We start from the raw sequence: 55,511 nt of genomic DNA on the forward strand, positions 1-55,511 counted from the left end.
GCGGTCGAACTGGGAGGCGCATCTGGCGCTGGTCGCCAAACTCAAGGCTCTGCTGCGCAAGGCGGGCTATCCGGTTGTGCTCGCGCGCCCCTTCGATCGCCGGACGCCATCCCATCAATGCGGCACCGCCCGCATGGGCGCGGACCCGATGACGAGCGTGGTCGACAGCTTCGGCCGCTGCCACGATCACCGCAATCTTTTCATCGTCGATGCGTCGATTCTGCCAACCTCGGCCGCGGTCAATCCGGCCCTGACGATTGCAGCGCTAGCACTTCGATCGGGTCGTCACATCATCGAAACGGAGTTCAGCCAGTGAGCAAGGTCGCACTGATTACGGGAGGCCAGCAGGGCATCGGTCTCGGCATCGCCCGGGACCTGGTCAGCGCCGGCTTCAAGGTCGCGCTGGCGTCCCGATCCGCTGAAGATGAGCCGCAAGTGCTGGCAGCGCTCGAGGAACTGGGTCAAGCAGCCATCTATGTTCGCCATGACCTGCAGGATGTCGACAACGTCGTATCGGTTCTCGACAAGGTCGAGGCAAGCCTGGGACCGGTCACGACCTTCGTGTCCAATGCCGGTGTCCCGGCCAAATTGCGCGGCGACATGCTTGCCCTGACACCTGAGAGCTTCGACTTCGTCCTCGGTGTCAATCTGCGCGGTGCCTTTTTCCTCGCCCAGGAGGTTGCGCGGCGCATGCTGGCAACGTCGTCTGACGCCTATCGCTCGATTGTCTTCGTCACCTCGGTCAGTGCCAGCATGGCGTCGATCGAGCGGACGGAATACTGCATCTCCAAGGCCGGTGCCGCGATGATGGCAGAGCTCTTTGCGCTTCGCCTTGCACCGCATGGCATAGGCGTTTTCGAACTGAGACCCGGCATCATCGAGACCGAGATGACGGCGGGGGTCAAAGACAAATACACGGCGCGGATCGAGGGCGGGCTCGTTCCGGCGCAGCGCTGGGGTCAGCCTGCCGATATCGGCAGCGTGGTCGTGCCGCTTGCGGAAGGGCGCTTTGCTTTTGCCAACGGTGCAGTCATCCCGGTTGACGGCGGGCTGTCGCTCGCCCGCCTCTAGGAGAACGTGATGCGGCAAGCTTTTGATTTTATCATTGTCGGCGGAGGTTCGGCGGGCTCCGTGCTCGCGGCGCGTCTGTCGGAAAATCCCGATTTCAACGTGCTTCTGCTGGAAGCCGGTGGGCGCGACTGGCATCCATTTTACCATCTGCCGGCGGGTTTCGCGAAGATGACCAAGGGCATCGGCAGTTGGGGATGGAGCACGGTGCCACAGCGGCACATGAACAACATGGTGATCCGCTATACCCAGGCAAAGGTCATCGGCGGTGGGTCCAGCATCAATGCGCAGATCTACACCCGTGGCAACGCGCTCGATTATGACGATTGGCGTCAGATGGGCTGCGAAGGCTGGTCCTACGAGGATGTCCTTCCCTATTTCCGCAAGGCCGAGGACAATGACAGCTTCGACAACCGCTATCACGGCAAGGGCGGTCCGCTGGGTGTCAGCAAGCCTTCGGCCCCGCTGCCGATCTGCGAGGCCTATTTCAAGGCCGCAGCCGAGCTTGGAATTCCCTTCAACGGCGACATGACGGGCGAGACACAGGACGGCGTCGGATACTATCAGCTGACCCAGCGCAATGTCCGCCGCTCCTCGGCGTCGATTGCCTATCTCAATCCCGTCCGCCGTCGTCCCAACCTCACAATTCGCACGGACGCTCAGGTGCTGAAGCTCGTGGTCGAGAACGGACGCGCGGTCGGCGTCGATCTCGCCGGTGAAGGTGTGGTGCATGCCGAACGGGAGGTGCTGCTTTCATCGGGGGCGATCGGCAGCCCGCGCATCCTGATGCTCTCGGGCATCGGGCCTGCCGACCATCTGGCCTCAGTCGGCCTGCCCGTCGCTTTCGACCAGCCCGGCGTCGGCTCCAACCTGCAGGACCACCTCGATCTCTTCGTCATCGCCGAATGCACCGGGCCGCATACCTATGACCGCTATGCCAAGCCGCATCTTTCCGTGCTCGCCGGCCTGCAATACATCCTGACGAGGACCGGCCCCGTCGCCTCAAGCCTCTTTGAGACGGGAGGCTTTTGGTATGCCGATCCGGAAGCCCGTTCGCCGGATATCCAGTTCCACCTCGGTCTTGGCTCCGGCATCGAGGCCGGTGTGGCCGCCATGGCCAATGGCGGCGTGACACTTAATTCCGCCTATCTCAGGCCGCGCTCGCGGGGCACCGTCCGGCTCGGCTCGGCCGACCCGCTCGCCGCTCCTCTCATCGATCCCAACTACTGGGAAGATCCCCACGACCGCGAGATGTCGATCCGTGGCCTGAAGATCGCAAGGGACATCCTGCGCCAGGATGCCCTGAAGCCGTACGTCAAGTCCGAGCGTCTGCCGGGACCGGAGGTGCAGAGCGAGCAGGACTATTTCGACTATGCCTGTCGCCATTCCAAGACCGATCATCATCCGGCCGGCACCTGCCGCATGGGCTCGGATCCCGAGGCCGTCGTCGATCCGCGTCTGCGGTTCAACGGCATCGACGGTCTGCGCGTCATCGATGCCTCGATCATGCCGACGGTTGTCTCATCCAATACCAACGCGCCCACCATCATGATCGCCGAAAAGGCAGCCGACATGATCAAGGCGGATCACGGAGTGACATCATGATCCGCCACATCGAGCTGATCATTATCGACCTGCCCGCCCAAACTCAGGGATCTCCAACATGATTGCCTTGCCCACCGCCGATGGCCGCATCGAAACCTATCGTCTCACCGGAACGCCGCTTGTAGCGCGAGCCCCCTCCCGTCCATTGACCCGCACCGCCTATGCGGCCGCCCACGTCGTCTCCGACCCGCTGCGCGAACGCAGCCCCTGGGATACGCGACCCGCCGTCGACTGGGAGGGCACGCTTTCCTTCCGAACCTCGCTCTGGGATCAGGGGCTGGGGCTTGCCGAAGCCATGGACACCGCCCAGCGAGGCATGGGTGTCGATTGGCCGACGGCACTCGAACTCATCCAGCGCACAATGGTGGCCGCCAAAGTTCATCCCATGAAGCCACGTGTCGCCTGCGGTGCCGGCACCGACCACCTGGCACTCGCCGACCTCACCACCGAGGACAAGATCGCGGCTGCATATCAGACCCAGGCCGAAGCCATCGAGGCGGCCGGCGGGCAGTTGATCCTGATGGCATCCCGCGCCTTCCCCGCCATGGACGCGGGGCCTGATGTCTACCGATCCGTCTATCGTCGGCTGATCGACGGCGCGCGTGAGCCTGTCATCCTGCACTGGCTGGGCGACATGTTCGACCCGGCGCTGAAAGGCTATTGGGGCAGCGGAAACGTCGCCGAAGCGAGTGACTTCGTCCTTGACCTGATCAGCGAGAACCCGGCCAAGGTCGACGGCATCAAGATCTCGCTGCTTGACCAGGCGCATGAAGAGGCGTTTCGCACGCGCCTGCCGGAGGGCGTGCGTCTCTATACGGGCGACGACTTCAACTATGCCGATCTGATCGCCGGCGATGGCCAGCATTATTCCCATGCGCTGCTCGGCATTTTTGCAGCCATTGCCCCGGCAGCCTCGCAGGCGCTGGACGCACTGGCCGCGGGTGACCTTGAGACCTATCACCGCCTGCTCGCGCCGACCGTGCCGCTCAGCCGGGAAATCTTCCGCGCCCCGACCCGCTTCTACAAGGCCGGCATCGCCTTTCTCGCCTGGCTGAATGGCCATCAACGCCACTTCATCATGCCGGCGGGCTTTCAGTCCAGCCGTGACATCGTCCACTATGCGCAGGTCTTCCGGCTCGCCGATCAGGCAAATCTGCTTGCCGATCCAGAGCTTGCCGTGAGAAGGATGCGGGTCTTGGCGGAGCTGAACGGGATAGACTGACAGGCATGGAACGGCGGCCGACGATCATCGATGTGGCGCGCGTGGCGGGGATTTCCAAATCCACCGTCAGCCTCGTCCTGCAGAACAGCCCGCTCGTCAAGGACGAGACGCGCCGCCTCGTGCGCGAGGCCATGGACAAGGTCGGCTATGTCTACAACAGGGCCGCCGCCAACCTGCGCTCGTCGAACGTGGGGCTGATCGGCCTGGTCATCAACGACTTGCGAAATCCGTTCTTCACTGAATTTGCCACCTCGCTCCAGATGGCGCTCTCCGCTCGGGGCTACGCCACTGTCGTCGCAAACACCGATGAAGACCCGGCCGTGCAGGCCCAGGTGGTCGGCGCCATGATCGAGCACGGCGTTTCCGCGCTCGTCCTGTCTCCTGCCTATGGTGACGACGGGGGTGTCTTCGATGCCATCGCGCGCGGCGGCATTCCGACCATGCAGGTACTCCGCAAGGTCGATCCCCGCGTCGAGCAGTTTCCGTTTGCCGCGCCCGACTACCGGCTGGGCAGCCTTCTGGCAACGCAGCATCTCCTCTCCTTTGCGCCGCGCCGCATCGCCTTTGTCGGTGGATTGGCGGACCGCGCCGTCACGCGGGAACGCATGACCGGTTACGTCGAAGCCCTGGCCGAAGCCGGAATGGAACCGTTTGTCCTGTCGGGCAGGGCGAGCCGCACCTTCGGCAGCGAAGCAGCCGATGAGCTTGCGCGGACGCATCCGGAAATCGATGCGGCGATCTGCTTCAATGATCTCGTGGCACTCGGCATGCTCTCGGGCTTTGCCAGGCTGAACCGCAAGGTCGGGCAGGATTTCCGCATGGTCGGATTCGACGATATCGAGGAATGCAGCCAGGTGTTTCCAACCCTCTCGACCGTTCATTGCGGCATCGCGGAGTTTGGCCAAGGCATTGCCGCCACGATCCTGGGCTGGCTGGAAGAGGGGAAGCGCCCCGAACCGGAAACCTTTACGGCGGTGGAGCTCGTCATCCGCGACACCAGTGGCCTAGGGGACGTTCCATGATCGATCGACCGCACCTCTTTCTCCGGCACCTGTTCGATCGGGCCGTCGAAGTCGCAGATCCCATGCGCTCGCTCAGGGATTTCCTCCCCGAGAAACCGAAGGGACGCGTGATCGTAATCGGCGCCGGCAAGGCGAGTGCGCGCATGGCCGAAGCCGTCGAGGCTGCCTGGGGTCCCTGCGAGGGCCTGGTCATCACGCGCTACGGCTATGCCCGTCCCTGTCGGGGGATCGAGATTGTCGAGGCAGCCCATCCGGTGCCGGATCAGGCTGGTCTCGAGGCGACCGCACGCATGCTCACGCTGGTTGAAAGCGCAAAGGAGGGGGATCTTGTCCTCGCACTGATTTCCGGTGGCGCTTCAGCCTTGCTGGTCCAGCCGGTGCCCGGCGTGTCGCTTGCCGAGAAGCAGGCGGTCAACCAGGCGCTTCTGGCCTCTGGCGCGCCGATCGACCGGATGAACACGGTGCGCAAGCATCTGAGCCGGGTCAAGGGCGGACAACTGGCGGCCGCCGCCTGGCCGGCTGATCTGCTCGCGCTGATCATCTCGGACGTGCCGGGAGATGATCCGGCTTTCATCGGCTCCGGACCGACTGTTGGTGATCCCTCCACACCGGACGATGCCCTTGCGGTGATCGGTCGGTGGAACGTCGATGTCGCGGCTTCCATTCGTGACGCCCTGTCGCATGGGTCGGGTGTCGTAAAGCCCGACGATCCCCGCCTTGCGCGTACCCGAAACGTCATTTATGCCGCGCCACGGCAATCGCTGGAGGCCGCCGCAACCTTTGCCCGAGAAGCCGGTTGCGACGTGCATCTCCTGGGCGACGCGCTCGAAGGAGAGGCGCGAATGGCAGCCGAAGCGCAGGCGAAAGAGGCGCTGGCTCTGCAATCCGGCATGATGGCAGGCGATCCGCCGATCCTCCTTCTGTCAGGTGGAGAGCTGACGGTGACCCGCCGTGGCGATGGTATTGGCGGACCGAATGCCGAGTTCTGCCTCGCGCTTGCGCTGGCGCTGGATGGCGCACAGGGCATTCATGCCCTGGCCTGTGATACGGACGGCGTGGATGGCGCCGCCGAAGTTGCCGGTGCCGTCATTGGACCAGACACCTTGAAGATTGCGGCCGCGCGCAGGGTCGATCCTCGGCTCGCCCTTGATCGGAACGACGCCCATTCCTTCTTCGGTTCAATCGACGCGCAGGTCGTCACCGGTCCCACGCTCACCAATGTCAACGACTTCCGCGCCATCCTGGTACAGTCGCCACGCGCTGGGTGAAGACGGGACCGGCGCCGCAACTCCGTCATCGAGCGTGACGGGAATAGATGAGTGGTCACACGACCACGCCCTATGGATGTTTTCCGGAGGCTCTTGCAAGTTCTGATAAGTGGGCCCATATACATGGAAGTGGCAGCCATTGAACGGGCACTGCCATTTTCTGGGCGGCACTCACCCTGGCCCCAATATAGGAGGACGTCATGTCTTCCGACCTTCATCAGCCTATCGGCAGCTTCGACATCAGCATCATCAGAAATGCGCTCCGGCATGCCGGATTTCGCTACGAAGAACCACTGTGCGAGTTGGACCGCGGCGCGGCGCGCCATGCAATCACCCTTTACCAGAAGGGCTTGCGTCGATCCGGCGACCTGGTTCCTGCGGTCAGCCTCTGGGCGGATGAAGCAGTCGACGCGCGCTTGAAGAGCGGCGGTCAGGAAACGAGCCAATGACCCTTGCCTTTCCCAATCCGACGCGTGCCTACGACGAGACCCGCGGTCTCATCCGTTTCATCGGACACGACGGCCTGAATCAGGTTCTGTTTCTGTTGCCTGTCGTACTCTTTGATCGTGACGGGGCGACAAACCGTCGGAAGGAACATGATTATCTTCTGGCATTCGATCGCCTGCGGGACCGCATCCTTGCGACAGCGAGGCAAGCCTATCAGTCCCGACGACGACATACGATCGAACTCGATCTCAGTGCATTCGGGTCGTCCCTCCAGTCGGCGACCTGACGACGCCAATCAGCGCGCTTCGAAAGCTCGAAAGAGGAGTGAGTCATGGTCGATCGTGAGCAATCCACTGCGGTGATCTTCCAGGATGACTGCCTTGGGCAGACTTCTGGCCTCCCTCCATGCTGAGGAAAAATCCGCCAGAGGGTGAACAAAAGCTGGTTGACCAGGCGCTGCTGCGTGCGCTGCTTCATCGCTCCAACTACTCGAGCGCGGATCTCCGGGCGCACTCCGGTGGCAACCACGCAAGAGAGGTCGTGATCATCAACCGCATTCGCGAGGGAATGGTGACGAGCACTACGCAGGCAGCCGTCCGGGCCAATGTCGTTTTCACGGAAGCGGCGGATCTGTTGCGCTGGGAAGGCGAGGGCGGAAGTCCATCGACCAACGATCAGGCCGTCACGCCCGAAGGGCGAGGTAGCTGATGCAGCCTTCGGACAAGGTGATCGTACTGGCCGACATTCGCAAGAAACGGATCGCTTCGGCGACATGCCGGCCGAACGTCTTCGAGATCAGGACAGGGGCTGGCAAGCGGCCGGATTGCAGTATCCATCCGTTTACCGCGCGGCCCGGTGTTCCGCCGAAACAAGTCTGACGAACACTGAGGTCGCATCTCGATCTGATCTCTGAACCGCCACCAATTGGCACGGTCCCCCGCAAAGGAGTCTCACATGTTTACGCGAACGAAGACGAGAACCGTGCATTTCGATGCGCCCTTCACCCTGACAGGTCTGGAGGGTGTCCATGCGCCCGGCGACTACCAGGTGCAGGACGACGAGGAACAGATCACCGGAATCTCCTGGCTCGCCTATCGCCACGTGGCCACCGTCATGGAAATCGTTGCCGGCAAGAAGCGGAGTCTGGTGCCGATCGATCCCTCGGAGCTGGATGCCGCTCTCGACATGGACAGGGTCCTGTCCGGCCAGAAAAGTCTCAACACAACGCACTGATGATTGGAAAAATCCCATGCCTTCTCACCGTTTTACCGTCGGCCAAGTGGTTCGTCTCGTAAGCACCAAGGGTCTGTCACCGGCCGCCGCCGTCACCTACACGATCGAGGCTCCCATGCCGGCCTATCTGAACAGCCCGCAGTACCGGCTCTGGAATGCCGAGCTTCACCAGGGGCGCGTCGCCCTGGAGCGGGATCTGGAGCCTGTCGGATCCGCGTGATCCCGATGCCTGAGCGCGTGAATCCACCATGCGGCCGCGCTGTGCGTCCCTGGCTTTTTTGGCGAGACCTCGCCACCATGTTCTGGAGGGAACGCATATGAGCAGACCAACCCGTATCGCCTTCATCGGCAATTCTCTTCCCCGGCAATGCGGCATCGCCACCTTTACGGGTGATCTCGCCCAGGCGCTCCTCGACGCCGCCGAGCCCGTGCAGACGAGCATCGTCGCAGTAACGGATGCCAATCAGAATTACACCTACCCTCGGGATGTGATCTTCGAGATCCGTGAGGATGAAGTCGAAGACTATATGACGGCCGCGCGGGTCCTGAATGAAGGTCGGTTCGATGTGGTTTCGCTGCAGCACGAATTCGGCATTTTCGGCGGTGACGCTGGCGAGCACATCCTCGCGCTTCTGGAAAACCTGAGAATTCCGCTGGTTACGACCTGCCACACGATCCTCGCCGAACCGACGCCGTCTCAGCATCGCGTTCTGCAAAAGGTCGCAGCCCATTCTAGCCGCGTCGTTGTCATGGCCGAAAAGGGGCGCACCCTGCTGACGGAAGTCTATGGCGTGGCCCCCCAGAAGATCGAAGTCATTACCCATGGCATACCCGATAGACCCTTTCACGATCCGGACCTGGCCAAGATCGGACGGGGTTACGATGGACGGCCGGTCATATTGACCTTTGGCCTTCTCTCTCCCAACAAGGGCATCGAGGTGGTGATCGACGCCATGCCGTCGATCCTGAAGCAGACCCCCGAGGCCCTGTACATCGTTCTCGGCGCAACGCATCCGACGCTTCTGCGCCAGCAGGGCGAGGCCTACCGCGACAGTTTGCGCCAGCGCACCGAGCGGCTGGGCGTCGATCATGCGGTGCAGTTTCTCAATCGTTTCGTCGATCTGCCAACGCTTCTCGACTTCATCGCCATGTGCGACGTCTATGTGACGCCCTATCTCGATGAGGCGCAGATGACATCGGGAACGCTCTCCTACAGTTTTGGTATGGGAAGTGCCGTGGTTTCGACGCCCTATTGGCACGCCTGCGATCTCTTGGGCAACGACCGCGGCGTTCTGGTTCCTTTTGGCGATGCGCCGGCGACGGCGAAGGCAATCGCTACCTTGCTCGGCGATGACGAGGCCCGGATGGCGATGCGCAAGGGGGCCTATGAGGCTGGTCGCGCGATGATCTGGTCGCACGTCGCCACCCTTTATCTCGACTGCATGGCAAAGGCGCGAACCGCCTATCGGCCCAAACTCGTCAGCGACCTGATATCGTTAAGGATCAAGCGCCCGCCGCAGCAGGCGGCCCTGAAGCTCGGCCACTTGCACACAATGTGCGATGACACGGGCATCATCCAGCATGCGGTCTTCTCGGTGCCGGACAGGTCGCATGGCTACTGCGTCGATGACAATGCGCGCGCCCTGCTTCTGTCCTCGCTCCTCTCGGCCGCCGGTGAAACGGGCATAGCGGATCGCATGACGGCCTCCTTTGCAGCCTTCGTCGAACACGCCTGGAACCCGGACACAGACCGGTTCCGAAACTTCATGAGCTACGACCGCCGATGGCTCGAAGACGAGGGTTCGGAAGATAGTCATGGGCGAACGCTTTGGGCGCTTGGCGCCTGCGCCCTGTCCGATACCGATGCGCCCCGCCGTCGATGGGCGAGTGCCCTTTTCGCCCGCGCCATGTCGGCCACGCTCGACTTCCGTTCACCTCGGGCCTGGGCCTTCACACTTCTCGGCCTCAACGATTACTGTGCGGCCAATCCGCAGGATTCCCGCGCACGGATGCTGCGCATCCGGCTCGCTGAGAACTTGATGGATCTGGAGCAAGGTGTGTCGAAAGGCGGGCGTCGCTGGTTCGAGGCGGGCCTGTCCTATGAAAATGCCCGCCTGAGCCAGGCTTTGATCATAACGGGCCTATCGACCAAGGTGGCGGCTTTCGTTGAGACGGGCGTTGCGACGCTTGAATGGCTGATGACCCAACAGACGGGAGATAAAGGCCATTTTCGTCCCGTCGGCACCGATGGCTTCTTCGAGGTCGGACAGTCACCCAAGCCCTTCGACCAACAGCCGGTTGAGGCAACGGCAACCGTGGCCGCCTGTCTTGCTGCTCATGAAGCGACTTTAGACAAGCGCTGGATCGAGGCCGCGCACATGGCCTTCGACTGGTTCACGGGCAGCAATGATCACGGCGTTTCCCTCGTAGACACGGAAACGGGCAGTTGCCGCGACGGCCTGCATGCGGATCGCCCCAATGAGAACCGGGGTGCCGAATCCGTGCTCTGCTACTTGATATCCTGCGTGGAGCTCGGTCGCGTCAACCAGATGCTGCGGCCCGTCATGCCAAGGGTCGGCGCTCGGCAAGTGTCATGAGCCGCGCCGGTCACATCGAACATACCGAAAGATCGAATTTGCCCCAGTCCAGCCTCCTCAATCGGCAGGCCCTCTATCTGAAGCCGGATCCGACACGCGTCATCGTGCGCCCGTTCAAGCCATCGACCGAACCTCGGCATCTCAATCCGCGCGACAAGACCCGGGCGAATGAAATCGTCGATCGCGTTCTCTCTCTGGACCCGACTTCGACCGCCAATCAGTTGCGCGACATTCTTGCCAATTTCGACGGCCGGCATCGCAATCTGCTGCGACAGTTCGAGTTGCGGGCGGACGCGATGGAGGATGCCTTTATCCACCATCAACAGTTCAGCCAGCAGCAGAGGCAGTTGGTCGGGGCCTATTTCATGAACGAATATTCGTTCGAGTCCGCCGCCCTGTTCAATCCGAGCATCGTGCCCCATCCCGACCAGTCCGGCATTGGCGAGGGCAGCCGCCGGGTGATCCTCAGTCTGAGGGCTGTGGGCGAGGGGCACATCTCCTCGCTCACCTTCCGCTGCGGCGTAATCGACGCCGAAGGGGCCGTCACCATCGATGCGCCGACACAAATGGCGATGTTGCCGGACATCCATGCCAGTGACGGACTGGCACCTGCCGGCTGCATCGGGCTCAGTTTCAAAAGCGAAAGCGATCTCAGCGAGCGGGTCATCTTTCCGGTGACCGAGGCGCAATCGAACGGCATCGAGGATGCGCGTTTCGTCGCTTTCGAGGACGAAGGCAAGACGATCTACTTTGCCACCTATACTGCCTATAGCGGTTCCTCGATCCGCTCGGAGCTCCTGGAAACGGAAGATTTCCTCAACTTCACCCTTACGCCGCTGCGAGGACCCGCCGCCCGCAACAAGGGCATGGCACTCTTTCCCCGCCGCATCGACGGCCGCTATGCGATGATCGCCCGGCAGGACAGTGAAAATCTCTTCCTGCTCTATTCCGACGATCTGCTTCATTGGGATGAGGGGCAACTCCTGCAGAAGCCGGAATTCGCCTGGCAGTTCGTCCAGATAGGGAATTGTGGCTCGCCTGTTGAAATCGACGAGGGATGGCTGCTGTTCACGCATGGCGTGGGGCCCATGCGGCGCTATGCAATCGGGGTGACGCTGCTCGACAAGCATGACCCGAGCATCATCCTATCGCGGACGGTCGAGCCGCTGCTGCAGCCCGAATCGACAGAGCGCGAGGGCTATGTGCCAAACGTCGTCTATTCCTGCGGCGCAATGCGGCACGGCGATCTGATCGCGCTGCCATATGCCGTCTCGGATACCTATTCCAACTTCACCACGATCAAGATCAGCAGGCTTCTGGAGACGATGCATCCCATCGGGGAAGCCTTGTGAATGCTAAGAGCAGGAAGGCGGCCTCACCCGGCGATCGGTCATGAGCGTCCAGCAACTGAAACGCGTCTTCATCGAGGAAATACTGCCGACGTGGAGCAAATCAGGCTTTGACGAGACTTGCGGGCAATTTGTCGAATATCTGGAGCTGGATGGTTCGCCCCAGAAGGCCGGTGAGGTCCGGACCCGAACGGTGGCCCGTCAGATCTATGTTCACGCCCATGCCGCCCATCTCCGTGTTGCCCCGTCAGCCTCGCTCGCCATGGCAGAGCATGCCTTTGCTAACCTGCACCGCGTCGCCTGGGTCAGCGGGAAGCGCGGCGGCTATGCGAGAAGCTTCAACCGCCATACCGAGCTCATCACCGATCCGGTTCGCGATCTCTACGACAATGCCTGCGTGCTGCTCGCGCTCTCCTGGTTGCTGACGGCCACCGGGAAGGAGATCTACAGACACCAGATCGACCAGACGATCCTCGCGGTCGACCGGACCCTGATCGATCCTTTCGGCGGCTGGGCCGAAGACAGCAATGGCACGCTTCCACGCCGCCAGAACCCGCATATGCACTACCTCGAAGCCACGCTGGCCTTATGCGAAAACAACCGGACCTCCGGGCATATGAGGTCCGAAGGCAGGGCCTTCGCTCTCCTGCGCTCGCATTTTCTCGTCGGACCGAATGGGCCACTGCATGAATTCTTCGGTCCTCAATGGGAGCTTGCCGACCGATACGGATCCGATCGTCTCGAGCCAGGCCATATGTGCGAGTGGGTCTGGCTGACAAGCCGTCACGATATCCTCGCCCACAGCGACAATACGAAGATATGCCGGGACCTGTTGTCGACCGCGCTTGCGGTCGGGCGCATGGACGGATCGCCCTTCCTGGTGGATGCCGTATCGGCAAGCAAGGCGATCAGCCCGTCACGGCGGCTTTGGCCTCAGGTAGAGATGCTCAAGGCATTCATGGCACTGCATGAGCGACTTGGCCTGCCGGGATATTGCACAGAGGCAGACGACGTGGCCTCTGCAATTCTCGCAGCCTATATGGGGGGGCACCGTATGGCTGCTGGCATGACTGTCTGGACCTTGACGAAATGCCGACTGCCCGCACGATCCCGGCCAGCTCGCTATATCATCTCTGGACGGCAGTCGGAGATCAGGTCGAGGATCTCAGACCAATCGGCTCCGTACTGGAAACCGAAAGCCGTTGAGCATTCCGCGCGGGGTCATGGCGCAAACGATCGCTGTCGAGCAGCTTCAGCATCATCCCGTCCCGGGAAATGAGAGCTCGCATTCGAAGCCGGTGTGCCCGGTCTGCAATGCCGCGCTCCGCAAGGTCATCGTGCCGTTCATCTGCGCCATGAGTTTGTCTACGATTGCAAGGCCAAGACCCGATCCCGGTTTGCTGGTCTGGCCGCGTTTGAAACGCGTCCGGTAGACATTCAGGTCGGGAGCGAGGGGGGCGGAAACGGCATTGGTCACGGTGATGCGCCCATCCGTCGTCACGGCGACCGTGATCGGCTGTCCGTCAGTCCCATAGTGGGCCGCGTTTTCCAGAAGGTTGTTGAAGGCGATCGCGAAGGCGTCAGGGTCGACCGCTCGCATGAGCTCCGATAGGCCCGGTGACGGCTCCATGATGATTGTCACCGCCGGGCGAGAGCGCCTGAAGCTCTCGACAAGCAATTTGACGAGGGCGACCAGGTCGACCGGTGTACTGGCAAATCCTATGCCGGCTTCCGCGCGCGACAGCTGCAACAGCTTCTCGAGCATCGCAGATAAACGACGCAGCGCTTCGAGCACCCGCTCCGATCGAGACCTGTCCTGTGGCTCGGTTACCTGTTGGGAGAGCAACTCCATCTGGGCAAGTGCCCCGGCAAGTGGCGTGCGCAGTTCATGGGCGCTGTTGGCTGCAAGGTCTCGTTCGGCCTGTATTGCGTGTTTCAGGCGGGCGAGCAAAGTGTTCACCGAACCGGGAATCGTTGCGATCTCTGTCGGCAGACCGTTGAGATCGATCGGTTCGAGATTGTTGCCGTCTCGTGCGCTGATGGCCTCGCGCAATGCGGAGACAGGAGACGTGGCACGCACCACGATCCAGCGGGTCGCGAACATGCCGAGCGGCAGAAGCAGCAGGATCGGCAAGAGAAGCGTCAAGGCGCTTTCGAGTGTGGCCTCGCGGCGATGCGCGAGCGAATCCGCCACCTGTATGAACAGCGTGTCGCTGATGGTCGCGATGGTGAAGATCCGCCTGTCATCACCGCTCCAGAAGCCAGGAGTGAGCGGCGCGGGATACGGCTCCTTCCCGACATTGTGCGAATGCATGAGCACGCGCCCTGCGGCATCGCGCACCTGATAGGTCAGGTATTCGTCGGTTGTGCCCGGAGTGAGTGCGCCGACCCGGTTTGGCATGGAGCCGGCATCCCGACGAAAATAGTCGTCGACCACCAGTGGCGCGAGGCGTTCAGTGGTTTCCTGCAGCGCGCTGTCGAAGACTTCGTCGAATTCCGCGCGCATCACATGGATGGACAGCCCGACTGCGATCATCCAGAAGACGGCAAGCAGGATCGACAGGGACCAGACGAGGCGTCCGGCAAGGCTCCGGGTCTCAAATCGCATCGGCAGAAATCCTGTAGCCGACACCGCGCACGGTCTCGATGGCTTCTCTGCCCAGCTTTCGGCGCAGGCGGCTGACATAGACCTCGACGGTGTTGCTCTCAACCTCCGCCCCGAAGGCATAAAGCGCTTCTTCGATCTGTGCCTTGGACACGATGGCGCGCTTGCGCGCAATCAACCGGTCGAGCACGGCCCATTCGCGTGAGGAAAGCAGGATCTCCTCGCCGTTTTCAGCGGTTAGCCGTCGTTCGGAAGGATAGATCGCGATGCCGCCGATGGTGAGATCAGGCAGCTTGTGTGTCCCGTAGCGCCGCGACACGGCGTGTATGCGCGCCTGCAATTCGCCGAGATCGACAGGTTTTACAAGGTAATCGTCTGCACCGGCATTCAATCCGGCGATCCGGTCAGACACCTGGTCGTGTGCCGTCATGATGATGACGGGCATCTCGTTGCGACGGGCGCGGAGAGCCTTGAGGATATCGAGCCCGCTCCCATCCGGCAGCCGCAAATCAAGAAGCATGAGATCATAGGTGGCGACCTCGAGGCTCGCCTCGGCCTCGTTGCACGAATGCGCCCAATCCACGGCATGGCCCTGACGGTCCACATGCGTCTTTACAGCATCGCCCAGCATCTCATCGTCTTCCACCAGGAGTACGCGCATCTCATGACCTCTATCCAAGCGACTGTGATCCCTTGTGTCTCATGAAACTGACAGGCTGCTGAACCTGCCGCAAGATTGGATGAACCTATTCAGGTGGCTGTCAGCGTGGGCATCGATCTTCCTTCCCGTGTCCAACACAGGAAAGGAACACATCACATGCGAAAGATCATCATCGCTCTCAGCCTTGCAGCAGCATTCGGCGGCACCGCTCTTGCCTCGGAAAAATGCAACGTCGCCATGGCCGACTGGAAGCCGCGTGAGGTCCTGCAGGCCAGGCTCGAAGGCGAAGGTTGGAAGGTCCGCTCGATCAAGACCGAAGATGGTTGCTACGAAGCCTATGCCATCAACGCGAAGGGGGAGAAGGTCGAAGCCTATTTCAACCCGCAGACTCTCGAGTCCGTCGACATGAAGGCCGAGGACTGATCGATGACGTCGACTGTCAAGGTCTGGGATCGTCCGGTCAGGCTCTTTCACTGGAGCCTTGCGGGCAGTGTCGCCTTGTGCTGGTTGACGGCGGACGAGTTGCATAGCCTGCACGAAGTGGCAGGCTATGCAGCCGCCGGCCTGATTGGCCTGCGGCTCGTCCTCGGGTTGGCCGGTACGCGTTATGCCCGCTTCAGCCAGTTCATCCGTTCGCCGAAGCGCACGCTTCGCTACGCGAGCGACACACTGCACCACAAGGAGCCACGTTATCTCGGCCACAACCCGCTCGGGGCCGCCATGGTCGTCGCATTGCTGATGATGGTCGGTGGCATCGCGCTCACCGGCTGGATGCAGACGACCGACACCTATTGGGGCATTGAATGGGTCGCGCAGATGCATGAAACGCTGGCCAAACTGCTTCTGGTGGCGATTGCACTGCATGTCGCGGGCGTGATCCATGCCAGCTTCCGGCACCACGAGAACCTGGTGCTGGCCATGATCACCGGTCGCAAACGGGCGCCCGCCAGCGGCGATGTTTCCTGATTTCTCAAGTTCGATGGAAATAAAAAAGGACGCTGCTGCCCGCGGCGTCCTTCTTGTCTTTCTCGCTGGCATCGGACGCTGTCGCGCCTTGCAAGCGTCAACATCCAGGTCACGTCGCAAGATGAACCGAGAGCGCGTACACAAGCAGCATGGAATTGGCGAGGATGAGGCAGAAGACGGCAAGAGAGCCGAGATCCTTGGCATGCTTGCCGGTCGCCGACACTTCAGGCGAGATACGGTCGATGATTTCCTCGATTGCCGTGTTGACCGCCTCCATGGCGATGAGAAGGAGGAAGAGCACCGCCGCAGACAACCGGATCGCAGCCGCCACATTCATCACACCATAGGCGACCAACAGCCCTGCGCCCGCCAAGACCTCATGGCGGAAGGCGGCCTCCTTCGCCAGCCGTATCAGGCCGCCGGCCGAATAGCCGGCAGCGGACCAAAAATGGGCAAGGCCCGCCTGCTTCGGCGGAGCATTTTCGGTGTGATGCGTCATGAGGATGCTCCCGTCCGGCAGGCCGAGAAGATATCCAGCGCGGGATCCCGAACCTCCGTCTCCACCTGCATCAGGCCGAGAACACTGTGAAACAGATTGTCGTGGGAGTGCGGCGCGTCTGCACCCGACGCAAGGCAAGAGGTGTCGATCCCGGAGGACTGCCGCAGGCCGGGCGACATCCAGAGGACGAAAGGCACATGGGTCTGCTGCGTCGGAGCGAACATGTATGGCGCTCCATGCAGGTAAAGACCGTTTTCGCCCAGTGATTCCCCGTGGTCGGACATGTAGATCATCGCCGTGTCCAGCCGGTCGCCGTGTGTACCGAGCTTGTCGATCACTTCAGAAAGAATGTGGTCGGTATAGAGGAGGGCATTGTCATAGGCGTTGGCGATGGTTTCCGGCGTACAGGTGTCGAAATCCACGGAGCGGCAGTCCGGCATGAACTTGCGATAGGCTTCGGGGTAGCGGAGGTAGTAAGCCGGGCCGTGATTGCCGAGCTGATGCAAGACCAGCACCGCGTCACCATCGATCTTCTCCAGCCAGGCGTCTAGCCCGTCGACAAGGATCTGATCAAGGCACTCACCTCCGTCACAAAAGCGCGGATCGTTCGACTTGAACAACTCGGTCTTTTTGATCCGATCGGCAACATGCTTGTCGCCGGTGTTGTTGTCCCACCATTCGGTCTTGATCCCGGCGTGGCTGAGGACGTCCACGAGATCTTCGGTCGCCAGTGCTTTTGCGTGGGAATAGTCATTCCGCCCATAAACTGAGAACATGCAGGGCACTGATACGGCTGTCGCCGTTCCGCAGCTTGACGTATTGTTGAAATAGACGATGTCTCGCTTCGATAGCTCGGGATTTGTTTCGCGGGCGTAGCCTCCAAGCTGGAAATTCTGTGCTCGCGCGGTCTCGCCGACAACAACGACGGTCACCCGCGGCTTGCGGCGTCCGGCTATGAGATCGTCTGCCACCTTCGCATCGGCGCCGAGGGGCTGAACGATGATGGCCTGCTCCTTGCTTTCGCCGATAAAGTACCCTGCGGCGCTTGCCATCGGGAACACGGGATTCAAGGTGCGGAACCAGTCCCGATGCTCGCGAATGTTGAAGATGAAGCTGCCGCTGTTCGAGAGCCCCGCCAGACCAAAGACAACAAGGCAAGACAGGATGATCATCAGATTGACGGCGACCTTTTTCAGGATCGGTCGATGCACAATGTCCACCAGGACGATGAACAGCGCCGGGAGCAGGCCGAACAGGACCATGTGAAGGATGAAGGCGGAAGTGATGAGGTGACCGGCTTCCGCCTGATTGGTCTCCATGGCGTTGCGGATCATCTCGCCATCGATGATGACGCCGAACCGGTCCATGAACCAGGCTCCCCCGACGCTTGCCAGGAGGACCACGATCAGCACTGGCTTGATCACGTACTTGGCCGAAAAGGTGACGGTGAGCGCAATGAATCCCGCGAGCAGTCCAGTGCCAAGCGCGAAGAGTGCCAGCGCATCGCCCTTCAGGAAGACTGAGGACTTGTCCCAGAACGTCCCGTTCATGAAGATGAGAAGATAGACTGCGGTGAGGATGCACAGCCACTCGCTGCGCATCCTCGGCCGGACCTTCAAAAGCGTCTTGAACAAGCCCGCTTCCTTTCGTGCATGGATAAGAGATCCGATGCACTGGAGCGGAAAGCTGACAGGAACCTGAACGCAACGCGGCTCAGTTGCGACGCAAGGCTAGATGCAAGGACGGGTGCGCCGGGCAATCATCGAAACGCACCGCACGACGAGGTTCGCGCAGCGTTACGCAATTCAGATGCACACAAACCCGAATTGGCAATATTGCGCCGTGACACCGTCCGCCTGGTGGGATCAGTCGAGACGGACGCCGTCTGTGCCGAAGAAGTGCAAATCGGATGCTTTCGCGCCGATCTGGACCATGTCGTCCATCTCGATCCGCGAGCGACCGGCGACACGGAAAACAATGTCGCTGCGATCGGCCAGCGTTCCATGGACATAGCTTTCGGCCCCGACCAGCTCGACTGCAGCAACCTTGACGCTGGCAGTGAAGATCTCGTCGCCCGGCGCATCCGTGATCATGTGCAGGTCTTCCGGCCGGATACCGAGGGTGGCGGTGCCTGATGGAACCGACGCGCCTGATGTCATCGACCAGCTCTCCGTCGCCTTGCCCATGTGCAGCAGGTTCATCGAGGGTGACCCGATAAAGGTTGCGACAAAGGTCGTGGCAGGACGTTCATAGAGCTCGATCGGCGTGCCGACCTGTTCGATGCGCCCGGCATTGAGGACGACCAGTCGGTCGGCAAGCGTCATCGCTTCCATCTGGTCATGCGTGACATAGACGCTGGTCGTGGCCAGCGAGCGTTGCAGCCGCTTGATCTCGACGCGCATCTGCACGCGGAGCTTGGCATCGAGGTTCGACAAGGGCTCGTCGAAGAGATAGGCGGCAGGCTCGCGCACGATCGCGCGGCCCATAGCCACACGCTGGCGCTGGCCGCCCGACAATTGCCGCGGCTTGCGCTCGAGGAACGGCTCGATCTCCAAAGCCTTGGCGGCCTGCCCGATCCGCCGGTCGATCTCGTCCTTCGGCGTGTTGCGGTTTTTCAGGCCGTAGGCCAGATTCTGGCGCACCGTCATGTGGGGGTAGAGCGCATAGTTCTGGAACACCATGGCGATGTCGCGCTCGGAAGGTTCCAGTTCGTTCACGACCCGGTCTCCGATCGTAATTTCACCGCCTGAAATTCCCTCAAGGCCTGCAATCATGCGCAACAGCGTGGACTTGCCGCAGCCTGAAGGCCCGACGAGAACAACCAGTTCTCCATCGGCAATTTCCAGCGACACGCCTTTGATGGCTTCGACATTGCCATACATCTTGCGGACATCGTTCAAAACAATCTGGGCCATTACTTTTCTGTCTCCACAAGACCTTTGACGAACCATCGCTGCATCAGGACGACGACGAGGATGGGAGGGATGATGGCGAGGATCGCAGTCACCATGACGTAGTTCCAGGGCGTGGAGGCGTCGGTGAAATCGACCATGCGGCGCAGGCCGATGATGATCGTGTTCATCTTGGCATCATTGGTGACCAGAAGCGGCCAGAGATACTGGGTCCAGCCATAGATGAACAAGATCACGAAGAGCGCTGCGATGTTGGTAGTCGAAAGCGGAAGCAGGATATCCTTCATGAACCGGAAGGGACCGGCATTGTCGATCCGCGCCGCCTCGACCAGTTCGCCCGGTATCGTCAGGAAGAACTGCCTGAACAGGAAGGTTGCGGTTGCCGATGCCATCAGCGGCAAGGTGAGCCCCGCATAGGTGTCGATCAGTCCGAGATCCACGATCACCTTGTAGGTCGGCAGAATGCGCACCTCGACCGGCAGCATCAGGGTGATGAAGATCATCCAGAAGAAGAACATTCGGAATCGGAAGCGGAAGAAGACGATGGCAAAGGCCGACAGGAACGAGATGAGGATCTTCCCGACGGCAATTGCGATCGCGACCACGAACGAGTTGAACAGCAGGCGTTCGAGGCTGACCCCGACGACGCGCTCGACGCCGCCGGACATGGCTTCGGTGTAGTTTTCGGTCAGGTGGCCGCCCGGCAACAGTGACATCGGCGGACGGATGATGTCTTGCGAACTCATCGATGAGGCGATGAACGTGTAGTAGATTGGGAAGGCGACGATGACGATTCCGATCACGAGGATCAGGTGGCCAATCAGATTGGCGATGGGGCGATTTTCAATCATGTCCGGTCCTCAGCCGTAATGGACCCGCTTCTCAACGAAGCGGAACTGGAAGGCGGTCAGGCCAATCACGATGATCATCAGGATGACGGACTGCGCGGCAGATGAGCCGAGGTTCAGGTTGACGAAGCCGTCATTGTAAACCTTGTACACCAGCGTTTCGGTTGCTTTTGCCGGGCCACCACCGGTGACGGCGTGGATGATGCCGAACGTATCGAAGAAGGCGTAGACCGTATTGACCACCAGCAGGAAGAAGGTGGTCGGCGCCAGAAGCGGGAAGATGATCGTCCAGAAGCGTCGGCTGCCACGGGCACCATCGATCGCGGCCGCCTCGATGAGAGACTTCGGGATTGCCTGGAGGCCGGCAACGAAAAACAGGAAATTATAGCTGATCTGCTTCCATGCGGCGGCAAAGACGATGAGGGTCATCGCCTGGTCGCCTTTCAGAAGGGGGTCCCAGTTGAAGCCGGTGGAGCGCAGCAGATAGGCAAGCGTTCCCATGGCCGGGTTGAACATGAAGAGCCAAAGCATGCCGGCAACGGCGGGAGCCACTGCGTAGGGCCAGATCAAAAGCGTGCGGTAAAACGTCTGGCCGCGAACGACCTTGTCGGCAGCCGTCGCGAGAAGCAGCGCCGCCGCCATCGACACCAGAGCCGTCAGCGCGCTGAACACGATCGTGACCTGGAGCGAATGGAGATAGTTCGGATCCGAGAGAATATCGGAAAAATTGGCAAAACCCACGAAGGTGCTTTTCAGCCCGAACGGATCTTCCCGGAGCATGGACTGGTAGATCGCCTGGCTTGCCGGCCAGAAAAAGAAGACCAGCGTCAGGATGATCTGGGGCGCCAACAGCAGGTAGGGCAGGATTTTGTTCGGGAAGTGAACCGTGTGCAAGGCGATGCTCCTCAGCCGGCCAAGGGAAAAACACTGCCCGCACGTTGCGATGCGGGCAGTGTCGTCATTCGGTCAGATCAGTTGCTGGAAACGGCTGCGATGGCTGCATTGCCACGATCGACGATGCGGTCGAGCGTCGTCTTGGCGTCCTGCGAGCCGGCGAGCATTGCTTCGAACTCTTCGTTCATGATGTCGCGAACCTGCGGCAGGTTCGGCAGACGCACGCCCTTGGAGTTTTCGGTCGGAGCCTTGCCGGTCATCTGCAGGATGGGCGTTTCACGCGCCGGATTCTTCTCGTAGAAGCCCGAGGACTTCGTCGCCTCATAAGCCGCATTGGTCACCGGAAGATAGCCGGAAACCTGGTGCAGGCGTGCCTGGATTTCCGTCTGCGACAGGAAGTTGAAGAACTGGGCGATGCCCTTGTATTCTTCATCGCTCTTGCCACCGAAGACCCAGAGGCTGGCGCCGCCCGGAATGGTGTTCTGCGGACCATTGCCTTCGTAGTAGGGAAGCTGGCCGATGCCATAGTTCATGCCAGACTTTACGATGTCACCGAGGCCGCCCGAGGACTCGGTCATGATGGCGCATTCGCCCGACAGGAAGAGCTGCTTCGCTTCAGACGTGCGACCGCCGTAGCGGAACACTTCGTCCTTGGCCAAGTCGGCAATGGACTGGAAATGCTCGACAAAGACCGGCGAATTGACCTGCAGTTCGACGGTGCCTTCCGCAAGGCCGTTTTCATTGGTGCCATAGGAAAGATTGTTCCAGGCGGCGAAGTTCTCGGTCTGGATCCAGGTCAGCCAGGTCGATGTCATGCCGCAGGGTGCAGCGCCGCTCTCCTTGATCTTCCGAGCTGCCTCGAACACTTCGGGCCAGGTCTTCGGCGGGTTTTCCGCGTCAAGGCCCGCCTTGGTGAAGGCGTCCTTGTTGTAATAGAGGATCGGCGACGATGAATTATACGGGAAGGACAGCATGGTGCCATCCGGCTTGGAATAATAGGCAACGATGCCAGCCAGATAGTCCGACTTGTTGAATTCGAACCCGCCCTTCTGGAGGACTTCGGCGACCGGAACGATGGCGCCTTCAGCGCCCATCATCACGCCGGAGCCTGCATCGAAGACCTGGATGATGGCTGGCGGCTGCTTTGAACGGAATGCAGCGATGCCGGCATTCAGGGTTTCCGGATAGGTACCCTTGAAGACTGGCGTGATCGTGTAGTCGCTCTGGCTTTCATTGAACTCCTTGGCGAGCTGGTCGACCACCTCGTTGTTGGCGCCGGTCATTGCGTGCCACCACTGCAGTTCCGTGGCAGCAAAAGCCGAGGAGCCGAAAGAAAGCGAAAGTGCGAGGGTCGCTGCGGATGCAGCTAAACGTTTGGTGAACATGGTGCCTCCCTGATGTTCCACTTGGTCCAGCTAACGCTGGCAAGCATGGCCCCACGACAGATCCTCCCGATCCGGCGTGAGCTCGCTTCGTTTGAAGCAGCTCACATAGGAAACGAAAATATGTGAACCCGCAACGAAATTGTGACAGTCGGTTGTCTCTAGGTGTGCACAATCAAGGGGCGTACTGGATCAGCGTGCGAGAACACGGGCATTTTGACGAGGGCTATGCCTCGCCGCCTTCATGTCGGACTGACGGAAGACAGTCGTGCAGTCGGAATGTCACATCTTCTACCACGCGCAGGGATCCCCAGCCAAACCTGTCGAAGTCGGACGTCCGCCCCCCCGGCGGCCGGCTCTCTACCTGGTTCTCAATCAGTCGGGTGGTAACAATTGCCTTGCGGCCGGGGAGGGGCAGATGCTCTGCGAGTTTACACCTTGCATATCGAGTGATGAGTTTGATCTCATCCGCGCAAACCTGAAGGCCGGTTCACCCCGTGTCATCCGGTCCCAGAACCCTTGCGCCCGCCGATTTCAACCGCGCCCTTTCCATAGTCAGGGGAGACTGAAACATGCCCGCCAAATTGTCGCGACAAGCCTTTTCCGTCTGGCGACTGCCTCTCATTCTGTTGCCGCTGACGACTGCAACAGCCCCGTGCCGACCGTCCTGTTGCCCGCTGTTCCGGGAAGCACAATCATCGGCTCCCGTTCTGGCGCGCTACTTCGCCGGGGTCCCAAAAACGAACTCGACCGACATCAGCGGCCAGCAGCCTGACGTCCACTCGATCGTGCGGCCATCGCTGTCCTCGTTGCGCGCGTTCAGGTGAAATACCGGCGTTCCCGGCGTCAGTCGCAGGTTGCCAGCCTCTTCCGCCGACGCGAAGCCGCCACTGATACGGGTCTCGACCCTCCGGAAGGCAGCGATGCCATTCGCGCGGAAGACATCCGTCACCGACTGCCGTTCGGCATAGAGCGCCTCGAAATCGGGAAAGCGACTGGCGGGAAAGTGCTTGTCGTTCACATAGACCGGTTGGTCGCCGAGCAGCCGCAGTCGCCGCAGGTGGATGATGTCTGCGCCCTCGGCGATGCGCAACCGCGCTGAGAGTTCGGCAGTCGCGAGTTCGCGCCGCACGAAGCGGGTATCGGTGGTGATGGGCGCGCTATGGGTCTCGATATTCTCCCGGAACGGATGGCCATCGCGGACGGAGAAGATTGCCGGCGGGCTGCGCACGAAGATGCCGACACCCTTGCGCGCCGTTAGGTGCCCCTCGTTCTGCAACTGTTGCAGGGCCTGGCGCAGCGTGATGCGGGTGACGCCGAGGCTTGCGGCGAGATGCGTTTCTCCGGGCAATTGGCTGCCTGGCTTCAACGTCCCGCTTTCGATCAGGCCGAGGATATGGTCGCGGATCTGCTGCCAGATCGGCATGTCGCTCCGCGGGCCAAAGACCAGCCCATCGAAGGTGGTGATTGGGATTTCAGGCGTGTCGAGCATGATGGTTTCCGGTTCAGGCGGCAGCCGAGGCAATCGCGGATTCGGTCTCTAACAGAATAAGTGCCGAATAGACCAGCCGACCGCCAACGAAGGTTGCCACCACCTTCGGGTGGCGGATGTCTTTCGCATCGACGAGGATGACGTCGGCGCGTTTTCCCTTCTCGAACCGTCCCCGGTCGGCAAGGCCGGCAGCGGCAGCGGCATTGGCTGACACGAGGTGCCAGGCCCTGGCGAAGTCTGCATCCTCGGGGGATGCCAGCCGGAAGGCTGCATGGAGGGGTGACGGATAGTGGTAATCGGACGCAAGCACGGTGCAAAGCCCGTCGCGGATTGCCGTCGTTGCGTCAAGCGCGCCATTGTGGCTGCCGCCGCGCACGACGTTGGGCGCGCCGAGGATGACATGTTCGCCGGCGGCCCGCGCTTCGGCAGCCGTCTCCAGCGTCAGCGGAAACTCCGACGATACTGCCCCCAGCGCACGGAAGTGCCGGCGCTCGTCGGGTGAGGCCTCGTCATGGGCGAGCAGCACGTTGCCGTTCTCGCGCGCTGCTGTGGCGAGCTCTTCGATGGCACCGGCCACATCTTTGCGCCGTGCCCAGACCCTGTCGAGCAGCGCCATGTAGTCGTCGCGCGACAAACCGGAGCGTTCCGCCATCTGGCCGATCTTGCGGGCAATCGTGCCCTTCAGCACCGATCCCGTCGTATGGTCGTTCAGGGCCACGAGCGGCTTCGGGTCGAGCGACAGCCAATCGATCACCTGCTGTAGCGCATCGAGTGCAAAGGTTTCCCAGCGCAGGTGCAGGCGGGTGTCGCAGGCCAGATGCGGGCGGGCGGTGGCAAGTGCAGTGACGAAGTCGCCGGCGGCCTGCAGGGACCGAAGGCCGGGCTCCCAGGACACCGTCACGCCGTGAAAGGCAGTGGTGATGCCGTTGGCCACCAGTTGTCGGTCGGTGTCGCGCAGTGCCAGACCGACGTCGAAGCGCACGCCCGGTCGCGGCATGATCTGCCGCTCGAAGCCGTCACCGTGGATGTCGACGATGCCCGGCAGGACGAGCAGGCCTGCAGCGTCGATCTCGCGCCCGCCATTGCCCCTGTCCGACAGAATGCCGCCGTCGATGAAGAAATCGCTGCGTTCGAGCCTCTCGGCGCCCAGCACGGTGCCGTTGCGGATGGTCCAGTTCATCGCGTCTCTCTGTCTCGTTTTCGTCCCGGGGCGGAAAATTGTCACGTGCCCGTCACGTCTGGTCGCTAGGGATAGTCGCAGAAGATGCTCCTGTCTATACAGCAAAGGAAGATATCATGATCCGCTCCCTTCTCGCAGCCTGCGCAATCTCTCTGGTCTCTCTCGCGCCGGCCGCGGCCGAGAGCATCAAGTTCGCTGTTACCGATATCGAGGGCATGGAAGCCCTGCAGCAGGAATTCGGCGGCTTTCAAAAAGCGCTTGAGCAGGCCTCCGGCCTGGAAATCGAGCTCTTTCCGGTCAGCTCGCGCACCTCTGCCGTCGAAGCCCTGAATTCCGGACAGGTCGACCTCGTCCTTACGGGTCCGGCCGAATACGTCGTCATGAAGGAACTCGCCCAGCCGGAGATCGTCGTCGCCTGGCAGCGTCCGGACTACTTCGCCCAGATCGCCGTGCTCGCCAATGGCCCGATCCGTTCGCTGGAAGACCTCAAGGGCAAGAAGGTCTCCTTCGGTTCCGTCGGCTCCACCTCGCAGCACCTTGGCCCCGCCCAGGCGCTCACCGATTTCGGCATCAAGTACAATGAGGACTACGAGCCTGTGATCCTCGCCCGCAACGTCGCGGCGGAAGCCCTGATCCGTGGCGACATCGCGGCCATCGGCCTCAACTTCGGCCACCTCAACTCGATCCGCGAAGCCTTCCCGGACGTTGCCTTCGCCGTTCTTGCCCGTGGCCGCGACCTGCCGAACGACATCCTCGTTGCCCGCAAGGATCTGCCGGAAGAGATCGTTGCCAAGATCCGCACCGCCTTTGTCGAACAGGGAAGCGACCTGATGGCCGCCGTGCTCACCGGCGACGACAATCAGAAGTTCAAGGGAGGCTTCTTCCTGGCCGATGTGAAGGACAGCGATTACGACTACGTCCGCTCGATGTATCGCACGATCGGCGTCGACACCTTCAACGACTTCGTCAACTGAGCGGATTGGCCCCGATCCCGCCATCGGGCCGGCGCGATCAGCGCCGGCCCCTCGCCATATCCGCAGAAAGAACAAGATGATGGACGTTATCAGCACGCAGGGCCTGAAGAAGGGATATGCGAACGGAAAACCGGTGTTTTCCGGTGTCGACATCCGCATCCGCAGCGGCGAGCGTGTGGCGCTTGTCGGCGCCAACGGAGTGGGCAAGTCGACGCTGCTCAAGTGCCTGATCGGCCACACGGCATTCTGCGATGGTGAGATCTCGACGCTTGGCGAAGCCTTTTGCCGCACGCCAAACGGGTCGCAGCTCAAGCGCATGCGCCAGCAGATCGGCTTCGTCTTCCAGCATCATGGCCTTGTTCGCCGCCAGTCGGTGCTGACCAATGTCGTTCACGGCAAGCTCGGCCTTCCCGGCACCTGGCGTGCCTGGCATCAGGCGATTGCCGAGCGTGAAAGTCGCGAAGAGGCGATGGATGCGCTCGACCAGGTGAAACTTTCCCACAAGGCGACCGCGCGCGCCGACGAACTTTCGGGCGGTCAGGCGCAGCGCGTCGCCATTGCCCGCGCCCTGGTGCGCAAGCCTAGGCTGATGATCGCCGACGAGCCGGCTGCCAGCCTCGACCCGACGGCGGGCCGCGACGTGATGGCGCTGTTTTCCGACCTCGTGCGCGAAAAGGGCATCACGCTGGTCTATACGACCCACGACATGGATCATGCGTTGAGCTTCGCCGACCGGATCGTCGCGCTGAAGGCCGGCCGCGTACATTTCGACCTCCCGGTGGCCGATGTGGACCGCGAACGCCTGGAGGGTGTCTTCCATGCGTGATGCTGTGCCCGCCCGCTTCTTCCGTGCCTCGCCCTTTGCCTTTGCCGTCCTGGTCGCTCTTGGTGCGATCTTGATCGTCTCGGCCACGCAGGTCGCGCCGACACCGAACCAGTTGATCAACGGCGCTCCGAGAATGGCAAACCTGATCGAGCGCATGCTGCCGCCGAGCCTGGAACCCGGTTTCCTGATGCGCGTCATCTGGCGCACGATCGAGACGCTGCAGATCGCCTTTGTCGGCACTGTCATCGGCGTGCTGCTCAGTTTGCCGATTGCCTGGCTCGCCTCGCGCACGCTGTCGCCTATCGGACCCTTCCGACACGTCTTCAAGGTGATGATCTCGCTGTTCCGCACAGTGCCCGACATGGTCTGGGCACTGCTCTTCGTCGCCTCCATCGGGCTTGGCGCCGTCGCTGGCACCATGACCATCATCATCGATACGATCGGGTTTTGTGGACGCTTCTTCGCCGAAGCGATCGAGGATGCCGACAAGGAGCCGCAGGAAGCCCTGTTCTCCGCCGGCGCCGGCCGGTTCTCCGTTCTCTCCGGCGCGGTTGTGCCCGATATCATGCCGTCCTTGATCAACACTTCGCAGTTTGCGCTGGAAAAGGCGGTCCGCTCGTCGGTCGTGCTTGGCCTCGTCGGCGCCGGGGGAATCGGCCAGGAACTGAAAGTCGCCTTCGACCTTTTCCAGTATCGCAATGCCTCGACCATCATCCTGGTGATCTTCGCGATCGTTCTTCTGATGGAGCTTGCGACCGACCGGCTGCGGCAGAAGGCGCAATAAGCACGGCCGGCCACCTATGTGCGCTCAGATAATCTCACCAATCCTGATAGCACCGCGCGAAGGCTTTCGCCGGCCAGGCTGACGAGAGCGGCCATTAAGGCAGGGGATGGCGACGGTTCTGTGCGTCGTCTCAACTGAAGCTGCTCCTCACGAACTCCCCAATTTCGATGTCTTCGCCGCTCGTTCGAAAGCCCGGTTGCGCAACCGGATCTCTATGTTTGACGCTTCAGTTGCTGGTCCAGATAGAGCTGTGTTTGCTTCAAGGCGCTCTCACGTGTCACCGAACCGGGCTCAAGCCCCATGCGCAGCCACAATCCGTCGATCAGCGCACTAATGCCAAGCGCCAATTCCTCGGCTTCCTCGCGAGCCATGAGCTGCTGAAGCGCCGACAAGAGGTTGGAGCGCATTCTGGCATGAAAGACCTTTTGAAGACGGGCGAGTTGCGGCTCGCGTGGAACTTCGGCGCAGAGCGACAGCCAGGCATGGCTGATCGAAGGCTTGAAGAATTCCTCCTCGAAATTCCCAAGGATGATCGCCATCACCCTTTCTCGCGGGCCGCGGGCATCGCGTAGCCGCTTGACCACCGCCAGCCGCAAGGCGCCGTTCGCCTCGCGCATCGCATGCTCGAACAACTCTTCCTTGTTGCGGAAGTAGTGCAACACGATGCCTTTCGATGCGCCGGCATAGGCCGCGACCTTCTCAAGCGTCGTGCCGGCCACACCCTCGGTTTGCAGGACGCAATAGGCGGCATGTCGCAGTTCCCTGCGCCGGATTTCGCTGATCCTGGAAAGTCTCGCCATGATGTCATCTCTGCAAAGTCCGCCTGTCATTGACAATCTATCCCAAAAGATCAAGACTTGACCGAGCGGTCAATTAAATGACCGTTCGTATAAAATCAGGAACGGGGAACCGGGATCATGAAGAAATCTGCCTCCAAGTCCGCGCTTGTCGCCTCATTGGCCGCCCTGTCAGTGACGGCAGGACCTCATTCTGCCCGGGCTGCGGAGCCCGCGACCTGTCAGACGGTCCGTCTGGCTGAACCGGGCTGGAATGACCTCGCCTTCACCACCGGCATCGGCATGACGCTGTTGAAGCAACTCGGTTATGATGCGCAATCATCGCTTCTGGGCATCGACGTGATCTACCTCAGCATGAAGAACAACGACCTCGATGTGTTCCTCGGCTATTGGGACCCGGCAATGATCACCTATGCCAAGCCCTATCTTGAGGAGGGTTCCGTCGAGACTGTCACGGTCAATCTGCAGGGCGCGAAATACACGTTTGCGGTGCCATCCTATGTCTACGAGGCAGGCGTACGCGACTTCGCGGATCTGCAGAAATTTGCCGACAGGTTTGAAAGCAAGCTCTATGGCATCGAGCCCGGCTCAAACCAGCTCATGCTGGACGCCCTAGACGACCCAGCTCTCGGATTGAACGGCTGGAAGGTGGTCGAGTCCAGCGAACAGGGGATGTTGGCTGAAGTACAGCGACACGAGAGGGGGAAGGACTTCATTGTATTCCAGGGTTGGGCGCCACATCCGATGAACGCGCGGTTTGACATGAAATATCTGAGCGGAGGCGACAAATTCTACGGCCCGAACTTCGGCGCCGCCACGGTCTCGACGCAGGTGCGCAAGGGCTACAAGCAGGAATGCCCGAATGTGACGAAGCTGCTCGAAAATCTGAAATTCGATGTGGAGTTCGAGAACAAGGGCATGGGCTATCTGATGGATGACGGACTGGAGCCCGAAGCAGCAGCAGTCAAAGCCATCACGGAAGAGCCTGCGAGACTGGAGAATTGGCTTGCCGGTGTTGCGACTTTCGACGGCAAGCCCGGGCTTGAAGCGGTACGTCAGGGTCTCGGCCTTTGATGCCTCAGGCGAAGGATGCCTGGCGCAGGGGAAAGCAGCAGATTCGGCTGCCTTCAGGCCGGCACCTTGCCGTCGTCGACACGAAAGGCGACGGGGCGACCGCCCTCCTGCTTCACGGCTACACCGATACGAGCCGCAGCTATCAGGCGATTGCACGCTATCTGGGCGGCTTTCGCCTCGTCATCCCCGACTTGCCCGGGCATGGCGACAGCGCAGAGGACAGCGAGGCGGACCTGTTGACAATCGTGGAGGACCTGACGGCCATTGCCGACCATCTCGACTGCGCACCCTCGCTGGTCATCGGCCACTCCTTCGGCTCTCTGGTCGCCCTGGAAATTGCCAGGCAAAAGACCTGGAGCGATTTGAAGATTGTCACGCTCGCGGGATCACCCTGTCCGAATCTGACGGGCTTGCAGGCTCTGGACCCCATCCGCCGTTTCGGCGACGCGGTGGAGGTCGCAGACCCGTTCCTGACGCATTGGTATTCCGGCCCCGTGGCGCTGGATCCGCAGTTTCTTGCCCTGGTGAAGGCGGACGCTGTGCGCATGCCGGTAGGGACTTGGCACCACTATCTCGATCTCCTGGAAAAAGTGGATCTCCGCAGCAAGCTGGAAGAGATCGAGGCGCCGCTGCTGTCGATCGCCGGTGACCGCGACCAGCTCTTCGGCGCCCGTCACGTCGATGCACTCGGCCATGGCCTGCGTCGGGGGCATGACATCAGGCTACGGGGGGTCGGACACAATCCGCACTGGGAAGCGCCGCAACAGGTCGCAACGATTATCACGGACTGGTTGGACGCTCTCGTGAGGGATCGCGATCGCGCCCTCAGGTGAAGTCCTGACGTTGTCAGGCGCAGGAAAAAGCTCAAGGATTCGTGTCGCTGATCCCTTCCAGTCGCTCGAGCTCCTTGTCACGCTCATGTTCGAAAAGCGTCTGGAGCTGCTGCTTGGACATTGTTTCCGTCGACTGCATCTTCAATTCGGCAAGCCGCGTGTTGAGTTTGCGGCCGATCATCTGTGCTTTCCTATGATCCGAACAAGGAAGGGTCAGTGAAAGTCGGCTGCCGGGTTGGCAGTGAATGGAGCTGCTGGAATGCGTGGCCGCCAGGAAAAGACGTTTTCCCCGACGGATAAGATTTTCGACCCCGTGGCGGACTGCCATGACGAAGACACCCCGTATCAGGCCCGAAGGTCACCTCGTACCGATTTCAGCTTGGGGCCCACCTTTGGGCATCAGGTCGCCAATGACGCCAAAACGGGATCCGGCACGACGGAAAAACTTGAGAATTAGGGCTTTTTGGGAGAATTGGCTGGGGAACCTGGATTCGAACCAAGATTAACGGAGTCAGAGTCCGTCGTTCTACCGTTGAACTATTCCCCACCAGGGTATCGCCGCAGCGATCGGTGAGCGGGCTTATAGACAAAAGCTTCTGCGTTGCAAAGACCGTTTTTGTAAAAAAATGCATGCGGCTGAGAAAGGTGGCGTGGAAGAGGTCGCTGGCAGGCATCGGGCCCGTTCATCGGGTGTCGGGCGCAGGCGCGACGGCGCTGTGGCCGGCCCGGCGACCGGCGTTCGAAAAACCGTTTGGCGCCGGGGGCAGGCGCTGGTATGCTTCAGCCAACGAAACGAATGATGACACCAGCGGCACGCGTCGATCTTGGCGCCTTGCGCGGTGCAGTGGATAACTTAAGTGACAGACCCCAATCGCGGCGGACAGCCGAACAGCGAGGGGGCGTCGACAGGCAAGCGCAAGGGTGGGGGCTCCCGCCGGCGCGGCAAGGGCAAGAAGGCGGGACCGGTCAGGAACGGTCACGATGCTTCTGCCTCGGCAGGATCGGCAGTCGCGCCGGTCGCCGAGCGACGTTCCGAATCAGCCTTTGCGGATGGTCCCATCCGCAAGCGAAAGCGTCGCCGGCGTGGCAAGGGCGGCGCTCAGTCGTCTGTGGACACCAGTGACATCTCAAGTGGCAGCGCAAGTGTTGGCGGCGAGCCGTCTGCCGGCGGCACGGCTGTGCCGATGGCTGCGCGCAACGACGGTCCACGCCCGGCAGGCGTCACCGCGTCGCCGCCGCATGCGTCTGCCTCGCCACAGGCAACGCCGGCCGATCAGGCCGGCCATCGCCCCGGTCGCAAGCGCAAACGCAATCGAAACCGCCATGCCGCGGCCCAAAAGCCCGGCCAGGTGCGTCCGCTCGCCGGCTCCGAGCCACCCTCCGTCGTGGTCGCCAAGGCGCGCCGACCGGAGCAGCAGGTGGCGCCGGCCGTTCACACACGTGGGTCCGCCCAGCCGCAGATGCAGGCGCGTCCCCCGGAACGGTCGCGCCCCGTCCCGGATGCCGGCCCGGACGATCTTTACGCCGCGCTCGATCTCGGCACCAACAATTGCCGGCTGCTGATCGCACAACCGACCCGCCCCGGCCAGTTCCGCGTCGTCGATGCCTTTTCCCGCATCGTGCGGCTGGGTGAAGGTCTGGGCGCCACCGGACGCCTCTCGCAGGATGCCATGGACCGGGCCGTCGATGCCCTGCGTGTCTGCGCAGCCAAACTCTCCGGCCGTGACATCAGGCGCATGCGCCTGATTGCGACGGAAGCCTGCCGGGCTGCCGAAAACGGTGAACTCTTCCTGGATCGCGTCACGGGTGAGACCGGGCTGCAACTCGAGATCATCAACCGGGAAACCGAGGCGCGGCTCGCCGTCTCCGGTTGCTCCTCGCTGGTCGGGCGCGAAGCCCGGTCTGTGGTGCTCTTCGACATCGGCGGCGGCTCCTCCGAGATCGCCGTCATCCGGATCAACGACAACCGTTCCAGCCGTCTCGCCAACCACATCACCCACTGGACCTCACTGCCGGTCGGCGTTGTCACGCTGTCCGAGCGCCATGGTGGCCGTGACGTCACCCCGGACATCTTCGAGGCGATGACCCAGGAGGTCGAGGGCATGCTGGCAAGGTTCGATTGCCCAGATATTCCCCGCAGCCTGGACGATTTCCATCTGATCGGCACGTCGGGCACGGTAACGACGCTCGCCGGCGTTCATCTCGACCTGCCGCGTTACGATCGCCGCAAGGTCGACGGTCTCTGGCTGTCCGACGCGGAGGTGACCGCCATGCAGTCCAAGCTCCTGTCCTGGGATTATGCCGGCCGCGCCGCCAATCCCTGCATCGGGCCGGACCGCGCCGACCTCGTTCTGGCCGGCTGTGCAATTCTCGAGGCGATCCGCCGCCGCTGGCCCTCGAGCCGCATGCGGGTCGCCGATCGCGGCCTGCGTGAGGGCCTGCTCACCGACATGATGGCTGATGACGGCGTCTGGCGCCGCGGCCGCAACCGCCGTCCTCCAGTCTCCAGGGAGCGTTGACCATGGCCAAACCACCCATCGCCGGCAATCGCACGGGCCGAAAGCTCGGCCAGAAGGTCAAGAAGGGCAAGCTCAAGGCGTCGTCCAGGCGCTGGCTCGAGCGCCACATCAACGACCCCTATGTCCAGCGCGCCAAGCTCGAGGGCTACCGGGCCCGTGCGGCCTTCAAGCTGCTCGAGATCGACGAGAAGCATCAGGTCCTGAAGGGTGCCAAGCGCATCATCGACCTGGGGGCCGCCCCCGGCAGCTGGTCGCAGATCGCCGCCAAGGTGACCGATTCCTCCGATGACGATATCCGCGTCGCCGCGATCGATTTCCTGGAAATGGCGCAGATTCCGGGCGTGAAGATCCTGCAGCTCGACTTTCTCGATCCCGACGCCCCGCGCCAGCTGATCGAGGCCGTCGGCGGCACCCCCAATCTCGTCCTGTCGGATATGGCCGCACCCACCACAGGCCACCAGAAGACCGACCACATCCGCACCATGCATCTGTGCGAGGTTGCGGCCCATTTCGCCGTCGAGGTTCTGGCCGAAGGCGGGCACTTCCTGGCCAAGACTTTCCAGGGCGGAACGGAAAAGGAGCTGCTCAACATGTTGAAGCAGAATTTCCGCCAGGTCCTGCACATCAAGCCGGCATCGTCGCGTCAGGAATCCGTCGAGATGTTCCTGCTGGCCAAGGGCTTCAAGGGGCGCAATGGCCCGGCTTTGGTCGAGCTGGATGAGGAGGGCTTCGCCCGCGATCCGCGCGAAGACATTCCAGCCGACGAAAACCAGGACTGAGCCGGAATTCTAAGGACAACGGCAGGGAGGACGGCCATGTTCACCTACATCACCGTCGGCATCAATGATCTGGCCCGCGCCATCCGGTTCTATGATCGGGTTCTGGCGACGCTCGGGCTGGAGCGCCGGGAGACCGACGAAAACGAGGCGGGTTATGGTATGGCCGGCGATAACCGCTGCCGGTTCTGGATCAATCACCCCTTCGATCGCCAGCCGGCGACCGTGGGCAATGGCTCGATGCCGGCCTTTGACGCCTCTTCGCGGGCCGTGGTCGATGCCTTCCATGCAGCAGCAATTGCCCATGGCGGCACGGATGACGGCGCGCCGGGCATCCGCCATTTCCATCCCAATTTTTACGCCTGCTATGTCCGCGATCCCGATGGCAACAAACTGTCGGCCCTGTGCGAGCGGCCGGAGTGACTATTTCACGCTGATCGTCTCGTCTCCGGTCCCGCGCCGATAGCCGGACACCGCCGAGCCGACATCGCGCGGCAGCCCGAAAAACGGCAAGACCGCGAAGATCGACAACCCCGCGACGATCGCAAAGGCAAGGTGAAAATCACCGAGCGACAGCGTTTCGCCTGTCACCCGCGTGCTTGCCTCGAGGATCGACGCCGCCGTCGCCACGCCGAGGGCCAGACTCACCTGCTGAAGCACTGAAGTCAGCGAAGTCGCCTGCGAGGCGGCGCGATCCTCGATATCCGCGTAGCCCAGCGTGTTGACCCCGGTAAAGAAGAACGAACGGCAGAATCCGCCGACGAGCAGGACAGCCATGATCAGCAGGATCGGCGTCGCGGGTGTGAAGAATGCGTTCGCCGCCGTCGTCAGTGACCCGAACAGACCAGCAAGGATGAGAACATTGCGAAAGCCGACGGCCGCAAAGGCGCGCCTGGCGATGAACTTGGTCGAGATTGCACCCACGGCAGCGATGAAAGTTGTCATGCCGGATTGGAAGGCCGACATGCCGAAGCCGAGTTGCAGCATCAGGGGCAAGAGGAAGGGTGTGGCACCGGCGGCAATGCGAAACAGAGTGCCGCCGACAATAGAGGCGCGAAAGCTCCTGTTGGAGAAAAGTGTCAGGTCGAGCAGCGGGGCCGGATGCCGGCGGGCGTGGATCCCATAGAGGATCATCGATAGAAGCCCGACCACCGTTGCTATCGCGCCGACCCAGATGGGCAGGGCAGGCAGGCTCATCACGGATAGCCCGAAGACGAGCCCGGATGCGGCACAAGCACTGAGCAGAAAGCCCGTCCAGTCGATTCGCGCCGTCTCGATCGGATCGATCTCTGGCAGATAGAGGCTGGACAGCCAGAGGCCCAGAACTCCGATCGGGATATTGATCAGGAAAATCCAGTGCCAGCTGAAGAAGGTGGTGATGAAGCCGCCGACCGGTGGGCCGGTGATCGGACCGAGCAGGGCCGGAATGGTGAGCAATGCCATGGCCGAAACGAGGTCGCTTTTCTTCGTGGTTCGCAGAAGCACCAGGCGCCCGACCGGGGTCATCATTGCCCCGCCCATGCCCTGCAGGAAGCGCGCAGCGACGAAGGTGATGAGCGAATCCGAGATTGCGCAGAACAGAGACCCCAGCATGAATACGAGGATTGCTGCACGAAACACCCGCTTGGCACCGTATCGGTCCGCCATCCAGCCACTCGCCGGAATGAAGATCGCAAGCGCCACCATGTAGGAAGTAAGCGCCAGCTTCAGGGTGATCGGCCCGACGCCGAGATCGGTGGCGATCGCCGGCAGGGCCGTGGCTATGACGGTCGAATCCATCTGCTCCATGAAAAGTGCGACGGCGAGAATGAGAGGTGTGATGCGGTTCATCGGCATTCCGGGGGCGGGCGGCACAGGGCGTGACGACTTCTAGCCGTTCTGCCGTTCAAGGCAACCTGGACTTGCAGTTTATGGCGTCAAATCAAGGCGCAGGCCGCTTGTCATGTTCCATGGAAATCATGTCGCGGCATCACGATGGTGTGAGAGAGCTTTCTGCGGCTGGTCCGAAGCCTATTTGCGCTGCAGCCCGTAATACGGGCGCAGAATATTTTGCAGGGAGATTTGGATGAATTCGATCAAGAGACGTACGCTTCTCGGTGGGGCCGGTGTAGCTCTGGCATCCCCGATGATCATGACCCGGGCCGCCATTGCACAGGGGACAGGCACCGAGACTTCGATGGATATCGATCATGCCATGCCGCCAGAAACCCATCGGTTCAATGTCGGAAAATTCGAGGTGCTTGTGGTCAAGGACGGCGCCCGCGCCTCCGGCAATCCGCAGGAGACCTTCGGTACCAACCAGAGCGTGGAGACCGTCGGCGCGCTGCTGGAGGCCAACTTCCTTCCCGCCGACAACTTCGTCAACAGCTTCGCGCCGGTGCTCGTCAATACGGGATCGGATGTCATTCTCTTCGATACGGGCCTCGGTGAAGGCGGTCGTGCGAACGGTCTGGGCCGGCTTGCCGAAGGTCTGACGGCGGCCGGCTACAAGCGCGAAGACGTGACGATTGTCGTGCTGACACACATGCATGGAGACCATATCGGTGGCATGATGGAAGGCGGCCAGCCGGCCTTCCCGAATGCGCGCTACGTCACCGGCCAGGCAGAATACGACTTCTGGGCGGATCCGGCCCGCGTCGGCACGCCGGCCGAGAACGGCCACAAGGGTGTGCTCGCCAACGTCACGCCCATGGCGGAAAAGATGACTTTTATCGGCGATGGCGGAGAAGTCGTGTCCGGCATTACCGGCATGGCAGCCTTCGGTCACTCGCCGGGCCACATGATCTACCGTCTGGAATCGGAAGGTCGCCAGCTGGTCCTGGCGGCCGATACGGCGAACCATTTCGTTTTGTCTCTTCAGCGCCCGGATTGGGAAGTCCGCTTCGACATGGACAAGGCAGCAGCGGCCGCGACCCGCACGAAGGTCTTCGACATGCTCGCAACCGACAAGCTCGCCTTCCTCGGCTACCACATGCCGTTCCCGGCAGTCGGTTTCGTCGAGAAGATCGACCAGGGTTATCGCTACGTTCCGAAGGCCTATCAGTTCGACATTTGAAGATTGCCGAGGGGGCCGCGCCAGAATTGCGGCCCCGTCACCGGCTTAGTGGCCGGCGAAAATCTCGTCGGTTGCCTGCTCGATGAAGTGATGAATACGGCTGTCGATATCGGCGTCGCTCACTGTGACGCCGGCCTGGCAAAAGTCCTGGCGCAATTGCTCCAGGAGACGGTGCGGCTCGACCACCTGCTTGACGGCGACAGTGCCGGCATAGGCTTCGACATCGTCGAGGCCCATCGTATAGGCGGCCCAGCGGCCGGCCATCTTGCTGCCGCGCATACGGGCTTTGAACTGGATTTCTGCCTGGCGGGCGAAGTGGTTCTCGAGTGCCTGGGCGCGCTGCTTCAATGCGGTCATGGACGGTCCCCTTCGTCTTCTTGTTTGTTGTTGGTGCCCCCAGCCCCTGAGAGCACCTCCCTTATATAAGCGAGGCCTTCAAGGACCGTGTAGCCGCTGCTTAAAATTCTAATGATTGTCGATTTTTCTGTATGGGCCTTGCGGCAAGTCGGGGAGAGGGGAACCGTCGGGCGTTTTGCTATTCCCTTCCTGTCATGAACGTGTTACCAGCCCTCGCCAACTTCCAAGCATTTCATGCAGAAGCGACCGAACGGGGATTCCCGTTTTCCGGGCGGATTCTGCCTATTCAAACGAAGGAATTGGCAATGGCACGCATCGTAATGTCGGCAACCGGCGCAGAAGCGCTCACTTTTGACGACGTCCTCCTGCAGCCGGGGCACTCTGAAGTGATGCCGGGGCAGACCAATATCGCGACGCGGATTGCCCGGGACATCGATCTTTCGTTGCCGATTCTCTCCTCCGCCATGGATACGGTCACCGAAAGCCGTCTTGCGATCGCCATGGCCCAGGCCGGCGGCATCGGCGTGATCCACCGCAACCTGACCCCCATCGAGCAGGCCGAAGAAGTTCGCCAGGTGAAGAAGTTCGAAAGCGGCATGGTGGTCAACCCGGTGACCATCGGTCCCGAGGCGACACTGGCCGAAGCGAAGGCGCTGATGAACGCGCATGGCATTTCGGGCATTCCGGTCGTTGAGGGCGCAAGTCGCCCCGGCCGCCTCGTCGGCATCCTGACGAACCGCGACGTGCGTTTTGCCTCTGATCCGAGCCAGAAGATCTACGAACTGATGACCCACGAAAACCTCGTGACGGTCAAGGATGGTGTCGACCAGCAGGAAGCCAAGCGTCTCCTGCATTCGCACCGTATCGAGAAGCTTCTGGTGGTCGACAATGAGGGCCGTTGCGTCGGCCTGATCACCGTCAAGGACATCGAGAAGTCTCAGCTCAACCCGCATGCCGCCAAGGACGCCCAGGGCCGTCTGCGTGTCGCCGCCGCCATCTCCACCGGTGACGACGGCGTGGAGCGCGCCGAGCGTCTGATTGACGCCGGCTGCGACGTCATCGTCGTCGATACCGCCCACGGCCACAGCCAGAAGGTGCTGGATGCCGTCGCACATGTGAAGAAGATGTCGAACGCGATCCGCATCATCGCCGGCAACGTCGCCACGAGCGAGGGCACACGCGCCCTGATCGACGCTGGTGCGGATTGCATCAAGGTCGGCATCGGTCCGGGCTCGATCTGCACCACCCGCGTCGTGGCCGGCGTCGGCGTTCCCCAGCTTGCAGCCGTCATGGCCGCTGTCGAGGAAGGCAACAAGCACGACATTCCCGTCATCGCCGATGGTGGCCTGAAGTTCTCGGGCGACGTCGCCAAGGCGATTGCAGCCGGCGCATCGGCCGTCATGGTCGGCTCGCTGCTTGCCGGCACGGACGAAAGCCCGGGCGAGGTCTATCTCTACCAGGGGCGCTCCTTCAAGGCCTATCGCGGCATGGGCTCCGTCGGTGCCATGGCCCGCGGCTCGGCCGATCGCTACTTCCAGGCAGAGGTGCGCGATACGCTGAAGCTCGTGCCTGAGGGCATCGAAGGCCAGGTGCCTTACAAGGGGCCGGTCTCGGCGGTGCTGCATCAGCTCGCCGGTGGCCTGAAGGCTGCCATGGGTTATGTCGGCGGCAAGGACATCAAGGACTTCCAGGAAAAGGCGACCTTCGTGCGCATCTCCGGTGCCGGCCTGCGTGAAAGCCATCCGCATGGGGTCACCATCACCCGCGAAAGCCCGAACTATCCGGGCGCTGCATGATCCTGGGGCGATTGCCCGGACCACGTCAGGCGCCGCTCCTCTGGGCGAGCGGCGTCCTGTCGGCTGCGCTGCTCGCCTGGATGAACCTCGGCTTTGCGTCTCGGTTCACTGAACTGACCGGCGTAAGGACGATGCCCGACCTCGATATCGAAAGCACGGGGGAGGCTCTGCTCGCCCTCAAGGCCGTGCTGGAGACCAGGCCAGACGCGGCAGAGCTTCTTCGGGCCGTGCATCTCGGGCCGGATCTCGTCCTCCCGGCGGTCCTCGGCCTCTTTCTCGTCCTGCTGATGTGTCGGGTCGCTCCCGGTGCCGGTCTCTACGGTCGCCCCGCCGAGCGCTTGCTGCCCGCACTGCTTTCCCTGCCGATCGTTTATGGCTTGGTCGATTATGCAGAGAACATCGTCAGCCTCATGCTCTTTCCGCCATCCACACAACTGCCGGAAACAGCGACCCTGCTGGCAGAGGCCCTGGCCTGGCTGACGCGCTTGAAGTTTGCCGCCTTGGTTGTCTCAGGCATTCTGGTGCTGCGCCTCGCCTTCGGCCCAAAACATCACCACGAATGAGCTTTAAGGAAGCGCGCGTCGAATGACCGGATTTGAAATGTTCTGGCCCCTCCTGGCCCATGCCTTCCTTGTCTTCGGCCTCTATGCCCTCCTGGTGGTCCGACGCGCTGCCGTCGTCAGGGCCGGCAAGGTTGAGCGTATCGCCTTTCGCGAAAACCTCGCCGAGCCGGAGGAGAGCCGGGTGGTCAACAGGGCAATTGCCAACCAGTTCGAACTGCCTGTCTTATTCTACGCCGTCTCCGTCCTGCTGTTCATGACCGAGGCAGACAATCTTGCTGCCGTGGTGCTTGCCTGGATCTTCGTCTTGGCTCGCTACGTCCAGGCGGCCATGCAGGTGATCGGCAACCTGCCGCTTCGTCGTCTGTCCTTCATGCTGGGCTTCGTGGCGCTTTTCCTGATGTGGATGTGGCTCGCCACCTGGATGGCGACCAGCTGACGCCTTCACGGCAACGTGTGTGGGCGGAAGGAAACATGGCGCTATCTTTCGGAGGCATCCAGTCCGTCCCGCGAGGAGAGTGCCATGTCAAAGCCCGAAATCACCCAGGCCATGATCGATGCCTATGATGAATACACCCACCTGAGCCTCGACCGCCGAGGCTTCATGCAGAAGCTGACGGCGCTTGCAGGCTCCGGCGCCGCCGCCGCCGCGGTGATGCCAATGCTGGCCGCCAGCAAGGCGAGTGCTGCCATGGTCGAAGAGACCGACGCCCGTCTCGACGTCGCCGACGTGACCTATCCGGGTGCAGCAGGTGAAATGAAGGGTTACCTCGCGATCCCGAAGGACGCGGCGGACAAGCTGCCGGCCGTGATCGTCATTCACGAGAACCGTGGGCTCAATCCGCATATCCGCGACGTGGCCCGGCGCATGGCACTCGAAGGTTTTGTCGCACTCGCCCCCGATTTCCTGTCGCCCAATGGCGGAACGCCGGCCAATGAAGATGAAGCCCGGGCGATGTTCCAGTCCCTCGACATGGACGGTGCCACAGCCAATGGCGAGGCGACACGCGCGTTCCTGTCAGGCCACGAAAAGACCAACGGCAAGGTTGGCGCGATCGGTTTCTGCTGGGGCGGTGGCATGGTCAACCGCATGGCGGTCGCCTCTCCGGAACTCGGCGCAGGCGTCGCCTATTACGGCTCGCAGGCCCCGGCCGATCAGGTGCCGTCGATCGAGGCGCCGCTGATGCTGCACTATGCAAGCCTTGACGAGCGCATCAATGCCGGCATCGACGCCTACAAGGCAGCCCTCGATGCCAACGGCAAGACCTACGAACTGCACATGTATGATGGCGTGAACCACGCCTTCAACAACGATACCTCGGCGGCGCGCTACGACAAGGCTGCCGCCGATCTCGCCTGGTCCCGCACGATCGAGTTCTTGAAGAAGAACCTGGCCTGAACCGACATCTGCCGGGAGAGCCCTGAAGGGTTCCCCCGGCATTGTGAAGTTTCGATGAAATCGCCGATAGTTTGATACCGATCAATCGCCCACATCCCCAGCGCGCATAAGGTCTGGTCATGCCCGCCCTGCAAGTCCAGTTGGCGGGGGTCCAGTTCGAAGAACGATGGGAGTTTGATATGGCATCGATGATGAAAGCCGCCGTGGTGCGGGAATTCGGCAAGCCCTTGACGATCGAGGAATGGCCGATCCCGGAACCCGGCCCTGGTCAGATCGTCGTCAAGTATGAGGCGACCGGCGTCTGCCACACCGACCTCCACGCCGCCAGTGGCGATTGGCCGGTCAAGCCCAGTCCACCTTTCATTCCGGGCCATGAGGGCGTGGGTTACGTCGCAAAGCTCGGTGCGGGCGTATCCCGCATCAAGGAAGGTGATCGTGTCGGCGTGCCGTGGCTGCACACCGCCTGTGGTTGCTGCTCGCCGTGCCGCACTGGCTGGGAAACGCTTTGCGGCAGCCAGCAGAACACCGGCTATTCGGTCAACGGCACCTTTGCCCAATATGGCCTCGCCGATCCCGACTATGTCGGCCGCCTGCCGGACAATCTGGAATTCGGCCCGGCAGCACCGGTGCTCTGCGCTGGCGTGACCGTCTACAAGGGGCTGAAGGAAGCCGAGGTGAAGCCCGGTGAATGGGTGGTCATCTCCGGCATCGGCGGCCTCGGCCACATGGCCGTGCAATACGCCAAGGCCATGGGTATGCATGTGGTCGCCGCCGACATATTCGACGACAAGCTGAAGCTCGCCAAGGACCTGGGCGCCGATGTGGTCGTCAACGGCAAGGATGCCGATGCGATCGCGCAGGTGCAAAAGGCAACAGGCGGCGTTCACGGCGCGCTGGTCACGGCCGTGTCACCGAAGGCAATGGAGCAGGCCTACGGCTTCCTGCGTTCCAAGGGCACGATGGCGCTGGTTGGCCTTCCGCCGGGCTTCATCTCGCTACCGGTTTTCGAGACCGTCCTGAAGCGTATCACCGTGCGTGGCTCGATCGTCGGAACGCGCCAAGACCTTGAGGAAAGCCTGGAATTTGCCGGCGAGGGCAAGGTCGCATCGCATTTCAGCTGGGACAAGCTGGAGAACATCAACACCATCTTCGACCGCATGAAAGAAGGCAAGATTGACGGCCGCATCGTGCTTGATCTCGCAACCTGATCTGAGCTTCCAGACAGGCAAAACGGCGCGGCAGGACCGCGCCGTTTTTGATTGTTGAATGTTCGTGCCCGTGGCTTATTCCACCCCCTGGATGGCGATGATCTGGGCTTCCACCTCGGCGCAGCCGTCATCAAGGCAAACGGCACTCATCCAGACTTCGCCATTGCCGAACATCACGCCGTCGCTGTTGACGAAGAGACTGCCATAGTCCTGGTTGACGATCACTTCGACAATATCCGGGGTGAAGATGTCGCTGTAATACTCCTCGAGATCCTCCGCCTGTCGGAGCGTCTTGCGCATGCCATTGATGGAGACGGTGATCGGATAGGAGATGAAGGCGGACACCGCGATGGAATCCTCGTCGGCAACGCGCCGTTGCAGGTCGGCAATCGTGCTCCGGAAGGTCCGGGGATCACCGAGCAAGGCTTCGATCTGCTGGTCGACCTCCGCCTCGTCGGCATAACCGGGCGTGGACAGGAAAAGGGTTGCACCGACCAGAAGGGCGGCAAGGGTGGAAAGGGATTGGGTCATCGGCTGTCCTCGTCTCCGGATGGGCTGACTCCTTCATAGTCCGGAAACGCAGGTGCGCATCGCATTTCTTTTGGGTCGAATGCCGAGGAAACGCTGCGACAGGGAAGACCGCGTGAGGTCGCCCCCCACTGGCATTGAGCCCGCAACAGCCCTATCTTTGTGCGGCGCAGCAATAACCGGGCAGGCGAATGGCAGAAACAGGCATCAATACAGGCACAGATCGCATCTTCGTGTTCCAGGGCGGCGGGGCACTCGGGGCCTATCAGGCAGGCGCCTATGAAGCCCTGCATGAAAACGAGGTGGAGCCGGACTGGCTGGCGGGCATATCCATCGGTGCGATCAATGCAGCAATCATTGCGGGAAGCCCCCGCGAGCGACGGATCGCCAACCTGCGCGACTTCTGGCAGACCGTGTCATCCGGTCTCGACTTCGGCTGGGCGACCGGAGACAACAGGCTGAGGCGCGTCCAGAACGATGCCGCAGCGCTTGCCGCGACGGCCTTCGGCATCCCCGGCTTCTTTTCTCCCCGCCTTCCGACACCGCAACAGATTTTTGGCAATCCGGACATGCGTGTCAGCGCCTATGACACCGAGCCGCTGGTGAAGACCCTCGACAGGCTGGTCGATTTCGAACTGCTCAACGATTGCCAGACCCGTCTCAGCCTCGGTGCCGTCGAGATCCGCTCCGGAAATTTTGCCTATTTCGACAACCGCACGACAAAGCTCGATGCGCGTCATGTCGCAGCATCCGGCGCCCTGCCGCCCGGCTTTCCGCCAATCGAGATCGATGGCCGCCATTACTGGGACGGGGGGCTCGTGTCGAACACGCCGCTGCAGCATGTGCTCAACGTCAACGATGCCTCGCGCGATCTGGAGATCTTCCAGGTCGATCTCTTCAACGCCCGAGGCGACATGCCTCGCGACCAGTTCGAGGTGGAAAGCCGGATCAAGGAAATCCGCTACTCGAGCCGGACCCGCATGAACACGGATGATTTCGCGAGGCGCCAGATCGTCCGCCGCGCTGCCAAACGCCTGTTGGAAAGACTGCCGCCGGAGTTCCAGGACGATGAGGACGCAAGGATCTTGCGCTCCATCGGCTACGAATATGACGTGACGATTGTACATCTCATCCATCGCCGTGCCTCGCATGCCACCCATGCCATGGACGTGGATTTCTCCCGTCTTTCGATCGAGGATCACTGGAAGGCGGGATATGACGACGCGGCTTATACTCTGAAGCATCCGACGTGGCGTGATCGGGGGCGCCCGAAGGACGGCATCCAGACCTTCGACCTGGCCCGCGAGCGGCATCTGCAGGACGGCAGCTGACGTCGGGACGCACCTTTTCTGTGTGAAATCGTCCAATCATGGGGCTGATGGAAATCATTAATGATTTGGCCAGACCCCTGGCCTATTGCCATGGCATCTATCGGCGGCAATGACAGCCGCCTTGCTCGGGGAATGGAATGAACGATCATGTGAGGGAGGGGCGGCTTCAGTTGCGCAAGAAGCCGCAGCAGGAACGGAGCATCCAGCGCCTGGAGGCGATCCTCGAGGCTGCGATCGAGCTCTTCCTGGAGAAGGGCATAGCCCAGACGACGATGAGCGAGGTTGCTCAGCGGGCAGGGATTTCAATCGGCTCGCTTTACCAGTTCTTCCCGCAGAAGGCTGCGGTCATCAAGGCGCTGCACGACCGATTTTCGGCGCGTCTGGATGGTTTCATCCGACAGATTTTCATCGGGGTCAAAACCCTGGAGGAAGCAGCTGATCGCGCGGCCGACAGTCTGATCGAGCTTCACGACATATTCCGCCAGGAACGGATCTATACGACGCTCTGGCAGGCGATCGTGACGGATAGGGATCTGGGCCAGATTTCCGCCGACTACCATGAACATGTCATTACATGCTTCTATCGCGACCTGTCTCATCTCGTTCCCGAAAGCGATTACCAGCGCTTCCGGGTCAATTTGAAGCTGATGATCCTCGCGACCGGTGAAGTCATCCGGTACGCCACGCAGCAGGAAGAAGACGTCGCGCGCGCGCACCTCGATCAGTGGCGCCGTGTTACGCGCGTGTCCCTGTTCGCCTACTGAGCATCACCTGCCGATACCGTTACCAGCCCGGAATCATGTTGCTGGCACGAAGGCGCGGATAGTAGCGCGAATAGGTCTTTGGCTCGCCGTCCAGGTCGTCGTCCACTTGGGCCGGCGTGATGTTGTCGAGGCATGCGGTAATGTGGTCGGTGATTGCATTGACCAGCGAGGTCGAGAGGCCCGGACGTTTCATCAGACCGATCTGCACCGGCGGCAATGGCGGAAAACCGTCATTGGCGGTCAGCACCTTCATGCCTGTTCTAAGCGCCGACTCCGGCAGGATCGAGACGGCCATGCCGGCGAGCACTGCAGCCGCGACCACGGTCGAGGACCAGCTCGTGAACAGGATCTGATATTCGCGTCCGTCAGCATCGAGTGCCGAGCAGGCAAGTTGTCGCCACTGGCAATCGCGCCGGCCGACGGCCAGTGGAACCGGCGCGTCATCCTTCAGCGGATGGTTGGCCGATCCGACCCAGCACAGGGGTTCGGTGCGCACGACGTCGGACTGCCGCAGAAGCGGATTATGCGTCACGAGCGCGATGTCGAGCTCACCCTTGGCCATCTTGTCGGCGAGGTCCATCGAGGGTTCGCAGACGATATAGAGCTCGACATTCGGGTGGGTTTTGGCGAAGCGTCCAATGATCTCCGGCATGTAGCGGTCGGCATAATCATCGGGTGTCCCGATCCGGAGCGTGCCTTCCAGCCTGTTGTCGTCGAAGGCTGCCATCGCCTCGGAATTCAGCCGGATGATCCTGCGCGCATAATTGAGCAGTTTGTCGCCGTCTGCCGTCAGGCGGTTGCCGCGCCCGTCCTTGATGAACAGCTGCTTGCCGACCCGTTCCTCAAGTCTGCGCATCTGCATGGAAACGGCCGATTGGGTTTTGAACACGCGTCCGGCAGCCTTGGTGAAGCTGCCTGTGTCGACGATGGCGATGAAGGTCTGCAACTGATCGATATCGAGTGGGGCCGACATGGGAATTCATCCATCAGAAGGGTTGATGACTACCATTAGAAACATTCGTTGGACTGATCAATATCCTTTTGCGATCTTCACTCTCGCAATCCTCACCGGCCGGTTACCGGCCAAGCTTTCACCTCCTACCCTCATCGCCTGTCCGCTCCCGCGGGCGGCTGTCTTCTCGTGCCCGCTGAAAGGAATTTGCCATGCGCACGAACGATCGGATCCTCGACTTTGACCTCGATATTGCCGTTGGACGGCCGAGCCAGACGCTTGCCGCGCGCCTTGCCCGCCTCAACGTGTGGTTCGGATCCCTTCGCGTTGCGCTGCGCAATCGTCTCGCTGCGAACAGCCTCGCCGAGCTCGACGAGCGCCTCCTGAACGACCTCGGCCTCAGCCGCGGGGAGGTTCAGGACGTGCTTCACCGCCACGGTTACGCTGACGATCCTTCGCTGCATCTGACCCGTCTCGCGCGCCGTCGCGCCGAGCAGTCCCTTCGCGGCCTGAAAGCCGATTGATTCGCCTTCCATCCCCGCAGGGTGACAGCCAATAGCCCTGCTTCTTGCCCGGTCCCGATTATTTCGGACCGGGCTTTTTTTGTTGATGCTAAATTAGTGGCGAGACCTGTGGAATATGAGGGGAAAAGTGGCGGGAAGTAACCTGTTGCTAACGGGCGTATGTCAGCCATGAACTGCCTGACGTGCTACCTATCTGGAGACCCCTCATGCGTATATCGACGAAGCTGCCTTTGGCCGCGACGCTGTTCGCTCTCGTAATTCTGAGTGCCTCCGTGGCGATCGGCCTCGTGCAGCAGAGCCGCATCCTCGACGAGCAGGTGTATCAGCAACTGGAGGCGACCGCGGATGGTCGCCGCAACGAGGCGCGTCGTTTCCTCGAAGCCATCCAGCTCGACGCTCGCGCGACTGCGTCCGACATGATGACCCAGCAGGCACTGTTCGGCATCACGGGGGCCTGGCCAAAGCTCGGCGACAACCCGGCGGCCGAGCTCCAGAAGCGCTATATCGACGACAATCCCAATCCGGTCGGCGAAAAATACAACCTCGACAGCGCCAAGAAGGATAGCTACGACCGCGCCCATCGTCAGGGGCACACCACCTTCCTCAAGCACCTACAGGCTCAGGGTTACTACGACATCTTCCTGATCGATGTTGACGGCAATGTCGTCTACACGGTTCAGAAGAAGCGCGACTTCGGGACCAACCTGCTCAGTGGCCCCTACAAGGATACCGGCCTCGCCAAGGTGTTCGTGAAGGCGATCGGGAGTGATGATCCGAACCTGTTTGCCAGTTCGGAATTTGAGGCCTACGAGCCCCTGGCTGGAGAGCCCGCTGCTTTCATCGCCGTTCCGATCATCATGAACGAGCGCAAGCTCGGCGTGCTCGCTTATCAATTGCCCAATGATCAGCTGAACGGCATCTTCGCCAATACGCGAGGTCTCGGCGCGACCGGTGAAACCGTGCTGGTCGACAAGGCGGGCATGCTCGTTTCCGACAGCCCGCGCACCGCCGACATGGATAGCCTCAAGGTGAACCTCAGCGCACCGGTTCTCGCAGCAGCGATGAGCGGACAGGATGCGAGCGGCGAGCTTGAAGGCTATCGTGGCATGACGAGCCATGCTGCGCTGGTGCCGCTCGATTTCGGCGATGTCCGCTGGGCCGTCGTCGCATTGATCGGCGAAGATGAAATCACGGCACAACTCGTATCGGCCGGCCTGAAATCGGTCGGTATGGGCGCCGTCCTGGTGCTGGTCGGCTCGCTGGTCGGTTTCGTTTTCTCACGCAGCCTGACCCGGCCGATCTCCGAACTTGTGACCTCCATGGGACAGCTGGCGGACGGCAGGACGAATATCGATCTCAAGGGCATAGACCGTTCAGACGAAATCGGCGACATGGCGCGCTCCGTTGCCGTCTTCCGCCAGGCCGAAATCGACAAGCGCGCGCTGGAGACGGAGAATGAAAGCCGACGTTCGGCAACCGAAAGCGAACGCCATCAGCGCGAGGCCGAGCGGGCCGCAGCCCAGGCCGAACTCACCGAGGCGATCGAGGTGCTCGGTACAGGCCTCCAGTCGCTCGCCAATGGTGATTTGACCGCAACGATCCGCAAGCCGCTCGTCGGCAATCTCGATCGCCTGCGCCTCGACTTCAACACCTCGCTGGAACGCCTGTCGGCCACGGTCGCCTCCGTTCACGGCAATGTCGCAGAGATCAATCGCAAGAGCGGCGCCGTCAGCTCCGCCACCGCCGATCTCAGCAACCGCACGGAACAGCAGGCCGCCGCATTGGTCGAGACCTCCACGGCGATCCGTCAGATCATGGAGGCGATCCGCCATTCGTCGGAGCGCGCGGAAAATGCATCGACCCTCGCACGTGAGGCCCGCACCAATTCGGATCGCTCCGGCGAGATCGTCGGGGGCGCGATCGATGCGATGAGCCGCATCGAGCAGGCCTCGAGCGAGATTTCCAAGATCATCAACGTGATTGACGAGATCGCCTTCCAGACCAACCTTCTGGCGCTGAATGCCGGTGTCGAGGCAGCCCGTGCCGGTGAGGCCGGCAAGGGTTTCGCCGTTGTTGCCCAGGAAGTGCGTGAACTTGCCCAGCGCTCTGCGACTGCCGCAAAGGATATCAAGGCCCTGATCACCAAGTCCGGCCAGGAAGTTTCAAACGGCGTCGGCCTCGTTCGCGAAACGGGAACGGTGCTTTCCTCCATCGCCGGACAGGTGGTGCAAATCGGCGACCATATCCATTCGATCGCCTCCACGTCGAAACAGCAATCCGCAAGCCTGAACGAGATCAACGATGCGGTCGCCCGCATGGAGAACGTGACCCAGCAGAACGCCCGTGCCGCCGAACAGACGAACACGGAAATGGCTGGCCTGACCCGGGACGCTGAAATGCTGTCGGGTCTCGTCGGCCAGTTCACGGTCGAGGCGGGTGCCTCCACCTTGCAGAACCGCTTCGCCGATCAACTCGACACGGGCTTCAGCCGTCCGGCCCAACCGTCGGTCTCCCAGCCCGCACCGGCCGCTGCAAAGCCGGCCACGCGCTCCTTCCTGAAGCCGAAAGTCGCCCCGGCCGAAGCCGGCAGCCGCGCGGTCATCTCGCCGGCGCGCTCCCTGATGGACAAGATCTCCATCGGTCTCGGCGCAAAGCTGACCCAGGCCAAGGACAACAAGTCCGATGGCGAGTGGGAAGAGTTCTGAGCCAGAGCCGTTCCTGAACGCGAAAACGGCGCGGGAGACCGCGCCGTTTTTCGTTTCTGCAAAAGGTGGACCTCTCAGCCCTTGCTGTCAGGCTCTGGCGCCGAAGGCTTCTGTGCGTCCTTGGGAGAGGTGGTGCGATAGGTGTCGAAGATCTGTTCCATGCTCTTCTGGTAGCTCTTCTGCACTTCGAGCCCGCTGTCGAACATGGTGTTCATCATCGCAGCGAAACCTTCCTGCGTGTCTTTTTCCGACGTCTTTGCCGGCTCCTGTGGGGCCTTTGGCGCTTCCGCCGGCTGGCCGGTCACTTGCGCCGAATAGGCAGCCGCCATGTCCTGGAACGCCTTTGTGAACGGATTGTCGAGGAAGGGATTGGCAGCGGCCTGCGGGTCCGGCTTCTTCTGTCCGCCCATCATATCCTGGAAGGCACGCGTGAACGGGTTGTCGAACATCGTCGCGGCCTGGGCCTGCGGTTTAGGCTGCATGCCGGTGCTTTCCAGCCATTGCTGCATCATCGCCGCCATCGGCGTTCCGGCAAAGGCGTTGGCGCCCGGGAACTGCCCCGTCGTCTGCTTGAACAGCCCGCCCATCAACGTGTCGGCCATGGCAGGCATCATCTGCTTGAGAATGTCCTGGCCGATGCCCGAAAGCTGTGCGGCCTGTGCGGCGATCGCGCGCGAGACTTCCTTGGAGCCGAAGAGCTGCTGCAGCACCTGGTTGCCATCGGCTATGCCCTGCGGCGTGAAGGCCGAGCTCATGTCTTCGAAATACTTGGCATAGCTGCCTGAGGTCATCGCCTGGAGCAGGGCGGAGAAGTCGTAAGGATTGGTCGTATTGCGCTTGAAACCGGATGCAAAGGCCGGCATCAGCGCGGCGACCGCCTTGGCGGCCTGTTCCTGTGCCAGGCCATACTGCTTGGCCATGGCATCCACGGCCATGCCGTTCTGCGCCTGCATCATCATGTCGAACAGTGGCAGCATGGCAATCTCCTCGGATTAGTGCAGCTGATTCAGCACTATATCCGGAAAGGCCGCGAGGCAAACCGCTTTTTGCCGGCTTGCGCAAACGTATGCCGCTGCGGCGCTTGAAGCCTTTAGTACTGATAGTCCTCGAAGACCGGTTCCACGGAGCCGTTCCAGCGGCCGTGATACAGCGCCAGCATGTCGTCCGCCAGCGTCGTGCGCTTGGCGAGCACCTCGTCCAGCGTGTTGAGGAAGACGCTCTCGTCCTGGCCTTCGGAATTCTGCCGATCCCGCGCCTTGAGGCCGGCACGCGAGAGTTCGACGACCTCGCGGGCGACCTCCATCAGCGGACGTCCGGCAACCGAAGCCTTCAGCCCCTGGGCCGGAACCGCGTCGCGCATGGCGACGACGTCCTCGACCGTCCAGTTCGCGGTCAGTTCGTCCGCAGCGGCGAGCGCTGTCTCGTCATAGAGAAGGCCGACCCACAGCGCGGGCAGTGCGCAGATGCGCCGCCAGGGACCGCCGTCTGCGCCGCGCATCTCGAGAAAGCGCTTGAGCCGTACATCCGGGAAGAGTGTGGAAAGATGATTGGTCCAATCGCCCAGTTCCGGCGCCCAGTCGGCGACTTCGCCCTTGAGCGCGCCATCCATGAACTGGCGGAAGGTAATGTGGGTACAGTCGTGATAGCGCCCGTCACGCACGATGAAATACATCGGCGCATCGATGGCCCAGGCGACATAGTCGCCGAAGGAAAAATCCTTGGAGAACGTGAAAGGCAGCACGCCGGCACGCTGGTTGTCGGTATCGCGCCAGATATTGCCCCGCCACGAGACGAGACCGTTCGGCTTGCCTTCGGTGAACGGCGAGGATGCGAAGAGCGCGGTCGCCAGCGGCTGCAGCTTCATCGATACCCGCATTTTCTGGCGCATGTCGGCTTCCGAGGCGAAGTCGAGGTTCACCTGGATCGTGCAGGTCCGATACATCATGTCGAGACCCTGGGTCCCGACCTTTGGCATGTAGCGGGTCATGATTTCGTAGCGCGACTTCGGCATGCGCGGTGTCTCGGCCAGCGACCACTTCGGGCTGCCACCGATACCGAGGAAGCGGATACCCATGGGCTCTGCCACGTCGCGCAGCACGGCGAGATGCTGGTTCGATTCCTTGCAGGTCTGGTGCAGCGTTTCTACCGGCGCGCCTGAGAGTTCGAACTGGCCACCCGGCTCGATCGAGATGGCGCCCAGACCGTGCTGTTCGCCAAGCCCGATGATGTTGTCGCCGTCCATGATCGGCTCCCAGCCGAGCTTGGACTGCATGCCCTTCAGGAGTGCCGAAATGCTGGCTTCGCCATGATAGGGAACCGGGCTGTTGTCTGCGCGGAAGAAGGCGAACTTCTCATGTTCGGTGCCGATCCGGAATTGCTCCTTCGGCTTCGAGCCTGCGGCCATGTAGGCCGCCATGTCGTCGAGCGTGCCGAGAGGGGTCTGGTCAGTGGTATCACGAGCCATGAAAGCTACCTTGGTGGTCATCGCCGGTGGGCACGTCTGGAGCCCGGTACCGAGGCTGATTGAACCGGATTTATGTGCCGCGCAAGTGAAATTCTCTCAAGCTCGGCTCAAAAAACCGGAACCAGCAACGCGCTGCAAACACTATCGCCAGTCGCCGATGGCAGCCTGCACGACAGCCATTGCGGCAACGGCCGCCGTGTCGGCGCGCAGGATGCGCGGGCCGAGCGGAATGGCTGTGACGAAGGGCAGGGAGCGCAAGAGCTGGCGTTCTTCTTCAGAGAAGCCACCTTCCGGCCCGACCAGCAGCGCCAGTGATCTTTCCTCGATGCGGGACAGGGCGGGAAGAGGATTCTGGGTGGCACTATCCTCGTCGCAATAGATGATGCGCCGGTCCGCTGGCCAGCGGTCGAGCAGGTCGCGCAGTTTCTGAGGCTCGGCGACTTTGGGAATCGCGAGGATGCCGCATTGCTCCGCTGCCTCCACGGCATTGGCCTGCAATCTTTCGACGCTGCCGATCTTGCCCTGGACATGCTGGGTCATCACCGGCTGCAGGGTACCCGCACCCATTTCGACCGCCTTTTGCACCAGATAATCCATCCGCCCCACCTTGAGCGGCGCAAAGAGGAAATGCAGGTCGCAATCGGCAGGCTGCGGACGCGTCTCATCCTTCGGGGTCAGCAGGATCTTCTTGCGCGATGGGAAATGCACCGAAGCTTTCCACTCGCCATGCCGGCCGTTGAAGACGAGAAGCTCCGCCCCGTCTTCGAAGCGCAGCACATTGGCGAGGTAGTTGAACTGCTCCGCCGTTGCCTCGAAGGGTTGGTTCAACGTCAGGTCGGCGGTCACGTACAGCCGTTGCATTCGATAATTGGCACGCATGGACGTCTTGTCTCCAAGATCAAAGAGCCAGGTGAGACATAGCCCAATACAAGACGGCTGCAAGCCCGGCCGAGGCAGGAACGGTGATGATCCAGGCCGCGACGATTGTCATGAAATGCGACCGACGCACGAGGTAGCGGCGGCGGATCTCTTCCGGGTTGCGTTCGGGCTTTGCTTCGATCTCGAAGCGTTCGGCCTTGTTGCGCATGTAGGCCATGCGCCGCTTGGAGTTGCGGGTGTACCATTCGCGGAAGAAGCCAACGCCGAAGACGGCGCCGACCGCGATATGCGTCGAGCTCACCGGCAGACCGAGCGCCGAGGCGACGATGACGGTGATGGCAGCCGAAAGCGAGACACAGAAGGCGCGCATCGGGTTGAGTTTGGTGATCTGCTCGCCGACGAGACGGATCAGGCGGGGCCCAAAGAGCAGAAGGCCGAGCGAAATGCCGACAGCGCCGATGACCATGACCCAGAGCGGCACGGTAACCTGCCCCGAGATTTCGTGGTCCTGCGCGGCGTGCACGATGGCCGATAGCGGCCCGATCGCATTGGCCACGTCATTGGCGCCATGCGCGAAGGAGAGGAGGGCGGCTGCAAAGATCAGCGGAAGCTGAAAGAGCTTTCGCAGGGATTGGTTGCGGTTTTCGAGCCCGCGCGACTGCCGCCGGATCAAGGGCACGCTCAGCCACCAGGACAGGAGCCCGAAACCGAGACCGATCAGGCAGGCCTGCATGAGGCTGACGGAAACAACCTTGTTCAGGCCCTTGAGCGCGAGATAGGCGAGGAAGGAACCGGACATGATGCCGATCAGGACCGGCACCCAGCGCCGCGCCGCCGCGATCTTTTCTTCGCGGTAGATGATGAATTCCTTGATGAAGGCAAGGAAGAGCGCGGCAATGACGCCGCCGAGCACGGGCGAAATGACCCAGCTCGCGGCAATGCCACCCATGACACCCCAGTCGATGGCCGACATGCCGGCGGCAGCGATCCCTGCGCCGAGCACGCCGCCGACAACCGCATGGGTCGTCGAGACCGGCGCGCCGATCCAGGTCGCGAGATTGACCCAGAGCGCCGACGAAAGCAGCGAAGCCATCATCGCCCAGATGAAGACGTCCGCATTCGGCATCTTGCCCGGATCGACAATACCGCGGGAAATCGTGGACACGACATCGCCACCGGCGATCATCGCGCCCGCAGTTTCGAACACCACGGCAATCGCCAGCGCGACACCCATGGTCATGGCGCGCGAGCCGACAGCGGGGCCGACATTGTTGGTGACGTCGTTTGCGCCGATGTTCATCGCCATGTAGGCGCCGATCGCGGCCGCCGCCACGATGATCCAGGCCCCCGGGCGATCCATGGCAAGCGCACCAGCGAGCAGGGTTGCAAGCACCAGGAAGATCAGCGCGATCCCGAGGGGCGCGAATCCGCGCGAGACGTAATGTGCCGCTTCCTCGACATGGGCGATCTTGTCGAGATCCTTGTCGAGGGTCGGCTTGACGAGTTTCGGCTTTGTCTTGCCCATGCTGGGTGTCTCCGGACGAGGCTTCCGTGTCCGGATCCTCGGTCTGCAGTCTAGCGATTGATGATGAAGGCTAAGCCGTGGGCCACTGGCCGCGCGCGACAAAATTCATCGGGTCGCAAAAGGCCCTAGCGATAAAGGGGTCGGGCTGCAATATGACAGTTTTGTGACGGTCATATTCAGGCGCGTTCTGCAGCCTTTTTTATCGAAGGGGCGGCGGATTGTGACATTTTGGCAAAGTCGGCGAGCAGCGATTTCAGTTCGGGCTCCTCGACGCGAGCAGCGGCTTCGTCGCAACTGACCCATTCCAGCCGGCGCACGCCCTTCTCCGGAAACTCTTTTGCGGCACCCTTGACCTCGAGTGCGTGAACCTGGACCCGGGTCGCGACCTTGTGCCCGCCACGCATCTTTTTCATGTAGGTGTAGAAGCCGATTGGCTCCGACGTCGCCTTGCCCTTGATGCCGGCCTCCTCGAAGGCTTCCCGCTCGGCAATGGCATGGGGCTGCTTGCCCTGCATGTGCCACCCCTTGGGAATGACCCAGCGGCCCGTATCCCGGCTCGTGATCAGCAGGACCTCCAGATCGCCCGTCTTCTTCTTCGTGCGATGGCAGATCGCAGCGAATTGCTGTCGCGGCGGACGCTGCAGCATGAGCCTGAGGTCGGATGTGATGCGGCCAATGATACCCAAGGAATTGTCACCTCGATTCGTTGATTAGAATACGCCAAAATGCTGTCATGATACGCGTGATGTTGAAGCGTTCAGGCACTTTTCACGCGATGGTTATTGCTTGCCTATCAGGTGCGCGCCCGAGGCGTTCATTACAATGCGACATTCTATGCCCAGAAGTCGCTTTTTCCGACATTCAAGCCGGTTCGGATGGCGCAAACACGCCGAATCTCGTGAGCCCCTCGATCACGCCCCGGGCGGCGATGCCTCCGGTGGCGATGATTGTCTCAGGCCTTGTTTGCGCGAGGCTGGCGAGTTCCGGAAGTGCATTGCCCGGCAAAATCCCGCGCACGGCATCCAGTTCGAACATTGCCCGGTCATTGCCGGTGTCACCGGCCACCACCACCTCGTCGAGATCTATCGCAAGGGTCTGGCAGAGCCAGGTGAGCGCCTGGCCCTTGTCGGCGACCTCCGGCAACACGTCCAAATCCCGCCCGCTCGAATAGATGATCCGGGCGCGGTGTCCCGACCCGGCGAGAAGCTGTTCCAGCTCCTGGATGTCTTCGGCTGTCGCGTCATGCAGGTACCAGCTTGATTTATAGTCGTGCTGGTACTGCGCCGGCTGCCGCTTGAGGCGCTCCATCATCACCAGTTCCGCCTCGATCAGGTCCACGTCAAAGCCTTCGCCAATCAGCGTCTGATACTCCGCGGTCAGATGCGGATGGCTCTCCGAATGCACCATGGTGCCGACGCCGCCGATCAGGAAATCGGCTGGCGGCAACCCCTCTTGCACCGTGAATTCGATGATGTCCTCGATCAGGCGGCCGCTATTGTAGACAAGCAGCGGCCGCTCGCCGTCGGGCAGCGACTGCCACAGCTGCGCGAATTCCTGTGACGCATCGCGGTCACCCGCCAGCGTTCCGTCCAGATCGGAGGAGAACAGGCGTATCGGTTTCAATCCCCGTC

At 61.7% G+C, this 55,511-nt stretch carries 57 protein-coding genes and 1 tRNA gene (2 of these 58 only partly in view); 34 read left to right on the forward strand and 24 right to left on the reverse strand.

All coding sequences use genetic code 11. From position 1 onward, the window contains the following. The 14 genes from QTL56_RS19360 to QTL56_RS19425 all read left to right on the forward strand — a co-directional run. Positions 1–316, forward strand: the end of a protein-coding gene (locus QTL56_RS19360; protein WP_245134913.1) for an FAD-dependent oxidoreductase. Its footprint begins 1,184 nt before the window's first position; 316 of the gene's 1,500 nt are visible here — the last part of the coding sequence; the start codon falls outside the window, past its left edge; the stop codon is at positions 314–316. After that, on the forward strand, positions 313–1,071 hold the full coding sequence (locus QTL56_RS19365) for a 3-ketoacyl-ACP reductase (protein ID WP_245134917.1): 759 nt from the start codon (positions 313–315) through the stop codon (positions 1,069–1,071). The genes QTL56_RS19360 and QTL56_RS19365 overlap by 4 nt, the downstream gene beginning before the upstream one ends. A gap of 9 nt (positions 1,072–1,080) precedes the next feature. Then, a complete protein-coding gene (locus QTL56_RS19370) occupies positions 1,081–2,673 on the forward strand; it encodes a GMC family oxidoreductase (protein ID WP_245134920.1) in 1,593 nt (530 codons plus the stop codon). 58 nt (positions 2,674–2,731) lie between these two features. Continuing rightward, positions 2,732–3,895 carry a dihydrodipicolinate synthase family protein gene (locus QTL56_RS19375; RefSeq protein WP_245134922.1) on the forward strand — a complete coding sequence of 388 codons (1,164 nt, stop codon included), beginning with the start codon at positions 2,732–2,734 and terminating at the stop codon, positions 3,893–3,895. A gap of 5 nt (positions 3,896–3,900) precedes the next feature. Further along, the gene (locus tag QTL56_RS19380; protein ID WP_245134924.1) at positions 3,901–4,917 is read left to right on the forward strand and encodes a LacI family DNA-binding transcriptional regulator; all 1,017 of its coding nucleotides are present in this window, start codon (positions 3,901–3,903) and stop codon (positions 4,915–4,917) included. After that, positions 4,914–6,185, forward strand: a complete 1,272-nt coding sequence (locus QTL56_RS19385) for a glycerate kinase type-2 family protein (protein ID WP_245134926.1) — start codon at positions 4,914–4,916, stop codon at positions 6,183–6,185. The genes QTL56_RS19380 and QTL56_RS19385 overlap by 4 nt, the downstream gene beginning before the upstream one ends. 200 nt (positions 6,186–6,385) lie before the next feature. Then, positions 6,386–6,634, forward strand: a complete 249-nt coding sequence (locus QTL56_RS19390) for a hypothetical protein (protein ID WP_245134928.1) — start codon at positions 6,386–6,388, stop codon at positions 6,632–6,634. Further along, positions 6,631–6,918 carry a DUF1488 family protein gene (locus tag QTL56_RS19395; protein ID WP_245134930.1) on the forward strand — a complete coding sequence of 96 codons (288 nt, stop codon included), beginning with the start codon at positions 6,631–6,633 and terminating at the stop codon, positions 6,916–6,918. The genes QTL56_RS19390 and QTL56_RS19395 overlap by 4 nt, the downstream gene beginning before the upstream one ends. Before the next feature lie 119 nt (positions 6,919–7,037). Beyond that, a complete protein-coding gene (locus QTL56_RS19400) occupies positions 7,038–7,340 on the forward strand; it encodes a hypothetical protein (protein ID WP_245134933.1) in 303 nt (100 codons plus the stop codon). Between the two features lie 246 nt (positions 7,341–7,586). After that, on the forward strand, positions 7,587–7,865 hold the full coding sequence (locus tag QTL56_RS19405) for a hypothetical protein (protein ID WP_229572970.1): 279 nt from the start codon (positions 7,587–7,589) through the stop codon (positions 7,863–7,865). Between the two features lie 16 nt (positions 7,866–7,881). Beyond that, complete coding sequence (locus QTL56_RS19410; RefSeq protein WP_229572969.1) at positions 7,882–8,085, forward strand: hypothetical protein; 204 nt, start codon at positions 7,882–7,884, stop codon at positions 8,083–8,085. A 97-nt stretch (positions 8,086–8,182) separates the two neighbouring features. Then, on the forward strand, positions 8,183–10,462 hold the full coding sequence (locus tag QTL56_RS19415) for a glycosyltransferase family 4 protein (RefSeq protein ID WP_245134935.1): 2,280 nt from the start codon (positions 8,183–8,185) through the stop codon (positions 10,460–10,462). A gap of 38 nt (positions 10,463–10,500) precedes the next feature. Then, positions 10,501–11,814, forward strand: a complete 1,314-nt coding sequence (locus tag QTL56_RS19420) for a glycoside hydrolase family 130 protein (RefSeq protein WP_245134938.1) — start codon at positions 10,501–10,503, stop codon at positions 11,812–11,814. A 40-nt stretch (positions 11,815–11,854) separates the two neighbouring features. Next, positions 11,855–13,090, forward strand: a complete 1,236-nt coding sequence (locus QTL56_RS19425) for an AGE family epimerase/isomerase (protein WP_245134940.1) — start codon at positions 11,855–11,857, stop codon at positions 13,088–13,090. Here QTL56_RS19425 and QTL56_RS19430 read toward each other — a convergent pair. Then, positions 13,070–14,419 carry a sensor histidine kinase gene (locus QTL56_RS19430; RefSeq protein WP_245134942.1) on the reverse strand — a complete coding sequence of 450 codons (1,350 nt, stop codon included), beginning with the start codon at positions 14,417–14,419 and terminating at the stop codon, positions 13,070–13,072. The two genes, QTL56_RS19425 and QTL56_RS19430, sit on opposite strands and share 21 nt — an antisense overlap. After that, positions 14,409–15,077, reverse strand: coding sequence for a response regulator transcription factor (locus tag QTL56_RS19435; RefSeq protein WP_245134944.1), 669 nt, complete (start codon positions 15,075–15,077; stop codon positions 14,409–14,411). The genes QTL56_RS19430 and QTL56_RS19435 overlap by 11 nt, the downstream gene beginning before the upstream one ends. A 156-nt stretch (positions 15,078–15,233) precedes the next feature. Between QTL56_RS19435 and QTL56_RS19440 the strand changes: the two genes are divergently transcribed. Next, positions 15,234–15,500, forward strand: a complete 267-nt coding sequence (locus QTL56_RS19440) for a PepSY domain-containing protein (RefSeq protein WP_245134947.1) — start codon at positions 15,234–15,236, stop codon at positions 15,498–15,500. Between the two features lie 3 nt (positions 15,501–15,503). Next, positions 15,504–16,043, forward strand: coding sequence for a cytochrome b/b6 domain-containing protein (locus tag QTL56_RS19445; RefSeq protein ID WP_245134949.1), 540 nt, complete (start codon positions 15,504–15,506; stop codon positions 16,041–16,043). Positions 16,044–16,152: 109 nt separating this feature from the next. Here QTL56_RS19445 and QTL56_RS19450 read toward each other — a convergent pair whose 3' ends face one another. The 8 genes from QTL56_RS19450 to QTL56_RS19485 form a co-directional block, all read right to left on the reverse strand. Continuing rightward, entirely contained in the window at positions 16,153–16,542 is a 390-nt protein-coding gene (locus QTL56_RS19450) for a diacylglycerol kinase (RefSeq protein WP_245134950.1), read from the reverse strand. Next, positions 16,539–18,143 carry a phosphoethanolamine transferase gene (locus QTL56_RS19455; protein WP_245135498.1) on the reverse strand — a complete coding sequence of 535 codons (1,605 nt, stop codon included), beginning with the start codon at positions 18,141–18,143 and terminating at the stop codon, positions 16,539–16,541. Before QTL56_RS19455 ends, QTL56_RS19450 begins: the two co-directional genes overlap by 4 nt. A 264-nt stretch (positions 18,144–18,407) precedes the next feature. Further along, positions 18,408–19,457, reverse strand: coding sequence for a sn-glycerol-3-phosphate import ATP-binding protein UgpC (locus QTL56_RS19460; RefSeq protein ID WP_245134952.1), 1,050 nt, complete (start codon positions 19,455–19,457; stop codon positions 18,408–18,410). After that, the gene (ugpE, locus tag QTL56_RS19465) at positions 19,457–20,305 is read right to left on the reverse strand and encodes a sn-glycerol-3-phosphate ABC transporter permease UgpE (protein ID WP_229572958.1); all 849 of its coding nucleotides are present in this window, start codon (positions 20,303–20,305) and stop codon (positions 19,457–19,459) included. The genes QTL56_RS19460 and ugpE overlap by 1 nt, the downstream gene beginning before the upstream one ends. A gap of 9 nt (positions 20,306–20,314) precedes the next feature. Next, positions 20,315–21,196, reverse strand: coding sequence for a sn-glycerol-3-phosphate ABC transporter permease UgpA (ugpA, locus tag QTL56_RS19470; protein ID WP_229572957.1), 882 nt, complete (start codon positions 21,194–21,196; stop codon positions 20,315–20,317). A gap of 77 nt (positions 21,197–21,273) precedes the next feature. Then, positions 21,274–22,581, reverse strand: coding sequence for a sn-glycerol-3-phosphate ABC transporter substrate-binding protein UgpB (gene ugpB, locus QTL56_RS19475; RefSeq protein ID WP_245134954.1), 1,308 nt, complete (start codon positions 22,579–22,581; stop codon positions 21,274–21,276). Between the two features lie 715 nt (positions 22,582–23,296). After that, complete coding sequence (gene phnF / locus QTL56_RS19480; protein ID WP_245134955.1) at positions 23,297–24,070, reverse strand: phosphonate metabolism transcriptional regulator PhnF; 774 nt, start codon at positions 24,068–24,070, stop codon at positions 23,297–23,299. Positions 24,071–24,083: 13 nt separating this feature from the next. Further along, complete coding sequence (locus tag QTL56_RS19485) at positions 24,084–25,250, reverse strand: alpha-D-ribose 1-methylphosphonate 5-triphosphate diphosphatase (RefSeq protein WP_245134956.1); 1,167 nt, start codon at positions 25,248–25,250, stop codon at positions 24,084–24,086. A gap of 116 nt (positions 25,251–25,366) precedes the next feature. On the opposite strand from QTL56_RS19485, the gene QTL56_RS19490 reads away from it, so the two are divergent. The 3 genes from QTL56_RS19490 to phnE all read left to right on the forward strand — a co-directional run bounded on the left by QTL56_RS19490 (position 25,367) and on the right by phnE (position 27,834). Further along, positions 25,367–26,224, forward strand: coding sequence for a PhnD/SsuA/transferrin family substrate-binding protein (locus tag QTL56_RS19490; protein ID WP_229572953.1), 858 nt, complete (start codon positions 25,367–25,369; stop codon positions 26,222–26,224). 76 nt (positions 26,225–26,300) lie between these two features. Continuing rightward, positions 26,301–27,050 carry a phosphonate ABC transporter ATP-binding protein gene (locus tag QTL56_RS19495; RefSeq protein WP_245134957.1) on the forward strand — a complete coding sequence of 250 codons (750 nt, stop codon included), beginning with the start codon at positions 26,301–26,303 and terminating at the stop codon, positions 27,048–27,050. Further along, positions 27,043–27,834 (forward strand): phosphonate ABC transporter, permease protein PhnE, encoded by a 792-nt coding sequence (gene phnE / locus QTL56_RS19500; RefSeq protein WP_245134959.1) that lies wholly within the window; start codon positions 27,043–27,045, stop codon positions 27,832–27,834. Before QTL56_RS19495 ends, phnE begins: the two co-directional genes overlap by 8 nt. A 212-nt stretch (positions 27,835–28,046) precedes the next feature. Here the strand turns inward: phnE and betI are convergent, their stop codons facing one another. Next, a complete protein-coding gene (gene betI, locus QTL56_RS19505; protein WP_229572950.1) occupies positions 28,047–28,634 on the reverse strand; it encodes a choline-binding transcriptional repressor BetI in 588 nt (195 codons plus the stop codon). A gap of 117 nt (positions 28,635–28,751) precedes the next feature. Between betI and choX the strand changes: the two genes are divergently transcribed. After that, positions 28,752–29,705 carry a choline ABC transporter substrate-binding protein gene (choX, locus tag QTL56_RS19510; protein WP_245134961.1) on the forward strand — a complete coding sequence of 318 codons (954 nt, stop codon included), beginning with the start codon at positions 28,752–28,754 and terminating at the stop codon, positions 29,703–29,705. Further along, positions 29,705–30,538, forward strand: coding sequence for an alpha/beta fold hydrolase (locus tag QTL56_RS19515; RefSeq protein ID WP_245134963.1), 834 nt, complete (start codon positions 29,705–29,707; stop codon positions 30,536–30,538). Before choX ends, QTL56_RS19515 begins: the two co-directional genes overlap by 1 nt. Before the next feature lie 31 nt (positions 30,539–30,569). Here QTL56_RS19515 and QTL56_RS19520 read toward each other — a convergent pair whose 3' ends face one another. Then, complete coding sequence (locus tag QTL56_RS19520; RefSeq protein ID WP_245134965.1) at positions 30,570–30,719, reverse strand: hypothetical protein; 150 nt, start codon at positions 30,717–30,719, stop codon at positions 30,570–30,572. Between the two features lie 292 nt (positions 30,720–31,011). Further along, positions 31,012–31,085 (reverse strand) — tRNA-Gln (locus QTL56_RS19525). A gap of 310 nt (positions 31,086–31,395) precedes the next feature. On the opposite strand from QTL56_RS19525, the gene QTL56_RS19530 reads away from it, so the two are divergent. Genes QTL56_RS19530 through QTL56_RS19540 form a run of 3 tightly spaced genes read left to right on the forward strand, consistent with a single transcriptional unit; the run spans position 31,396 to position 34,256 of the window. Continuing rightward, a complete protein-coding gene (locus tag QTL56_RS19530) occupies positions 31,396–33,057 on the forward strand; it encodes a Ppx/GppA phosphatase family protein (RefSeq protein ID WP_245134968.1) in 1,662 nt (553 codons plus the stop codon). A 2-nt stretch (positions 33,058–33,059) separates the two neighbouring features. Continuing rightward, a complete protein-coding gene (locus QTL56_RS19535) occupies positions 33,060–33,836 on the forward strand; it encodes an RlmE family RNA methyltransferase (protein ID WP_245134970.1) in 777 nt (258 codons plus the stop codon). A gap of 36 nt (positions 33,837–33,872) precedes the next feature. Beyond that, positions 33,873–34,256, forward strand: coding sequence for a VOC family protein (locus QTL56_RS19540; protein ID WP_245134972.1), 384 nt, complete (start codon positions 33,873–33,875; stop codon positions 34,254–34,256). Here QTL56_RS19540 and QTL56_RS19545 read toward each other — a convergent pair whose 3' ends face one another. Beyond that, the gene (locus tag QTL56_RS19545) at positions 34,257–35,663 is read right to left on the reverse strand and encodes a DHA2 family efflux MFS transporter permease subunit (RefSeq protein WP_245134974.1); all 1,407 of its coding nucleotides are present in this window, start codon (positions 35,661–35,663) and stop codon (positions 34,257–34,259) included. Between the two features lie 235 nt (positions 35,664–35,898). Here QTL56_RS19545 and QTL56_RS19550 point away from each other — a divergent pair, with 235 nt between their 5' ends. Then, positions 35,899–36,888: an MBL fold metallo-hydrolase gene (locus tag QTL56_RS19550; RefSeq protein ID WP_245134977.1), complete on the forward strand. Its 990-nt coding sequence runs from the start codon at positions 35,899–35,901 to the stop codon at positions 36,886–36,888. Positions 36,889–36,933: 45 nt separating this feature from the next. Here QTL56_RS19550 and QTL56_RS19555 read toward each other — a convergent pair whose 3' ends face one another. Beyond that, positions 36,934–37,245 (reverse strand): ATPase inhibitor subunit zeta, encoded by a 312-nt coding sequence (locus QTL56_RS19555; RefSeq protein ID WP_245134978.1) that lies wholly within the window; start codon positions 37,243–37,245, stop codon positions 36,934–36,936. 305 nt (positions 37,246–37,550) lie between these two features. Here QTL56_RS19555 and guaB point away from each other — a divergent pair, with 305 nt between their 5' ends. The 5 genes from guaB to adhP all read left to right on the forward strand — a co-directional run bounded on the left by guaB (position 37,551) and on the right by adhP (position 42,208). Continuing rightward, on the forward strand, positions 37,551–39,041 hold the full coding sequence (gene guaB, locus QTL56_RS19560; RefSeq protein ID WP_229572940.1) for an IMP dehydrogenase: 1,491 nt from the start codon (positions 37,551–37,553) through the stop codon (positions 39,039–39,041). Further along, positions 39,038–39,604: a hypothetical protein gene (locus QTL56_RS19565; RefSeq protein WP_245134980.1), complete on the forward strand. Its 567-nt coding sequence runs from the start codon at positions 39,038–39,040 to the stop codon at positions 39,602–39,604. Before guaB ends, QTL56_RS19565 begins: the two co-directional genes overlap by 4 nt. Before the next feature lie 22 nt (positions 39,605–39,626). Further along, on the forward strand, positions 39,627–40,040 hold the full coding sequence (locus QTL56_RS19570; RefSeq protein ID WP_245134981.1) for an MAPEG family protein: 414 nt from the start codon (positions 39,627–39,629) through the stop codon (positions 40,038–40,040). Positions 40,041–40,124: 84 nt separating this feature from the next. Then, on the forward strand, positions 40,125–41,000 hold the full coding sequence (locus QTL56_RS19575; RefSeq protein ID WP_245134984.1) for a dienelactone hydrolase family protein: 876 nt from the start codon (positions 40,125–40,127) through the stop codon (positions 40,998–41,000). Between the two features lie 179 nt (positions 41,001–41,179). Further along, positions 41,180–42,208 carry an alcohol dehydrogenase AdhP gene (gene adhP, locus QTL56_RS19580; RefSeq protein ID WP_245134986.1) on the forward strand — a complete coding sequence of 343 codons (1,029 nt, stop codon included), beginning with the start codon at positions 41,180–41,182 and terminating at the stop codon, positions 42,206–42,208. Positions 42,209–42,283: 75 nt separating this feature from the next. Here adhP and QTL56_RS19585 read toward each other — a convergent pair whose 3' ends face one another. Continuing rightward, positions 42,284–42,739, reverse strand: coding sequence for a hypothetical protein (locus QTL56_RS19585; RefSeq protein WP_245134987.1), 456 nt, complete (start codon positions 42,737–42,739; stop codon positions 42,284–42,286). Between the two features lie 188 nt (positions 42,740–42,927). Here QTL56_RS19585 and QTL56_RS19590 point away from each other — a divergent pair, with 188 nt between their 5' ends. Then, positions 42,928–44,067: a DUF3734 domain-containing protein gene (locus QTL56_RS19590; RefSeq protein ID WP_245134989.1), complete on the forward strand. Its 1,140-nt coding sequence runs from the start codon at positions 42,928–42,930 to the stop codon at positions 44,065–44,067. Between the two features lie 137 nt (positions 44,068–44,204). After that, positions 44,205–44,831 (forward strand): TetR/AcrR family transcriptional regulator, encoded by a 627-nt coding sequence (locus QTL56_RS19595; protein WP_245134992.1) that lies wholly within the window; start codon positions 44,205–44,207, stop codon positions 44,829–44,831. 19 nt (positions 44,832–44,850) lie between these two features. Here the strand turns inward: QTL56_RS19595 and QTL56_RS19600 are convergent, their stop codons facing one another. Continuing rightward, complete coding sequence (locus QTL56_RS19600) at positions 44,851–45,804, reverse strand: LysR substrate-binding domain-containing protein (protein WP_229572932.1); 954 nt, start codon at positions 45,802–45,804, stop codon at positions 44,851–44,853. 191 nt (positions 45,805–45,995) lie between these two features. On the opposite strand from QTL56_RS19600, the gene QTL56_RS19605 reads away from it, so the two are divergent. Further along, a complete protein-coding gene (locus QTL56_RS19605; RefSeq protein ID WP_245134993.1) occupies positions 45,996–46,307 on the forward strand; it encodes a YjiS-like domain-containing protein in 312 nt (103 codons plus the stop codon). Positions 46,308–46,513: 206 nt separating this feature from the next. Continuing rightward, positions 46,514–49,012, forward strand: coding sequence for a methyl-accepting chemotaxis protein (locus QTL56_RS19610; protein WP_245134996.1), 2,499 nt, complete (start codon positions 46,514–46,516; stop codon positions 49,010–49,012). Positions 49,013–49,086: 74 nt separating this feature from the next. On the opposite strand, the gene QTL56_RS19615 is transcribed toward QTL56_RS19610, so the two are convergent. The 7 genes from QTL56_RS19615 to QTL56_RS19645 form a co-directional block, all read right to left on the reverse strand. Further along, positions 49,087–49,989, reverse strand: a complete 903-nt coding sequence (locus tag QTL56_RS19615; protein ID WP_229572929.1) for a DUF937 domain-containing protein — start codon at positions 49,987–49,989, stop codon at positions 49,087–49,089. A 113-nt stretch (positions 49,990–50,102) separates the two neighbouring features. Further along, positions 50,103–51,476, reverse strand: a complete 1,374-nt coding sequence (locus QTL56_RS19620; protein WP_245134997.1) for a glutamate--cysteine ligase — start codon at positions 51,474–51,476, stop codon at positions 50,103–50,105. A gap of 141 nt (positions 51,477–51,617) precedes the next feature. Further along, entirely contained in the window at positions 51,618–52,355 is a 738-nt protein-coding gene (locus QTL56_RS19625) for a 16S rRNA (uracil(1498)-N(3))-methyltransferase (RefSeq protein WP_245134999.1), read from the reverse strand. A gap of 19 nt (positions 52,356–52,374) precedes the next feature. Continuing rightward, positions 52,375–53,880, reverse strand: a complete 1,506-nt coding sequence (locus QTL56_RS19630) for an inorganic phosphate transporter (protein WP_229572926.1) — start codon at positions 53,878–53,880, stop codon at positions 52,375–52,377. Between the two features lie 176 nt (positions 53,881–54,056). Further along, a complete protein-coding gene (locus QTL56_RS19635) occupies positions 54,057–54,566 on the reverse strand; it encodes an NUDIX hydrolase (protein WP_229572925.1) in 510 nt (169 codons plus the stop codon). Between the two features lie 175 nt (positions 54,567–54,741). Then, complete coding sequence (locus QTL56_RS19640; RefSeq protein WP_245135001.1) at positions 54,742–55,503, reverse strand: HAD-IIB family hydrolase; 762 nt, start codon at positions 55,501–55,503, stop codon at positions 54,742–54,744. Beyond that, positions 55,500–55,511: the final stretch of a glycosyltransferase family 4 protein gene (locus QTL56_RS19645; RefSeq protein ID WP_229572923.1), read on the reverse strand. The gene runs 1,326 nt beyond the window's last position; the window shows 12 of its 1,338 coding nt (coding positions 1,327–1,338); the start codon falls outside the window, past its right edge; the stop codon is at positions 55,500–55,502. Before QTL56_RS19645 ends, QTL56_RS19640 begins: the two co-directional genes overlap by 4 nt.

Source organism: Peteryoungia algae (assembly GCF_030369675.1).
Lineage (GTDB): Bacteria > Pseudomonadota > Alphaproteobacteria > Rhizobiales > Rhizobiaceae > Allorhizobium > Allorhizobium algae.

What these genes read in the sequence shown, in the direction of transcription:
- QTL56_RS19370 (WP_245134920.1), top strand. Translation starts at nt 1,081, where the DNA reads ATGCGGCAAGCTTTTGATTTTATCATTGTCGGCGGAGGTTCGGCGGGC.
- QTL56_RS19375 (WP_245134922.1), top strand. Translation starts at nt 2,732, where the DNA reads ATGATTGCCTTGCCCACCGCCGATGGCCGCATCGAAACCTATCGTCTC.
- QTL56_RS19380 (WP_245134924.1), top strand. Translation starts at nt 3,901, where the DNA reads ATGGAACGGCGGCCGACGATCATCGATGTGGCGCGCGTGGCGGGGATT.
- QTL56_RS19385 (WP_245134926.1), top strand. Translation starts at nt 4,914, where the DNA reads ATGATCGATCGACCGCACCTCTTTCTCCGGCACCTGTTCGATCGGGCC.
- QTL56_RS19390 (WP_245134928.1), top strand. Translation starts at nt 6,386, where the DNA reads ATGTCTTCCGACCTTCATCAGCCTATCGGCAGCTTCGACATCAGCATC.
- QTL56_RS19395 (WP_245134930.1), top strand. Translation starts at nt 6,631, where the DNA reads ATGACCCTTGCCTTTCCCAATCCGACGCGTGCCTACGACGAGACCCGC.
- QTL56_RS19400 (WP_245134933.1), top strand. Translation starts at nt 7,038, where the DNA reads ATGCTGAGGAAAAATCCGCCAGAGGGTGAACAAAAGCTGGTTGACCAG.
- QTL56_RS19405 (WP_229572970.1), top strand. Translation starts at nt 7,587, where the DNA reads ATGTTTACGCGAACGAAGACGAGAACCGTGCATTTCGATGCGCCCTTC.
- QTL56_RS19410 (WP_229572969.1), top strand. Translation starts at nt 7,882, where the DNA reads ATGCCTTCTCACCGTTTTACCGTCGGCCAAGTGGTTCGTCTCGTAAGC.
- QTL56_RS19415 (WP_245134935.1), top strand. Translation starts at nt 8,183, where the DNA reads ATGAGCAGACCAACCCGTATCGCCTTCATCGGCAATTCTCTTCCCCGG.
- QTL56_RS19425 (WP_245134940.1), top strand. Translation starts at nt 11,855, where the DNA reads ATGAGCGTCCAGCAACTGAAACGCGTCTTCATCGAGGAAATACTGCCG.
- QTL56_RS19430 (WP_245134942.1), bottom strand. Translation starts at nt 14,419, where the DNA reads ATGCGATTTGAGACCCGGAGCCTTGCCGGACGCCTCGTCTGGTCCCTG.
- QTL56_RS19435 (WP_245134944.1), bottom strand. Translation starts at nt 15,077, where the DNA reads ATGCGCGTACTCCTGGTGGAAGACGATGAGATGCTGGGCGATGCTGTA.
- QTL56_RS19440 (WP_245134947.1), top strand. Translation starts at nt 15,234, where the DNA reads ATGCGAAAGATCATCATCGCTCTCAGCCTTGCAGCAGCATTCGGCGGC.
- QTL56_RS19445 (WP_245134949.1), top strand. Translation starts at nt 15,504, where the DNA reads ATGACGTCGACTGTCAAGGTCTGGGATCGTCCGGTCAGGCTCTTTCAC.
- QTL56_RS19450 (WP_245134950.1), bottom strand. Translation starts at nt 16,542, where the DNA reads ATGACGCATCACACCGAAAATGCTCCGCCGAAGCAGGCGGGCCTTGCC.
- QTL56_RS19455 (WP_245135498.1), bottom strand. Translation starts at nt 18,143, where the DNA reads ATGCGCAGCGAGTGGCTGTGCATCCTCACCGCAGTCTATCTTCTCATC.
- QTL56_RS19460 (WP_245134952.1), bottom strand. Translation starts at nt 19,457, where the DNA reads ATGGCCCAGATTGTTTTGAACGATGTCCGCAAGATGTATGGCAATGTC.
- ugpE (WP_229572958.1), bottom strand. Translation starts at nt 20,305, where the DNA reads ATGATTGAAAATCGCCCCATCGCCAATCTGATTGGCCACCTGATCCTC.
- ugpB (WP_245134954.1), bottom strand. Translation starts at nt 22,581, where the DNA reads ATGTTCACCAAACGTTTAGCTGCATCCGCAGCGACCCTCGCACTTTCG.
- phnF (WP_245134955.1), bottom strand. Translation starts at nt 24,070, where the DNA reads ATGCTCGACACGCCTGAAATCCCAATCACCACCTTCGATGGGCTGGTC.
- QTL56_RS19485 (WP_245134956.1), bottom strand. Translation starts at nt 25,250, where the DNA reads ATGAACTGGACCATCCGCAACGGCACCGTGCTGGGCGCCGAGAGGCTC.
- QTL56_RS19490 (WP_229572953.1), top strand. Translation starts at nt 25,367, where the DNA reads ATGATCCGCTCCCTTCTCGCAGCCTGCGCAATCTCTCTGGTCTCTCTC.
- QTL56_RS19495 (WP_245134957.1), top strand. Translation starts at nt 26,301, where the DNA reads ATGATGGACGTTATCAGCACGCAGGGCCTGAAGAAGGGATATGCGAAC.
- phnE (WP_245134959.1), top strand. Translation starts at nt 27,043, where the DNA reads ATGCGTGATGCTGTGCCCGCCCGCTTCTTCCGTGCCTCGCCCTTTGCC.
- betI (WP_229572950.1), bottom strand. Translation starts at nt 28,634, where the DNA reads ATGGCGAGACTTTCCAGGATCAGCGAAATCCGGCGCAGGGAACTGCGA.
- choX (WP_245134961.1), top strand. Translation starts at nt 28,752, where the DNA reads ATGAAGAAATCTGCCTCCAAGTCCGCGCTTGTCGCCTCATTGGCCGCC.
- QTL56_RS19515 (WP_245134963.1), top strand. Translation starts at nt 29,705, where the DNA reads ATGCCTCAGGCGAAGGATGCCTGGCGCAGGGGAAAGCAGCAGATTCGG.
- QTL56_RS19520 (WP_245134965.1), bottom strand. Translation starts at nt 30,719, where the DNA reads ATGATCGGCCGCAAACTCAACACGCGGCTTGCCGAATTGAAGATGCAG.
- QTL56_RS19535 (WP_245134970.1), top strand. Translation starts at nt 33,060, where the DNA reads ATGGCCAAACCACCCATCGCCGGCAATCGCACGGGCCGAAAGCTCGGC.
- QTL56_RS19540 (WP_245134972.1), top strand. Translation starts at nt 33,873, where the DNA reads ATGTTCACCTACATCACCGTCGGCATCAATGATCTGGCCCGCGCCATC.
- QTL56_RS19545 (WP_245134974.1), bottom strand. Translation starts at nt 35,663, where the DNA reads ATGAACCGCATCACACCTCTCATTCTCGCCGTCGCACTTTTCATGGAG.
- QTL56_RS19550 (WP_245134977.1), top strand. Translation starts at nt 35,899, where the DNA reads ATGAATTCGATCAAGAGACGTACGCTTCTCGGTGGGGCCGGTGTAGCT.
- QTL56_RS19555 (WP_245134978.1), bottom strand. Translation starts at nt 37,245, where the DNA reads ATGACCGCATTGAAGCAGCGCGCCCAGGCACTCGAGAACCACTTCGCC.
- guaB (WP_229572940.1), top strand. Translation starts at nt 37,551, where the DNA reads ATGGCACGCATCGTAATGTCGGCAACCGGCGCAGAAGCGCTCACTTTT.
- QTL56_RS19565 (WP_245134980.1), top strand. Translation starts at nt 39,038, where the DNA reads ATGATCCTGGGGCGATTGCCCGGACCACGTCAGGCGCCGCTCCTCTGG.
- QTL56_RS19570 (WP_245134981.1), top strand. Translation starts at nt 39,627, where the DNA reads ATGACCGGATTTGAAATGTTCTGGCCCCTCCTGGCCCATGCCTTCCTT.
- QTL56_RS19575 (WP_245134984.1), top strand. Translation starts at nt 40,125, where the DNA reads ATGTCAAAGCCCGAAATCACCCAGGCCATGATCGATGCCTATGATGAA.
- adhP (WP_245134986.1), top strand. Translation starts at nt 41,180, where the DNA reads ATGGCATCGATGATGAAAGCCGCCGTGGTGCGGGAATTCGGCAAGCCC.
- QTL56_RS19585 (WP_245134987.1), bottom strand. Translation starts at nt 42,739, where the DNA reads ATGACCCAATCCCTTTCCACCCTTGCCGCCCTTCTGGTCGGTGCAACC.
- QTL56_RS19590 (WP_245134989.1), top strand. Translation starts at nt 42,928, where the DNA reads ATGGCAGAAACAGGCATCAATACAGGCACAGATCGCATCTTCGTGTTC.
- QTL56_RS19595 (WP_245134992.1), top strand. Translation starts at nt 44,205, where the DNA reads ATGAACGATCATGTGAGGGAGGGGCGGCTTCAGTTGCGCAAGAAGCCG.
- QTL56_RS19600 (WP_229572932.1), bottom strand. Translation starts at nt 45,804, where the DNA reads ATGTCGGCCCCACTCGATATCGATCAGTTGCAGACCTTCATCGCCATC.
- QTL56_RS19605 (WP_245134993.1), top strand. Translation starts at nt 45,996, where the DNA reads ATGCGCACGAACGATCGGATCCTCGACTTTGACCTCGATATTGCCGTT.
- QTL56_RS19610 (WP_245134996.1), top strand. Translation starts at nt 46,514, where the DNA reads ATGCGTATATCGACGAAGCTGCCTTTGGCCGCGACGCTGTTCGCTCTC.
- QTL56_RS19615 (WP_229572929.1), bottom strand. Translation starts at nt 49,989, where the DNA reads ATGCTGCCACTGTTCGACATGATGATGCAGGCGCAGAACGGCATGGCC.
- QTL56_RS19620 (WP_245134997.1), bottom strand. Translation starts at nt 51,476, where the DNA reads ATGGCTCGTGATACCACTGACCAGACCCCTCTCGGCACGCTCGACGAC.
- QTL56_RS19625 (WP_245134999.1), bottom strand. Translation starts at nt 52,355, where the DNA reads ATGCGTGCCAATTATCGAATGCAACGGCTGTACGTGACCGCCGACCTG.
- QTL56_RS19630 (WP_229572926.1), bottom strand. Translation starts at nt 53,880, where the DNA reads ATGGGCAAGACAAAGCCGAAACTCGTCAAGCCGACCCTCGACAAGGAT.